Source organism: Ruegeria sp. BE10 (assembly GCF_056538905.1).
Map to the genome: position 1 here is coordinate 1 of NZ_JBQFTX010000004.1, position 55,021 is coordinate 55,021.

The window sequence follows — 55,021 nt, forward strand, 5'->3', positions numbered from 1 at the left end:
CGTCGACAAATACTGGTCCCCCGTCAACCGCGTCGACAACGCATATGGCGACCGAAACCTCGTCTGCACATGCCCACCAATGGACGCATACGAAGAAGCCGCAGAATAAACACAAAACACAAAGCCCCGCCGGAATACCGGCGGGGTTTTTCGCCAATAGGAAACCTGTGTTCCAAATTGCGCACCCACCCTATGTCGTTTTCTGCGGGTGAACGGTCTTTTTTGCTTGCTGGATCTGCGAAGGCCTCATACCCCTGTCCGTGGGACACCCCTCCCCAACGAGGGGCGTGTATCTGGAAGGGTAATACACATGACCATCGAACAACCGGCAACGCGGCCGGCGAATCCGCGTTTTTCCTCGGGCCCCTGCGCCAAACCCCCCACATTTGATCTGTCCAAACTGGCCGATGCCGCGCTGGGTCGGTCGCACCGTGCAGCCGTTGGCAAGGACAAGCTGAAGGCGGCCATTGAAGGCACGCGCGAGGTTCTGGGCATTCCGGCGGATTACAAGATCGGCATCGTTCCCGCCTCGGACACCGGCGCGGTCGAGATGGCGCTGTGGTCGCTGCTTGGCGAACGCAAGGTAGAGATGCTGGCGTGGGAGAGCTTTGGCTCGGGTTGGGTGACCGATGTTGTCAAACAGCTGAAGATCGACGCCGAGGTGAAAACGGCCGAGTACGGGCAGATCGTTGATCTCGCATCCGTCGATTTCGCCAATGACGTTGTGTTTACATGGAACGGCACCACCTCGGGTGTGCGGGTTCCCAATGGCAACTGGATTGCGGATGACCGTCAGGGTCTGACGATCTGTGACGCAACCAGCGCAGCCTTTGCGATGGACCTGCCCTGGGACAAGTTGGATGTCACCACCTTCAGCTGGCAGAAGGTGCTGGGTGGTGAGGCCGCGCATGGCATGCTGATCCTGTCACCCCGCGCGGTGGAGCGGCTGGAGAGCTACACACCTGCATGGCCCCTGCCTAAGATTTTTCGTCTGACCAAGGGTGGCAAACTGATCGATGGTATCTTTACCGGTGCCACGATCAACACGCCTTCGATGCTGGCGGTCGAAGATTACCTGTTCGCGCTGGATTGGGCGCGCTCGGTTGGTGGTCTGCAAGGGCTGATCGCCCGAGCTGATGCCAATGCCGGTGCGGTGCATGCATTCTGTGACCGGAACGACTGGATCGCCAATCTGGCCGAGGATGCTGCGACGCAGTCGAACACTTCGGTCTGCCTGAAGTTCACCGATGACCGCATTCAAGATGGCGCAGTCTTTGCCAAAGCCGTGGCGAAACGGCTGGAGGCCGAGAATATCGCGCTGGATATCGGCGCCTATCGCGACGCGCCTGCGGGCCTGCGCATCTGGTGCGGTGGTACGGTCGAAACCTCGGATATCGAGGCGATGCTGCCCTGGCTGGCCTGGGCTTTTGAGGCCGAGATCGCGGCGCAAACCGAAGCCGCCTGACCTTTTCACCGGGCCCCATCAGGCCCGGACCTTCCCTACAATTCAAGGACCGAGATATGGCCCCCAAAGTACTCGTATCTGACAAGCTCAGCGAAACCGCCGTTCAAATCTTCCGGGATCGCGGCATCGATGTGGATTTCATGCCCGATCTTGGCAAGGACAAAGACAAGCTGGCCGAGGTGATCGGTCAGTATGACGGCCTTGCCATCCGTTCGGCCACCAAGGTCACGCCGACCCTGCTTGAAAAGGCTGACAACCTGAAAGTCATTGGCCGCGCTGGCATCGGCACGGACAATGTGGACAAAGAGGCTGCCTCGAAAAAAGGCGTGATCGTGATGAACACGCCTTTTGGCAACATGATCACAACGGCCGAACATGCGATTGCCATGATGTTCGCCGTTGCGCGGCAAATCCCAGAGGCCAGCACCTCGACCCATGCGGGCAAATGGGAAAAGTCCAAGTTCATGGGGATCGAGCTGACCAACAAGACCCTCGGCGTGATCGGTGCGGGCAATATCGGTGGTATCGTTTGTGAACGCGCGCTGGGTCTGAAGATGAAGGTCATCGCCTATGATCCCTATCTGGGCGAAGAGAAAGCCGCCAAGATGGGCGTGGAAAAGGTCGAACTGGACGAACTGCTGTCGCGGGCAGACTTCATCACCCTGCACGTGCCGCTGACGGACCAGACCCGTAACATCCTGAGCCGCGAAAACCTGGCCAAGACCAAGCCGGGCGTGCGCATCGTCAACTGTGCCCGTGGTGGTCTGGTCGACGAAGAGGCGCTGGCCGAACTGCTGCAATCCGGTCACATTGCTGGCGCCGCCTTTGATGTGTTCAGCGAGGAACCGGCCAAGGAAAACGCCCTGTTCAACCTGCCCAACGTCGTCTGCACGCCGCATCTGGGTGCGGCCACGACCGAGGCGCAGGAAAACGTGGCGCTGCAGGTGGCCGAGCAGATCTCGAACTATCTGCTGACAGGAGCGGTGGAAAACGCGCTGAACATGCCCAGCGTCACCGCCGAAGAAGCCAAGATCATGGGGCCGTGGATCAAGCTGGCCGGTCACTTGGGCAGCTTCATAGGTCAAATGACGGATGAGCCGATCAAGGCGATTAACATCCTCTATGACGGTGTCGCCTCCGAGATGAACCTGGCGGCCCTGAACTGCTCGGTCGTGGCGGGGATCATGAAGAAGTTCAACCCCGAGGTGAACATGGTCTCGGCTCCGGTCGTCGCCAAAGAGCGTGGCATTCAGATCTCGACCACCAATCAGGACAAGTCCGGTGCGTTCGAAGGCTATATCAAAGTGACCGTGGTGACCGAAAAGCGCGAACGCTCGATCGGGGGCACGGTCTTCAGCGACGGCAAGCCACGTTTCATCCAGATCAAGGGTATCAATATCGAGGCCGAGGTGGGTGCGCACATGCTCTACACCACCAACGAGGACGTGCCGGGCATCATCGGTGCACTGGGTCAGACCATGGGTGACAATGACGTCAACATCGCCAACTTTACCCTTGGCCGGGCGGAAGCAGGCGGCGAAGCCATTGCGTTGCTTTACGTGGACGAGCCGGTCCCGGCCGAGGCGCGCGCCAAGCTGGCGGAAACCGGTCTGTTCACCCAGATCAAACCGCTGGAGTTCGACGTCGCCTAAGCAGTGTTGAATTTCTGGAACAATTCTTGCCCGCGCCCCTCAAGGCGCGGGTATTTTCTTTTCCTGACACGCATTTCGCGCCAAAAGCCGGGTACGCGTTTATCCGAGGGATTTTCATGACATCCGCCATCTACGCCATCGGCGATATCCACGGGCAGTTAGAGATGCTTGAAAATGCGCTGCACCTTATCGAACAGGACGGTGGGCGGGATGCGCGGATCGTGTTTTTGGGTGACTATGTAGATCGTGGGCCGGATTGTCGTGGCGTTCTGGACCTTTTGGTCGCTGGGCAAAAGGTCGGACGGAACTGGGTTTTTCTGTTGGGCAATCATGACCGGATGTTCGCCAGATTCATGCACGATGGTTCGACCGCCGAGGCCAAATTGCGGATCGGCGAACACTGGCTGCATGCGCGTTTGGGCGGGACCGAGACGTTGGCGTCGTACGGTGTGACGTACACCGAAGAAGAACGCGTTTACAAAATTCTCGACCGCGCAAGGGCAGCGGTGCCGTCGGACCATGTCGACTTTCTGAACCGGCTGGTGACGTACCATCACCAGGATGAGGTCCTGTTCGTCCATGCCGGGATTCGCCCCGGTGTATCGCTGGCCGATCAGACCGAGGAAGACCTGATCTGGATACGGGGCGAGTTTCTGGATGATCCGCGACCGCACCCGTGGCTGGTGGTCCATGGGCACACACCTTCGGAACAGGCTGAGCATCGCGGTAACCGGATCAATCTGGACGGAGGTGCCGGGATGGGGCGACCATTGGTTCCGGCGGTGTTTGAGGGCCGGGATTGCTGGCTGCTCACCAACGATGGCCGTGTGCCGCTGATCCCTTAACCCTTGGTGAACAGGTCCTTGTAGTCCTCACGCAGGAAATTCTTTTGCACCTTGCCCATCGTGTTGCGCGGCAACTCTTCCAGCACGATCAGTTTGCGCGGGTGTTTGAACCGGGCCAGCGAGTTCTGCACGTTGGCCAGAATGGCCTCGGGGTCCAGTGTTTGTCCCGGCTCGGGCACCAGAATGCCGACCGGTGTTTCGCCGAAATCCGGGTGCGGCACGCCGATCACGGCGCTTTCCAACACGCCCGGCTGGTCATCCAGAACCAGCTCAACCTCTTTGGGGTAAATGTTGTACCCGCCCGAGATGATCAGGTCCTTGCCGCGCCCGACGATGTGAACATACCCGTCCGCATCCAAACGCCCCAGATCGCCGGTGATGAAAAACCCGTCTTCGCGCAGCTCGGCGGCGGTTTTCTCGGGCATTTGCCAATAGCCCTGAAACACGTTGGGGCCGCGCACCTCAAGCATGCCGATTTCACCCTGCGGCAAGTCTGTGCCGGTTTCAGGGTCGGTCACCTTCAGTTCGACGCCGGGCAGGGGAAAGCCCACCGTGCCCGGGCGACGTTCGCCGTCATGGGGGTTCGAAGTGCTCATGTTGGTCTCGGTCATGCCGTACCTCTCAAGGATACGGTGGCCAGTGCGCGCCTCGAACCGCTCATGGGTCTCCGCCAGTAACGGCGCCGAGCCCGAGATGAACAAACGCATGTGCCGGGTCAGATCGCCAGTGAACCGCTCATCGCCCAGTAAGCGGGTGTAAAAGGTTGGAACTCCCATCATCGTCGTGGCCTGCGGCATCAGCCGCAACATGCCTTCAAGATCGAATTTCGGCAAAAAGATCATCGACCCGCCCGCGGACAGCGCCACATTTGTCGCCACGAACAGCCCGTGCGTGTGAAAGATTGGCAGCGCATGCAGCAGCACGTCATCCGCCGTGAACCGCCACTCCTGCACTAGCGTTTCAGCGTTTGACAGCAGATTGGCATGCGTCAGCATCGCGCCCTTCGATCGTCCCGTTGTGCCCGAAGTATAAAGGAATGCGGCCAGATCATCCTCGGACCGCTGGACCGGCTCAAACGCGGGTAACATCCCCAGCGCCCGCCGCATAAGGCTTCCCGAACCATCGGCGTTGAGCGTCTCTAACCGGGCGTCTTGGGCGGCGGCGATGGGGGCCAGCCCCTGTTCTTTTGCGGCGTCACAGACAACCAGTTTCGCACCGCTGTTTTCGATGAAATTTTGCAACTCGGCCGTGGTGTATCCGGTATTCAGTGGCAGAAAGATCAATCCGGTCTGCACGCAGGCAGCATAGAGCGCCAGCGCCTGGGGCGATTTTTCCACCTGTACGGCCACGCGTTCACCGGGCTCAAGTTCGTATCCGCTTAGGGTATTGGCGATCTGCGCGGCCATGTCCAGAAAATCGGCATGGGTCAGGATCTGACCATCAGGAAGATGAAGAAACGGTGTGTGTTTGCCCGCGTGAATGCCAAACAGCCGTTCGTACAGCGGGTTACCCATTTCGTCTTTCCTTTGCGTCTGCTCAATCTTGAGTGAATCTGTATCGGATTGAGCAGAGGGTAAAGAGAAATCCGGGCGCGGTTTAGAATTGCGTGGTCATGCGATACCCGGCGGCAAAGAACATCTTGGCAAAGGTCACGGGCTGACCCTGCAACCAGGTGGTGCGCTCTCCGGTAAAGACGGGTTCTCCTTCGGGGACGTCCAGAAACCCGGCGAGTGTTGTATCGGCACGGCTGGCCAGAAAACTCAGTTCGACATTGGTGAAGGGCAGGGTCTGGATCAGCCACTCATTCGGTCCGATCTGCGAGAAATCTGCCTGCTCCACCTGCGGGACCGAGGCCGTGACGATCCAGCGATCCTCAAACTGAAACGGCGTGTTGCCGTTGAAATGCATGCAGCGAACATGCATCACGCTTTGCTCCTCAGACAGAGCCAATCGGGCGCTTAGCCATTCCGGAGCAGTCTCTAACTTAGAAGAAACCAGCGCATAGCGATACGTGCCGCCCATCGCCTCAACCTCGTCCCGGACCATGGGGATGGTGAAACGGGCCTGTCGCTGCGGTGCGCTCAACACCCGCGTACCAGCCTTGCGCCGGCGTTCCAGATAGCCCTCGTCAGCTAACTCCCGCAGGGCGCGGTTCACTGTTGTGCGGGTGCAGGAAAACTCGACCGCAAGATCTTGTTCGTTGGGCAACAGAGAGTCGGGCTGCCACTCGCCCGATCGGATGCGGGACAGAACGGTTTTCTTGATGTCTTTGTAGCTGGTGGTGTCACTGGATTGGGGCATGATGACCGTTCCCTTAGACCGAGGCCAGCAGGCCCGCAATCGCGGATCTATAGGCGGATATGATCTGATCACGTGCGACGTGGCGGCCCTGTTTCACCATGTGGCGTCCGGCAGACCACAAGTCAATTACCAGCCCATCAGGGGCGGCAAAACACAGTCCATCCAGCAATTGATCGTCCGTCAATGCGCAGAGCGTCGGGTGGGTCCGGTCAATGGCCAGCAGATCAGCTAACTTGCCCTCGGCAACCTCACCAGCGTTACGTCCAAGTGCTTGCGCACCACCTTGCGCGGCACCGGTATAAAGAGCGTGCCCGACCGAGCCTTCGCCCGGTACCAGGACCGCCCGCTGTTGATCACGCAGACGTTGGGAGTATTCCAGGGTGCGCAGTTCTTCGGGCAAGGAAATCCTAATATTAGAGTCTGATCCGACCCCGAATCGTCCGTTTTCTGCGACGTAGGTCGCGCCGTTGAAAATACCATCGCCCAGATTGGCCTCGGTGATCGGGCACAGCCCCGCCACAGCACCGGACTGGGCCAGTGTGCGGGTTTCGGCATCGGTCATATGGGTGGCATGGATCAGACACCACCGCGCGTTCACGTCTGCATTGTCCAGCAGCCAGGCCACCGGACGCTGGCCCAACGCGGATTGTACGTCGGCGACTTCCTGAACCTGTTCGGCGATATGGATATGGACCGGACCCTTGGGTGTGTTTTGCAGCAGTTCGCGCAGGTCTGTCGGTGAAGTTGCGCGCAGGGAATGTGGCGCAACCCCCAATATAGAGTCAGTGTGTGGCAGTTTATTACGGCAATCATCCACCAAATTCAAAAACCGGGACACATCATTGCTGAACCGCAACTGCCCACCTGACAGCGGGTCCTGCGCAACGCCGCCATAGGTGTAGAGGACCGGTAAATGAGTCAGACCGATCCCTGACTGGTGCGCGGCGGAAAAGATACGCTGGCTTAGTTCCGAGAGTTGATCGTAGGCCGCTCCGCCGGGTTGGTGATGGACATAGTGGAATTCACCGACCGAGGCATACCCGGCCTCCTGCATCTCCATGAAAACCAGTGCGGCGATGGCTTCGATCTGGTCGGGCGTCAACCGATCCAGAAAGCGATACATCAGGTTGCGCCATGTCCAGAAACTCTCACGTCCGGCCATGCGGGTTTCCGTCATGCCCGCCATGGCCCGTTGAAAGGCGTGGCTGTGCAGGTTTGCCAAAGCGGGCAAAAGAACGTCAACGCGCGTATCATCGGGCAATGCCGACACCTGATACTGCACCTGGCTGATACGCCCATGGTCGATTTCTACTCGCACATCGTGAACCCAATCAGAGCCTAATAAAGCTGTCTTGGCATGAATCTGCATTTTGATTTCCATAATGTGTAGACTTCATATCTTTACACCTATACATAAAAATCAAACAAGAGGGGAGCCGAAAAGAATCGCCATGACCAGAAAAGCGGTCTTACTCAGCGCCAGGATGGCCACGATGTCAGAAGGGGGCACGCCCTATGGGCTGTGTCGGGATGCAGCGATCGCCGTTAACGGGGCAAAGATTGTCTGGGTCGGCGAACGCCAGGACCTGCCGCCGGAATATGCCGATTGGCCGGTCGAGGATTTCGGTGAACGGTTGATCACTCCGGCGCTGATTGACGCGCATACCCATGTGGTGTTTGGCGGAAACCGCGCAACTGAGTTTGAAATGCGGCTGAATGGCGCCTCATACGAGGACATCGCCCGTGCCGGGGGTGGTATCCTCTCCACGGTCAACGCCACGCGGTCCGCCAGCGCTGAGATGCTTTTGTCAGATGCTCTAACCCGCGTGGACGCCCTGATTGCTGAGGGTGTCAGCACCCTTGAGGTCAAGTCGGGCTATGGGTTGGATACCGAGACCGAATTGAAGATGCTGCGCGTTGCCCGCCGGATCGGTGAAACCCGCCCTATCCGCGTCAAATCCAGCTTTCTGGGCGCACATGCAGTGCCGCCGGAATATGCCGAATGCCCCGACGACTATATTCGCGAGGTCTGCATCCCAACCCTGCGCGCGGCCCATGCCGAGGGGCTGGTGGACGCGGTGGATGGGTTCTGCGAAGGAATCGCCTTTAACCCCGCACAAATCGCCCTGGTTTTTGATGTGGCGCAAGAGCTGGGCCTGCCGGTGAAACTGCATGCCGAGCAGTTGTCCAATCTGGGGGGGGCGCAACTGGCGGCCTCTTACGGGGCTTTGTCGGCGGATCACATCGAATACCTGGATGCCAATGGTGTATCAGCCATGGCAAAGGCCGGAACCACGGCCGTGCTGTTGCCGGGCGCGTTTTACACACTGCGGGAAACGCAGGTGCCACCCGTTGATCTGCTGCGCCAGCATCAAGTGCCAATGGCCCTGGCAACCGACTGCAATCCCGGTTCTTCGCCGCTGACCTCGCTGCTGCTGACCATGAACATGGGCTGCACGCTGTTTCGTCTGACGCCTGAAGAGGCGCTGGCGGGTGTCACCCGCAACGCCGCGCGCGCGTTGGGGATCAACGATGCGGGCACTCTCGCGCCGGGGCATAGGGCGGATCTGGCGATCTGGAATGTCACTCATCCGGCGGAACTGGCCTATCGCGTCGGCTTCAACCCACTGCATAAACGTCTTTTCGGAGGGATCGAATGACGTCTCTGATTTTGCAGCCCGGTCAGGTTTCTTTGGCGCAACTGGCCGAGATCTATTGGGATCAAACGGCTGTTTCACTGGATTCTGACTGCAAGCCCGCAGTCGATGCGGCGGCGCAACGTATTCAGGCGGCGGCTCGGGGCGATGACCCCGTCTATGGCGTCAATACCGGTTTTGGGAAACTGGCCAGCCTCAAAATCGCGCCACAGGACACCTCGACCCTGCAGCGCAACCTGATCCTCAGCCATTGTTGCGGTGTTGGTCCCGCCATACCGCAAAGGCTGACCCGGCTGATGATGACACTCAAGCTGTTGTCCTTCGGTCGCGGTGCATCGGGCGTGCGGTGGGAACTGATCGAGCTGTTGCAGCAGATGCTGGCCCGCGGGGTCACTCCGGTGATCCCGGCACAGGGTTCGGTTGGGGCATCGGGCGACCTGGCGCCACTAGCCCATATGACGGCGGTGATCATTGGCGCGGGAGAGGCGGAGGTGAGCGGCACTGTCCTGCCGGGGGTTGAAGCACTGAAAACAGTTGATTTAGAGCCTATTCAACTGGGTCCCAAGGAAGGACTGGCCTTTATCAACGGCACCCAGTTTTCAACCGCCTTTGCTTTGGCTGGGTTGTTCGAGGCTTGGCGCGCGGCGCAAAGTGCGTTGGTTGTTTCGGCCTTGTCGACCGATGCGATCATGGGGTCCACCGCACCCCTGCGGCCTGAAATTCACACTTTGCGCGGTCATCGTGGCCAGACCGAAGCCGCCGGCGCCATGCGCGCCGTGCTGGACGGGTCGGAAATTCGGGAAAGTCACCGTGAGGGCGACACCCGCGTTCAGGATCCTTATTGCATCCGCTGTCAACCGCAGGTCACGGGTGCGGCGATGGATGTATTGCGGCAGGCCGCCGCCACGCTTGAGGTTGAGGCCAACGCAGCCACCGACAATCCGCTGGTTCTGGCCGACGGGATTGTCTCGGGAGGGAATTTCCATGCTGAACCTGTAGGGTTCGCCGCTGATATGATCGCGCTGGCCGTGTCCGAAATCGGTGCTATCGCGCAGCGACGCATCGCACTGATGGTGGATCCGACGCTCAGCTTTGATTTGCCGCCTTTCCTGACCCCTGATCCGGGGTTGAATTCTGGCCTGATGATTGCGGAGGTCACCACCGCGGCATTGATGAGCGAGAACAAGCACCTCGCCAATCCCTGTGTCACCGACAGCACCCCCACCTCGGCCAACCAGGAGGATCATGTTTCGATGGCGGCCCATGGTGCGCGGCGCCTGATCCGAATGGTCGAGAATTTGAACTACATTCTGGGTGTGGAACTACTGTGTGCGGCTCAAGGGGTTGAATTTCGCGCGCCTCTGGTCACCAGCGGGCCTTTGCAGCAGGTCATTGCTCGGTTGCGGGCTGACATTCCGGCCCTGACCGAAGATCGTTATCTGGCCCCTGAGTTGGAGACCGCGAAACAATTGGTAGCCGGGGCGTCGATCCTACGGGCCGTTGGCACCCCAATGCCCGAGGTGGTGTGATGCAGGTGGTTAGCGTGCATCACGGGGATGGCCCTATCGTCTTGGGACAGCCGCATGGCGGGACCTATGTGCCGGATGACATCGCAGCTCGTCTCAATGGCACTGGGCGTGCATTGGCGGACACGGATTGGCACATAAACAGGCTCTATGAAAAGCTTTTGAGTGGTGCGACGGTGGTTCAGTCGCATGTTCATCGCTATGTCATCGACGCCAATCGCGATCCCGACGGTGTTTCGCTTTACCCAGGGCAAAACACGACAACGCTGGTGTCATTGACCGATTTCGATGGGCAACCGATCTGGCGCGACGGGCAGGAACCATCGGAGGATGAGATCGGTCAGAGGCGCGAAACCTTCCATGCACCCTATCATGCCGCGCTTGCCGAAGAGTTGGAGCGCGTGCGGGCAAAGCACGGCGTGGCTGTTCTGTTCGATTGCCACTCGATCCGCAGTCGCATTCCATTTCTGTTTGAAGGCATGTTGCCCGACTTGAATATCGGGACGGATGGGGGAGTGACCTGTGCGCCAGACATAGAGTCTATTACAATTGAATTTGCCGCATCATCGCCCTACAGCACCGTTCTGAACGGGCGGTTCCGGGGTGGCTGGACAACCCGCCACTATGGCCGTCCGGCCGACGGTCTGCACGCCATACAGATGGAACTGGCGCAATCCACTTACCTGACAGCCGAGGCCGCCCCGTGGAGTTATGACACTGCCAAGGCCGACCGCCTGCGTCGTTGGCTGCGCGATATTCTTGAAGCCATCCAAGACACTGCATTGGAGACGATCCCATGACCGACCCTCGCAAGAACACGCGCGATATCTATCCGCCGACAGGCCCCGAACTGAACGCCAAAAGCTGGCTGACTGAGGCCCCGCTGAGGATGTTAATGAACAACCTGCACCCGGACGTGGCCGAAAACCCGCATGAACTGGTGGTCTATGGCGGTATCGGCCGCGCGGCGCGGACTTGGCAGGATTTCGACACTATTGTTGCCGGTTTGAAGGATCTGGAGGAAGACGAGACCCTGATCGTCCAGTCCGGCAAACCCGTGGCGATCATACGCACGCATAAGGACGCGCCGCGGGTGCTGATCGCCAATTCGAATCTCGTGCCCCATTGGGCGACCTGGGATCACTTCAACGAACTCGATAAGAAGGGCTTGATGATGTACGGCCAGATGACCGCTGGCTCGTGGATTTACATCGGCACGCAGGGCATCGTTCAGGGCACCTATGAGACCTTTGCCGAGGCCGGGCGCCGGCATTATGGCGGCGACCTGACCGGCAAGTGGATTCTGACCGGGGGCTTGGGCGGCATGGGGGGGGCGCAACCGCTGGCCGCCGTTTTTGCCGGTGCCTGCTGTCTGGCGGTCGAATGTAATCCAGACAGTATCGATTTCCGCCTGCGCACCAAATACGTCGACGAAAAGGCCGAGACTCTGGACGAAGCGTTGGAGATGATCGACCGCTGGACCAAAGCGGGCGAGGCAAAATCCGTGGGCCTGTTGGGTAACGCGGCCGAGGTGTTCCCAGAAATCTTCAAAAGAGGGAACGAAGGCGTCCGCCCGTATCCCGATATCGTCACCGACCAGACCAGCGCCCATGATCCGATCAACGGCTACTTGCCAATTGGTTGGTCCATGGCGCAGTGGCGTGAAATGCGTGAAACAGACCCTAAAGCAGTTGAAAAGGCTGCGCGGGCGTCGATGAAACAACACGTCGCCGCGATGGTTGATTTTTGGAACGCGGGCGTGCCGACGCTGGATTACGGTAACAACATCCGGCAGGTGGCACAGGATGAGGGGTTGGAGAACGCTTTTGCCTTCCCCGGTTTCGTTCCCGCCTATATCCGTCCGCTGTTTTGCAAAGGCATCGGTCCGTTCCGCTGGTGTGCGTTGTCAGGTGACCCCGAGGATATCTATAAGACCGACGCCAAGATGAAAGAGCTGTTCCCTGAGAACGAACATCTGCACCGCTGGCTCGACATGGCGCAGGAACGGATTGCGTTTCAGGGCCTGCCCGCGCGGATTTGCTGGATCGGGCTCGGCGACCGGCACCGCGCCGGGTTGGCGTTCAATGAGATGGTCGCCAATGGTGAGCTAAAAGCGCCGGTCGTGATCGGCCGGGATCACTTGGACAGCGGTTCCGTCGCTAGCCCGAACCGCGAGACCGAGGCGATGTTGGACGGGTCTGACGCCGTAAGCGATTGGCCGCTGCTGAATGCTCTGATCAACACCGCCAGCGGCGCGACCTGGGTCTCGCTGCATCACGGTGGTGGGGTCGGCATGGGGTTCTCTCAACATGCGGGTGTGGTGATCTGTGCCGATGGTACCGAGGACGCGGCCCGACGGTTGGAACGTGTGCTGTGGAACGATCCGGCCTCGGGCGTGTGGCGGCATGCGGATGCGGGGTATGACATTGCAAAGGATTGCGCCCGCGCCCATGGGCTGCGATTGCCTGGCATTCTGGGGTAACATATCAACTGTCTCTGGTGAATTGGCGGCCCCTGCGTTATGCGCGGGGGAGCCTGCAGGAGACCGATGATGTACGTAGCCACTCTGTTGACCAATCCGAACATGCCGAAGCTCGAGCAGGCTTTGGTCGAGTCGATGTGCAACGCGTGGGGCGGGGGCGATCTGGTTTGGCTCAGCGAAGATGAGGCGGCGCAGTTCACGTTTCCCGAGCTGCCTGATAATCAGTGGGACGTCTGGGCAGAGCTGCAGTTGTTGGAGGTCGACCTGATCGTGCAGCCGTTCGGGAAACGCCGCAAGCTGATGCTGCTGGCCGATATGGACAGCACCATGATCCAGCAGGAATGTATTGACGAACTGGCCGATGAGGCGGGCGTGGGCGATCGCGTCAAAGACATTACCGCGCGGGCCATGAATGGTGAGCTTGATTTCGAAGGTGCGCTGATTGAACGTGTCGGCCTACTGAAGGGCTTGGATGAGGCGGTGATCGACAAGGTTCTGAACGAACGCATTACATTGATGCCGGGCGGTAAGGAACTGGTTGCGACGATGCGCCTGAACGGGGGCTATGCGGCCCTGGTGTCGGGTGGGTTCACGGCCTTCACCGCGAGGGTGGCTGATCTGCTTGGCTTTGATGAAAACCGCGCCAATACATTGCTGGCCGAAAAGGGCAAGCTGACCGGCGATGTACAGCGCCCGATTCTGGGCAAACAGGCAAAGGTGGATGCGCTGGCGCAGATTACCAAGCGGCTGGGCCTGTCCGAGGCCGACGTGATTGCCGTGGGCGATGGCGCCAATGATCTGGGCATGCTGAGCCGGGCCGGAACCGGTGTGGCGCTGCATGCCAAACCTTCGGTCGCCGCCAAATGCGATATTCGGATCAACTACGGAGATCTGACGGCTTTGCTGTACCTGCAGGGCTATTCCCGCGCGGCCTTTACCGAGGTCTGATCCCAAGGGGCTTCCCTTTATTTAACAAAAATGTTAAACAATGGTCATGAACACGCTTCTGACCGCATTTTCGGCATTGTCCGATGCCACCCGATTCTCGATCGTCGAGCAGTTAATGCAAAACGGTGAACTGCCCGCTGGTGACCTGATCGAAGGTCGCGGCATGTCCGGGGCCGCGATCTCGCGCCATCTGAAGGTGTTGCGCGCCGCCGGGCTGGTGCAGCAGCGAGTGCAGGGCAGTCAACGCATGTATTCCATCCAGCCCGAGGGGCTGCGGACCATCGCGGAATGGACCATCTCGAAACGGCAATTCTGGGAAAGCAGCCTCGACCGTTTGAACGATTTGATTGAAAGGGAGAATTCATGGCCGACCTGAAATTGGAACGCGCGTTTCCCACATCCCAGGAAAACCTGTTTGCCTGGATCAGCGATGGAGCAAAGCTGTTGCAGTGGTGGGGCCCCGAAGGGATGCATGTGCCCGAACATGATTTGGATTTTTCACGCCTTGGGCCGTGGCACTCGGTCATGGTGAATGCCGAAGGGCAGCGATACAAAGTATCCGGGCAGGTGACCCATGTTGATCCGCCGAATTCAGTGGGGTTCACCTGGGCCTGGCATGACGATCAGGATCAGCGCGGAGCGGAAAGCCACGTGACGCTGACGGTCACAGCGACGGAAGCTGGTGCAAAGCTGGTTCTTGATCACCGCGAATTGGCCGATGCCGAGGTCGCGGCCAACCACAATCAGGGTTGGACTTCGTCACTGCGCAAGCTGGAAGCTCAGTTTTAAGATTTTCATTAGGGAGGAAGAGAAATGCCTCAGTTCTTGTTTGTCTATCACGGCGGTCACACCCCAACCGACCCCGCCGAAATCGAAGCGACCATGGCCGCCTGGGGCGCATGGTTCCAGAATATGGGCGATGCGCTGGACATCCCCGGCAACCCGGTGGGCCAGTCCTATACCGTTAGCAACAGCGGTGTCGTCGACAATGGCGGTGCCAACCCGGCCTCGGGGTTCACGGTCATCAGGGCCGACAGCATCGACGCCGCCAACGAGATGGCCAAGGGCTGCCCCATGGTCGTCAACGGATCAGGCTCGGTCGAAGTGGCCGAAATTCATCCGATCGAGATGTGATCGCCTTAGCCGGGGAAACCCGGCGCAGGCTTGATGATGCCGCATTCCAGCCCGCGGCGGCTGTACTGAATGGCGTTCATGAATTTGCGGGTGGCCGGGTGTTCGGCCTCCAGCACACCCAGATGGACCAGAATGGATGCGATGGCACATTCAGCGGCACGCGTGGTGCCGTCTGTGATCTTCAGTGCCACGCCCATGCGTTTTTCCGGAATGATGGCGATGAAAACAGCTTCGGCCCCGGTCTTGATCGCGGCGCGGCCCTCCATCGCGCGCATCAGTTCGGTACAGGCGCGGCTTTCACCGGCAACCAGTTCGGGATGTTTGATCATCGCGGCGGTCAGTTGCTGCGCCGCATCGCTGGCCCGGTCCGACCGGTCGGCGGCCGAGGCAAACCACGCCATGGACCGCGCCAACCCCATCAGCGAGGTGGCAAAATTCGGCGCTGAACATCCGTCTATCCCATAGGCGGGGCTGGCCTCACCGGTTGTTTCTTCGATGGCTGACAGACAGGCCTGCTGAACTGGGTGGTCGATTTCCAGATACTCCGGCCCGGCCCCCATATGCTGGGCCACGGTCAGGAACCCGCTATGCTTTCCCGAACAGTTATTGTGAATCTGGCAAGGCGTGTCGTCGGCCAGAATCAATCCGTCGCGCGCGGCCATATCCTGCGGCTCTTGCGGGCCGCAGCGCAGATCATGTTCGGACAGGTTCAGATGGTCCAACCAGGCCGTCACGCGGTCAGTGTGGATATGCGCGCCGCTGTGTGAGGCGCAAGCCAACGCCAGATGCTCGCTGTTCAGCCCGTATTTCGCCGCGGCACCTGAGGTGATCAGCGGCAGTCCTTGGATCATCTTGGCAGAAGAGCGGGGGTAGATAATCGCATTTGGATCACCCCAGCTTTGTACGATCTGGCCACTGTCATCGCAGATCACTGCATGGCCCAGATGCAGGCTTTCCAACAAGGGGCCGCGCCATAGTTCTGTCATTGGTACCGGCTGCGTCATCAGGCCTCTCCGTAATATGCGCAAAATTCTGCCAATCGCCCTTTCGCCTGTGGCGAAACCTGCGTTAGTGTGTGTATGTCGACAATCATCGGAATACGCAACTTACAGACGAACCGGCAGGGTGCGCAGGCTTTTCCGATGGGTATGAGGTAATAGGTCGAGCTAGGAGGCTGGACAGATGGGATTGAAACTCGTCCGTGTAATCGCGGGCCTGTGCATGGCAGGGATGGCCACTACGGCAACCGCTCAGCAGGCGTCAAGCACCAACCGTGTGGCAGCCAAAACCGATTGGAGCGTGTTCGTCGAAGACGATCCCACCGAATGTTGGAGCGTGTCTGCACCCAAGGAAACCGTCAACACACGCGGTGGCCGGGTGGTCTCGGTCCGCCGCAGCGATATCCTGCTGTTCGTGTTCTACCGTCCCAACGCCGAGGTGAAGGGGCAAGTGACCTTTACCGGCGGTTATCCGTTCGCGGCAGGCTCAACCGTCAATCTTGAAATCGACGGGACCGAGTTTGAACTGATCACCGAAGGCGAATGGGCCTGGCCCGCAACCGAAGGCGAAGACCTCAAGGTGGTTGCAGCGATGAAGCGGGGCACTGAGGCTGTTCTGACCGCCCGGTCCGAGCGTGGGACGCAGACCAAGGACACATTCTCGTTGCTGGGTTTCACGGCAGCGATAGAAGACGCCGAGAAACGCTGCACAAACTGATACGTATCTGAAGACACGCGAGACCCCGTCTTTTGGCGGGGTTTTCTTTTTTTGAATCGCCAAGTGTCGGCTTTACGCCACGTCTGTCTGCAAGTTTGATCCGTATCAAAGCGAGCCCCCGACATTTCTGAACTAATTAGTTCAGCTGAATAGAAGGAGCTTACGAATGCTGAATAAGCCTATTGTCGCGCTGATGATGGCAGTCGCCGTGTTGTTGAGCGCGTGTGAAAAAGATTCTGAAACCTACCCCGTATCCGGTGAGCAATGTGGGCCAGAGGATCCGGTAAAAACTTTGGATGCAGCAGATTGCGATATCCTGCCAGCGGGCATCTGAAGCGGCTTACCTGATAGCATTGATTTCGGCCGCATCGGCGTTGACGGTGCGGCCAATCTGTATTTGGGGCGCAGTAGTTCGCGTGCTACCGTCGGCAGTGGGAACCTCTGGCAGGAGCGAGTTATGCGGTACGTATTGATCATATTGTTGTTTTCCTCTGCGGCACTGGCAGACCCAACGTTGGAATGTTCAGACGCAAGTTCTCAGGTGGAAATTGGGGCGTGTGTTGGCGAGATGGAAGATCGGGTCAGTCTGGCGCTGGAGGAGAGCTACGGATTTGCCATGCAATCGGCCAAAGAGTTGGACGAGATCACCGAGCGGGTGGTGGCGCAGCCCGCCTTGGAAGCTTCGCAATCAGCCTGGGCAAGCTACCGCGATGCGCAGTGCGAAGCGGTGGGCGCTTCCTATGGCGGAGGGTCCGGTACTGGCATCGCCATCACCGCGTGCCGGGTCGATCTGGGACGCGCGCGTGTGGACGAGTTGCTGCGCTTTGCGAATTGATTGATACGATTCCTTTTGATCTTTGCCAGCGATCCTATATAGAGGCGCATCCCAAGCCAGAGTCCTTTGAGATAGCCACATGTCGCCCAAAGCGCCGATCACTCAAGATGTCATGACCATCCCCCGCAAATTGCCCGAGGGGAAGATTAACCTTGTCGGCCTGACCCGCGCCCAGCTGCGTGAGGTTTTGATCGAACATGGCACGCCGGAAAAGCAGGCCAAGATGCGCACCGGTCAGATCTGGCAATGGATTTATCAATGGGGTGTGCGCGACTTTGCCGAGATGACCAATCTGGCCAAGGCCTATCGCGCGCAACTGGCCGAAAACTTCGTGATCGAAATCCCTGAGGTTGTTACGCGTCAGGTGTCCGAGGACGGCACCCGCAAATACCTGTGCCGTATCGCGGGCGGGCACGAGGTTGAGGTCGTGTACATCCCCGAAGAAGATCGCGGCACGCTGTGCATCTCGTCTCAGGTGGGTTGCACGCTGACCTGTTCCTTCTGTCACACCGGTACGCAAAAACTGGTGCGCAACCTGACCGCGGCCGAGATTGTCGGTCAGGTGATGATGGCGCGCGACGATCTTGAGGAATGGCCGGTTCCAGGCGCGCCCAAGGACGAAACCCGTCTGCTGTCGAACATCGTTCTGATGGGCATGGGTGAGCCGCTGTATAATTTCGAAAACGTCCGCGACGCGATGAAGATCGCCATGGATCCTGAGGGGATTTCCCTGTCGCGCCGCCGCATCACCCTGTCGACCTCGGGTGTTGTGCCTGAAATCGCGCGCACGGCTGAGGAAATCGGTTGTCTGCTGGCGATCTCGTTCCATGCCACCACGGATGAAACCCGTGACGTGTTGGTGCCGATCAACAAGCGCTGGAATATCGAGGAACTGCTGGGTGCGCTGGCCAGTTACCCGAACGCATCGAATTCCGAACGGATTACCTTTGAATATGTGATGCTGGATGGCGTGAACGACAGAGACGAGGATGCGCATCGCCTGATCGACCATATCAAGCGTCATAACATCCCGGCCAAGATCAACCTGATCCCGTTCAATGAATGGCCGGGCGCGCCGTACAAGCGCAGCTCGAACAATCGCATCCGGGCCTTTGCGAATATCATTTACCAGGCGGGTTACGCCTCACCCATCCGTAAGACGCGGGGCGAGGATATCATGGCGGCTTGTGGTCAATTGAAATCGGCCACGGAACGCGCCCGAAAATCGCGCAAACAGATCGAGGCCGAAGCCGGGGTGAAAAGCTGAGGCGTGTTATTGTCGCCAAGTGGTCGACAATAAATAAATTCTCGCCTTGCTGTTCTTTGCATTCGAAATTTGGTATGTTTTAAGCGTCGGGGCTGGATCGGCGCATGTCACTCTTGCGCACAAAGCGGTGAAAGCCGTGGTCTGGCCGTGGCGCGTTTGTTCAGGGCCGCTATCTTATTTCAAACATGATAGGCGGCTTTCAGGCGAACCTTAAGAAACAGGTAGGCCATCCATATGTTTTTACGATTTAAACGTGTGTTTTCGATCTCACTGACAGTGCTGTCAATTTCGGGGTTGTCCGCAACCGACGGGTTTGCGCAATCAACTGGTGAGGACGCGCATATTGCCATCGAGAATCCAGCGGATTTGTCCAAGGAGGAAGCATTGCGCATCTATGAATCCCTGCAGCGGCGCATGGCGCGGGGTTATGGCGCTGCACAGCTGGATTTGCTCCTGAATTATCAGAACTGGCCATTGTTCAACGATGCGCCCTATATCTCGGCCACCCATGGTCAGCGGTATGTGAACAGCTATGCTAATCGCATGGCTCATAACTACGGAACGCTGGCTGAGGGGGAAAAGCTGCCCAAAGGCTCGGTTTTGGCCAAGGACAGCGTGACCGTCACGGATGAAGGCAATATCCATCCCGGCGCTTTGTTCGTAATGGAAAAACTGGCCCAAGGCGAAAGCCCCGACACGGGTGACTGGCGTTATATCATGGTGATGCCAGACGGATCGCTGTTCGGGGACACGATGGGTGCGCGCGCAAATTCGGTCGCCTATTGCCATGATTGCCACGAGGCGGTGGCCGACCGGGACTACACCTTTTTCGTGCCCGAAGAATACATCGTCGGCAATTGATCAACTGCGCTTGAGGCGGGCGGCTCCGATCACCTCGATCAGGGTCTGACGCACGGGTTCGGGCTGCGCTTCAACCGCGTTCAGCACTTCGCGCAGTTCTGCGCGCAGGCCGTGCATCTGGTCGATCAGCGAAATCATCATCGACAGCGCGTCGGGTTCCATCTCGTATTGCTCATGCAATTCGCAGGCCAATTCCAGACGGGCGACGTCGAGGCTGTGATAGACCAAGCCCTGATCGGTTTGTTCGGGGATCACGATCTCGGCGGCCAAGTATTCGGTCAACCGGGTCGAGGTCAGGCGGGTGACGGTTGCGATCAGCTGCTCTTCGGTCAGAGTGCGGGTCATGATGGCATTCCTTTACGCGGATCATAACTGTGGCTCTCGCGCCATGTCTCCATGAATTGCTTTAGGTCTTCGTCGATCTGTCCGGGCATCGCGATGGTCAGTTCGATCAGCTGATCGCCGCGCTCGGTTGAGCCGCGTTTCTTAACCCCTTTGCCGCGCAGGCGCAGTGTCTTGCCGCTGCTGGTCCCCGCAGGAACGCTGACGTTAACGCCACCGTCGATGGTGGGTGCAGGGACCTTGCCGCCCAGAATGGCCTCATCAATCGTGATCGGCAGAGTGAGATGTATGTCGTCGCCCTGACGATCGAAGACGGGGTGTTTGGCAACCGAGACGGTCACTAGAGCATCACCCGGCGGTCCGTCGCCAAAGCCCGGATCGCCTTTGCCGCGCAGGCGGATGGTTTGGCCGTCGGTGATGCCAGCGGGAATCTTGACTTCGATCCGGTCGCCATCGGGCAGGGTCAGTTTCTGGCTGGCCCCAAAAACCGCATCCAGAAAACTGATCTGCAGGCTGTAGCCTCGATTGTGCCCCGGCGCGTGGAATTCATGGGTGCGCTGGCCGTATCCGCCACGGCCCCGCATGAACTCGGCAAAGATGTCCGACATGTCATCGGGGTCTGCAGCCTGTCCCCGATAAGGGTTCCCGGCGGCCTCGGCGTAGTCGCGATAATAATGCTGCTGCGGGCGTTCCTGACCCGAGGCGTCAATCTCACCATTGTCGAATTGCGCCCGCTTTTCGGGGTCTTTGAGCAAGTCGTAAGCGGCGGCTGCCGCCTTAAACTTGGCTTCGGCCTCGGCATCGCCGGGCTTTAGATCCGGGTGGCATTCCTTGGCGATACGCCGATAAGCCTTTTTGATTTCGGCGGCGCTGGCGTCTTTGGCGACACCAAGGGCGGAATAGGGATCGTCACTCATCTCACCTCTCGCGGGTCGGGCTGAACAGGTTGGTTTTATCATGCGATTTCAAGGACCCAAAAGGAAGAGGCTTTTGAAACCGCTCGCAAAACCCCGAAAGTCTGCTAACATATGCACGTTTCGAATTATTTTCTGACGGAGACCCCCATGACGCGCAGAATCAAATCCGCCTTGGCCCTGCTGGCCGGCAATGCCATCGGGTTGCTACTGGCCACGCTGCTGCTGTCAGGGTTTGCGATCAAGCCGATCTCTTTCATCGTCGTGGTGATCGTCTTTACGCTGGTGCAGGTGGTGGCCGAGCCGCTGATCCTGAAGCTGGGCGAGAAAAAAGCACCCGCGCTGAAAGGCGGCATCGCGCTGATCGTTACCTTTGTAGGCTTGCTGATAACCGATCTTGTCACTGCCGGGTTGACGGTTGGAGGTATCTCGAACCTGTTGGCGGCCACGCTTCTGGTTTGGCTGGGGGCGCTGATCGCCAGCATAGTGCTGCCGATCTATGTGTTTACAGAATTGCGTGAGCCCAAGAAGAAATCATAGCGCGTTCAGGCTGATTTCAATCGCCTGCCACAGTTCCTCGACCGGTTCACAGCCGACAGACAGGCGGATGAAGGCGGGGTCGACATCGTCGCCCCAGCGCGCGCGGCGCTCTGCTGAACTGTGGACGCCACCAAAGGAGGTTGCGGGACGCAGCATCGGGCAGGCGTTGATGAAGGCCTCGGCCTTGGCCTCGGTCTCAAGCGTGATCGACAGCAGGAACCCAAACCGCGACGTCTGTGCCGTGGCCAGCGCATGCGATGGATCGCTAGGCAGACCGGGATAGCGGATTTGCCTGACCGTCGAGTGGACGGCGAACCGTTCGGCCAGCACCTGCGCCGAGGAACACATGCGGTCGAACCGCACATCCAGCGTTTCCAGTCCGCGATGCAACAGCCAAGCCTCATGCGGGCCGGGGATCGCCCCAGAAACGCGACGCCATTCTACTACCCGTTCCATAATCTGTGCATTGCGGCTGGCCACGTGGCCCATCAACAGGTCGGAATGCCCACCCATGGCTTTCGTATCCGAGGCCACAACCACGTCGATGCCCATATCCAGCGGGCGCTGGCCCAGCGGGGTCAGGGTCGTGTTATCAGCAATCGTGATCCCGCCCGCTACACGAACAGCAGTGGCGATAGCAGGCAGGTCCAGCATGTCCAGCCCGGGGTTTGAGGGGCTTTCGACAAAAACCACATCAAAGCCGTCAAACCCGCCCTCGGTAAAGGTGGCCGTCGGGCGTTCGGTGACCGTTACACCCAGCCCGGACAGGAACTGATCGGCCAGCACGCGCGTGACATAGTACCCATCCGACGGAATCAGCAGGTGCGACCCGGCCTTCAGGGTTGCAAACAATGCGGCTGAAATTGCCCCCATGCCAGACGGAAAAGTCAGGCAGGGCGCACCTTCAAGATGGGCCAGCACATGTTCCAGATGCTCCCAAGTGGGGTTGTCGACTCGGCCGTATGTGGGCAGGCCGTCCGTCACGCCCGGCAGATGATACATACTGCTTTGAGTCAGCGGCAGCGTCACCGGCTCACCCGCGTTCAAGGCATTGCCGCGCAGGTGCAGCATCTCTCCGGTCTTCGGGGCCATGGTTCAGCGCCCCGGTATTTCGTCGCGGGGCGGGGCGGGTTCCCAGTTCTCGATGATCTCGACCGCCTCTTGCGCCGTGTCGACAAACCGGAACAGATCAAGGTCTTCGTCCGAGATGGTGCCCGCGTCCGCAAGCGCCTCCCAGTTGATAACCTTTTCCCAGAACTCGCGGCCAAACAGCAGGAAGGGCACGCGCTCCATCCGACCGGTTTGGATCAGGGTCAGGGATTCGAACAGCTCATCCATGGTTCCGAACCCGCCGGGAAAGATGGTGATGGCGCGGGCGCGCATCAGGAAATGCATCTTGCGGATGGCGAAATAGTGGAAGTTGAAGCTGAGCTCGGGGGTCACGTATTCGTTCGGCGCTTGTTCGTGCGGTAACACGATGTTCAGGCCGATGGAACAGCCGCCCGCATCCTGCGCGCCGCGATTCCCTGCCTCCATCACGCCGGGGCCACCGCCGGTGACGATGACGTTCTCGCGGCAGCCGGTTTCATTGGATTTCTCGGTCATCAGCCGGGCGAATTCGCGGGCCTCGTCATAGTACTCCGACAGGTTGGCCAGCGTCTGGGTCCGGGCGGTGTGTTTCTGCGACGGCTCGGGGATACGCGCACCGCCGAACATGACGATGGTCGAGGTGATCTCACGCTCGGTCATGAGCATCTCGGGTTTCAGCAGTTCCAGCTGCAGGCGAACCGGGCGCAGCTCATCCCGGCACAGGAAATCGTCATCGGCAAAGGCAAGGCGATACGCGGGTGAGCGCGTTTGCGGCGTGTCCGGTACCTCACTCGCGGTCGAGCGGTCGGTCTGCGCGTCGCGGAAAGGGCTGAGGCGGTCTTCTCTCATGAGTGATGGTTCCCTGCTTGCGTGTTCTTGAAACAGCTATAGGGTTCGCGGGCAGAGTGCCAGTCACGGAAGAACAAGAATGAATTGGAAGAGTGAAATATTGGCGGCCGCCGACAGGATCAACGGTTATGCGCAGGTGACGCCGGTGATGGAAAGCCGGGCCTTGGGGTTGGGTTACCCGGTTGAGATGAAGCTGGAACACCTGCAGCATACCGGCAGTTTCAAGGCGCGCGGGGCGTTCAATACATTGCTGAGCCAGGATGTGCCCAAGGCGGGTATCGTTGCAGCGTCTGGCGGTAATCATGGTGCGGCGGCGGCCTTTGCAGCGCGCGCATTGGGGTATCCGGCAAAGATTTTCGTGCCGGAAATGGCGGGGCCGTCGAAAATCGCGCTGATCGAACGGACCGGTGCGGATCTGAGCGTGGTGCCGGGCGAATACGCTAACGCGCTGACCAAGGCGCAAGCGCATGAGGATGCAACAGGTGCGATGCAAATCCACGCCTATGACGCGCCCGCAACCGTAGCCGGGCAGGGCACCTGTTTCGCCGAGTGGGAGGCGCAGGGTCTGCAGGCCGACACGGTTTTGATTGCCGTCGGCGGCGGCGGATTGATTGCAGGCGCACTGGGCTGGTTGCAGGGCGCGCGCAAGGTTGTGGCGGTCGAGCCCGAAACCTCATGCGCGCTGAACGCGGCACTTCAGGCCGGAGAGCCTGTGGATGTTACCGTTTCGGGTATTGCCGCCAATGCGCTGGGCGCGCGGCGGATCGGGTCGATCTGTTTCGGACTGGCGCAGGGGCTGGCATCGGTTCTGGTCAATGACGAGGCCATCGCCGAAGCCCAGCAGGTTCTGTGGCGCACGCATCGGATTCTGGTAGAGCCAGCGGGCGCGACCGCATTGGCTGCGCTGCTGTCTGGTGCCTATCAGCCGGAACCCAATGAGCGTGTGGCGGTGCTGGTTTGTGGCGGGAACCTCTCGCCGGACCCATTGAACGGCTGAAACTGCAGCAATCAGCCGCAAAGCGCGCATTCTGCGTCGCATTGCGGCCTGTCCCCTGCTTGCGTATAGGCAACACCAACGTGAACAGATTCTGCAGGGAGCCGCCAAATGTCCAACGCGCAACTGGAAGCCGCTATCGAAGCCGCCTGGGAGGCACGCGATACCATCACCCCCGCCACCTCTGGCGAACAACGCGAGGCGATCGAAGATACGCTGAACGCGCTGGACAGCGGTTCGCTGCGTGTGGCCGAAAAGATGGACAGCGGCGACTGGCATGTGAACCAGTGGGCCAAAAAGGCGGTTCTGCTGGGCTTCCGCATCAAGGACATGGAGATTCAGTCGGGCGGTCCGCAGGCCGGCGGCTGGTGGGATAAGGTGGACAGCAAATTCGCGGGTTGGGGCGAGGATCAGTGGCGCACCGCCGGGTTCCGCGCCGTACCGAACTGCGTGGTTCGCAAATCCGCCTATGTCGCGCCCGGCGTGGTGCTGATGCCGTCTTTCGTGAACCTGGGGGCTTATGTCGACGAGGGCACCATGGTCGACACCTGGGCCACCGTGGGGTCCTGCGCACAGATCGGCAAAAACGTACACCTGTCGGGCGGCGTCGGCATCGGTGGTGTGTTGGAACCGATGCAGGCAGGCCCCACCATCATCGAAGACAATTGCTTTATCGGCGCGCGCTCTGAGGTGGTCGAAGGCTGCATCGTGCGCGAAGGCTCGGTTCTGGGCATGGGTGTGTTCATCGGCAGGTCGACCAAGATCGTTGACCGCGAAACCGGCGAGGTCACATATGGCGAAGTGCCGCCCTATTCGGTGGTTGTTGCCGGATCGATGCCATCAAAGAACAATATCAGCCTGTACTGCGCGGTGATCGTGAAACGTGTGGATGAAAAGACCCGCTCGAAAACCGGGATCAATGAATTGTTGCGGGACTAACAGGTCGGAACAAACAGAAATGCCCGAACGACGTTCGGGCATTTCATCTGGTTTAAGTTTGGCTATCGAAACAATCTGGATATCACGCTAGGTGAGGTCTGATCTCGTTTCCTGACCAACACTAGAATATAACCGGTTAGCGATCTTCGCCTTGCCGTTCGACCACGCTGCCTTCACCGCCAGAGTATCCACTGTCGTCGCTGTCGTCGGACTCGCCGTCGTCTGAGCTTTCGCCTTCGCTTTCGCCTTCGCTTTCGCCTTCGCTTTCGCCTTCGCCTTCGCTTTCGCCTTCGCTTTCGCCTTCGCCTTCGCTTTCGCCTTCGCCTTCGCTTTCGCCTTCGCTTTCGCTTTCGCTTTCGCCTTCGCTTTCGCCTTCGCTTTCGCCTTCGCTTTCGCCTTCGCTTTCGCCTTCGCCTTCGCCTTCGCTTTCGCCTTCGCTTTCGCTTTCGCCTTCGCTTTCGCCTTCGCTTTCGCCTTCGCCTTCGCTTTCGCCGCCGCCTTCGCTTTCGCCGCCGCCTTCGCTTTCGCCGCCGCCTTCGCTTTCGCCACCGCCTCCTTCGCCTTGCTCTTCAGCTTGCACAGGGTTCGTAGACGCGATTGTTGCAACAAACGCTACGGGAGCCAGAGCCAGAACGGATACGCTTGCAACAGTAGTTAGAAGTTTAGACAACGTACTCATCGAACTTTCCTTTTCAAAAAACACCGATCAATAGTGGGAGTATTCTAAATTTCGCATTCCATACCTCGTATCGACCCAAATATGCGGCGCTGCCGTAAGCTAATTTCCGCGCAAATAAACTCAGGCTGTCGGCGGAATTGCACCGATTTCAACCATGCGGATTCTCAAAAATTTCCGTGTCAATCCAGCGGAGAAATTTTTACTTTCAATATGTGTCAATTTTGCATGAAGGCGGAAGCCTGTTGGCTTTGATGTAAGGTACTTCGCTTATCTGCAAGTCGAATCAGGCCCTGCTACCGGGTCGCTCTATGAGTTGACCATGTCTTGTTCCACCCGTAATGCAGGCGCCATGGAAAAGCAAAAGAAACCCTCGCGTCAGCAAGTCTATACCCTGCTTGTGCAGATCGGCCGCAAGGATGGCGATGGCCTGCCCGACGGCGCGACCGGCGCGGCGCTGATGTGTTTCGCCAGTGGCGTGGATGAGGCCGAAGCCGTGCGCGAGACCGTGGCGATCCTGAAACAGGCAGACACCGCGCCGCTGGACGTCACCGGCTATGGTACATTGGCCGAGCGAGAAGCACAGGGCCATGACATTGACGCCGACGAGCGCGCGCTGATGCAGCGGGCATTGGATGAAAACGCGGTCATAGTCGCGCAGATGACGCCGTTTTTCGGCGATGAGGAGCAGGGTTAGTTCCGAACCCCGAACCACTTGCGGTATATCTCGTCATAGGTGCCGTCTTCACGCAGCGACAGCAGCGCCTGATTGACGTCCTCGACCAAGGGTGATCCCGTCGGGAAGGCGATCCCGTAATTCTCTCGCAAGAACACGCCGCCGGTCACCGATGCGATCCGTCGTCCTTCGTGCGAGGCATAGTAAGACAGGATCGGCGCGTCAAAAACAACCGCGTCCAGCTCTTTGTCCTTGAAGGCGGTCAGCATCTCATCCAGACCGGAATATCCGGTAAACTCGATCTCGCGCCGGTTCAGGAAATTGGCGGCGGTCGAGTTCGAAATCGTGCCCACCTGTTTGCCATACAGATCGTTGACCGAATTCACGTTGCCGCTGATCGCATCCACCGTCATGACCGAGGTGATGCGCGCGGTAAAAACCGACACGATGAACAGGGATGACACCACCAGAACCACGCCCAGCACACGGCCAAACGGGGTGCGCGGCATGCGTTCTTCGAACCCGCCATTGACCACCAGGTTCAGCGCCCACCAGAAGGACGGGAACCATGCCTCATTCAATTTGCGGTCGAAATAGGGCTGCGAGCGGCGCTCGAACCCCCACATCAGCATGCCGCCGCCCAACAGGATGGCAAAGGCCAGGCCAATGGCGATGAACAATTCGGTCGACAGCAACGCATGCAGCAGCGAGGGCCGGCGCGCGGCCTCGGACGGGACCATGATCTGCAAACCGGCCTCAAAGATCGGCTGGCTGAAATCCATCTGCGTTTCGCGCGCCGCGGTGATAGAGATGTTGGCGATGGCCAGATCGGCGGTGCCGTCCTGCACCGCACCCAGCATGTCGCTGAACGCCTCGACCCGGTTGACCGAATAGTCCCAATCCAGCGACTGGGCCAGCGCCGCCAGCAGATCCATGGAAAAACCGGTCTGTGCCCCGTCTTCGACATAGGAAAACGGAGGGCGGGTCACGGTGGTGACGTCCAGTGTCTGCGCCTTGGCTTGTTGTGCAAGCGTGGCGAAGGTCAGGCAGATCAGTGCGAATAGGGCGCGTATCATCGTCAGTTTACCTGTTTGGCGCGGCTCTAACGCAATTTTGACGGGTGCGGCAAGGTGGTCGCGGGGTCAAGGTCCGTGTTTTATTGGGGTATCGGCGCGATACAAACAGAAAAAAGCCCGTGGAATCGGGCGTGCGGGGGTTGGCAATCGGCCCAATTCGTTGAATCTGTGCGCGAACCAGCGCCCGAATGAAGCAAAGAGGTCTCACCATGACAGATCCGGTAGAATTGACAGCGGACCTAATCCGTTGCCCATCGGTCACACCCGAGGAAGGCGGCGCGCTGGTGTTGTTGGAAAAGTTATTGTCGGATGCGGGGTTCGATTGCACGCGGGTCGATCGCGGGGGTGTCGCCAACCTGTTCGCGCGCTGGGGCAAAAAGGGCCATGCGCGCAGCTTTGGGTTCAATGGCCATACCGATGTTGTTCCGGTCGGGGATGAAGCCGCCTGGACCATGCTGCCCTTTGGGGCGGAAATCCGCGACGGCGTGATGTATGGGCGGGGGACGACTGACATGAAATCCGGCGTGGCGGCCTTTGCGGCAGCGGCGGTGGATTTCGTGCAAGACACGCCACCAGACGGTGCAGTCATTCTTGCCATCACCGGGGATGAAGAGGGTGATGCCGTGGACGGCACGACCGCGTTGCTGGATTACATGGAGCGCGCCGATGAACGGATGTCGGTCTGTCTGGTCGGCGAACCGACCTGCCCGAAAACGATGGGTGAGATGATGAAGATCGGGCGTCGTGGCTCGATGACGGCGTGGTTCACGGTGACCGGCGTGCAGGGACATTCCGCCTATCCGCATCGCGCCAAAAACCCGCTGCCCGCCATGGCGCGGCTGATGCACGACCTGGCCAGTCATGAGTTGGATCAGGGCACGGATCATTTCGATGCCTCGACGCTGGCCGTTGTGAATATCGATACCGGAAATACAGCAACCAATGTGATCCCGGCGCAATGTCGTGGGGCAGTGAATATACGGTTCAACGATTTGCACTCGGGTGCAAGCCTAAGCGACTGGTTGCGGGCCGAAGCGCAGCGTGTGGCTAAGGCATATGACGTCGAGGTCGATATCAAGATCAAAATCTCGGGTGAAAGCTTTCTGACCCCGCCCGGCCCGCTCTCGGATCTGGTGGCGCAAGCGGTCGAGGCGGAAACGGGCCTGCGACCCGAGATGTCCACGACCGGCGGTACTTCGGACGCGCGGTTTGTGAAAAACCACTGCCCGGTGGTCGAATTCGGCCTGGTTGGCCGCACGATGCATCAGGTGGATGAATGCGTCGAGGTGGCGCAGATCGAACAGCTCAAGGCGATCTACACGCGCATCCTGCGGGATTATTTCGCCTGATCCATGCAGCGGACTCTGGTCATCATGGTCAAGGAACCACGCCCGGGGCGGGTAAAGACTCGTCTGGGTCGCGATATCGGCATGGTCGGCGCAGCCTGGTGGTTTCGGCATCAGACCCAGTCGTTGATCCGGCGGTTACGCGACCCGCGCTGGCAGATTGTCCTGGCGGTCTCCCCGGACCGCGAGGGGCTGAACAGCCGTATCTGGCCGGTGGATCTGCTGCGAGTGCCACAGGGGAACGGTGATCTGGGTGATCGCATGGGCCGGATGTTGCGGGACATGCCAAAAGGTCCGATCTGTTTAATTGGTGCGGATATTCCCGGCATCACGCGGGGGCATATTGCGCGGGCGTTCAAGGCGCTGGGCTCGACGCAAATGGTGTTCGGGCCTGCGCCGGACGGGGGCTACTGGCTGGTTGGCGCGCAACGCTATGGGGCTTTGCCCACGAACCTGTTCCGCGATGTACGCTGGTCCACGGAACACGCACTGGCCGATACTCTGGTCTCAATCCCCGGAACGCGGGTGGCTTTTCTGGATCATCTGCGTGACGTGGACACGGTTGCCGATCTGAAACCCTGATCTTTTTTAGTCATGACGCCGTCGCATCCCCGTGATACGCCGGACTTATGACTCGCATCCCTACCAAGCAAGAGGTCCTCGATTGGATCTCGGCGAACCCCACCCTGACCTCGAAACGCGATATCGCCAAAGCCTTTGGCATCAAGGGTGCAGATCGAATTGATCTGAAGCGCATCCTCAAAGAACTTGAGGCCGAAGGGCATCTGGAAAAGCGCAAGCGCAGCTATCGTGACCCGGACCGGTTGCCGCCGGTCAGCGTGTTGCAAGTAAAGGCTCCGAATGCCGATGGTGACCTGTTCGCGCGCCCGCTGGAATGGCATGGTGAAGGCGTTGAACCCATCGTTCTGATCGTTGCGCGCGCCAGCGATCCGGCGCTGGGCGAGGGCGACCGCATTCTGGCTCGCCTGACGGTGGTACATGAAGAAGACCACAACTACGAAGCGCGCTTGATCCGACGTATCGGAACCAATCCGCGCAGGATCGTCGGTATCTTCCGCAAAAGCGCCGAAGGTGGACGGATCGTCCCCATCGACAAGACCGGCTCGACCGAATGGCTGGTGCATGACGGTGCGGTACTGGGCGCCAAGGATGGCGAACTGGTCGAGGCCGAACAGGCAGGCCCCAAGAACCGCATGGGTCTGCCGCGCGCCCGTATCGTCGAGCGGCTGGGTGACCCATCGGCACCCAAGGCGGTGTCGCTGATCGCGATCCACCAGCACGGTATCCCCGACGATTTCCCTGATAAGGTGATTGCCGAGGCCGATAAGGCCAAACCCGTCGGCCTGAAAGGGCGCGAAGACCTGCGGGACATGCCGCTGCTGACCATCGACCCCTCGGACGCGCGCGACCATGACGACGCCTGTTATGCGCACGCGGATGAGGACCCGAAAAACCCCGGCGGCCATGTGATCTGGGTCGCCATCGCGGATGTTGCTGCTTATGTGCAGCCGGGAACTGCACTGGATCGGGAGGCGCGAAAGCGTGGTAATTCCAGCTATTTCCCGGATCGTGTGGTGCCGATGTTGCCGGATCGCCTGTCTGGCGATCTGTGTTCGCTGCACGAAGGCGTTCCGCGCGCCTGTATCGCCGTACGGATGCAGATCGACGCAGACGGCAACAAGATCGAACACCGGTTTGTGCGGGGCCTTATGCGTTCGGCCGCTTCGCTGCACTATGCCGAGGTGCAGGACGCCATTGACGGTAACCCGAATGACCGCACCGGACCTTTGTTGGAAACTGTTCTGAAACCGCTCTACGCCGCTTATGCGGCCCTGAAGAAGGCGCGCGCCGAACGGCAGCCGCTGGAGCTGGACCTGCCGGAACGCAAGATCGTCCTCAGCGACGCGGGCGAAGTGACCAGCGTGGCGTTCCGCGACCGGTTGGACGCCCATAAGCTGATCGAGGAGTTCATGATCCTCGCCAATGTCGCCGCCGCCGAGACCCTGATTGCCAAGCGCCGCCCGCTGCTGTTCCGCGTGCATGAAGAGCCCGCGCCTGAGAAACTGGAAAGTCTGCGGGAAACGGCGCAGGCCGCCGGTCTTAATTTGGCCAAGGGCCAGGTTCTGCAAACCCGGCATCTGAATGCGCTGTTGAACGCCGCCGCCGGGACCGAGGATGCCGAGTTGATCAACCTCAGCACATTGCGGTCGATGGCGCAGGCGTATTACAACCCGGAAAACTTCGGGCATTTCGGGCTGGCGCTGCGGAACTATGCGCATTTCACCTCGCCCATTCGTCGCTATTCTGACCTGATCGTGCATCGGGCGCTGATCACGGCGCATGGTTGGGGTGACGACGGTCTGACCGAGGATGAAATCGCCCGGCTGGAAGAAACCGCCACCCATATTTCGGACACCGAGCGGCGTTCGATGATGGCCGAACGGGATACGACAGATCGCTACCTGGCTGCCTATCTCAGCGAGCGCGTAGGCAATGAGTTCAGTGGCCGTATCAGTGGTATCGCCCGGTTCGGGGCCTTTGTGAAAATGGACGAAACCGGTGCGGATGGTCTGGTGCCCGTCCGATCACTCGGGCGCGAATTCTTCCATTTCGACCGTGAGGCAGGGACGCTGATGGGATCGGACACCGGGCTGATCATCGCCATCGGACAGCGTGTCACCGTGCGTCTTACCGCGGCGACGCCTGTGACCGGCGGTTTGGAACTGGAATTGTTGTCCATTGACGATCAGGCCCTGCCACGGGGACGCGGTGCGAAAGGGCGGCCAACCCGACGCAAAGCGGTTAGCAACAAGCGCAAGAAAGACAAGATCAAACGCAAGGTCGAACGCAAACGCCGTCAGAGGTGATAGGTCAGCGCCCGCGCAATCAGCCAGCCATGGCGCGTCGGGTCGATCTGCGCGGGGTCGTCAAACAACACGGCCCTGTTGCCATCCAGCCGATCCTCGCTGGGAAAGGCCGAGGTGAAATCACCCATCAACCGGCTTTGGCAATGCACATACAGTGCAAATCGCGCGGACTTATGCGTGCCGATCCGGATTGTTGAACCCTTTGGGGCCAGATAGGCGGGCTGACCCCAGCGCAGCGATTCCTGCAAAGGCTGCGCGTCGGGCAAGGACGCGGCAGTGTCAAAGATCAAGTCACGCAGGGCAAGCGCCCCGACACGAGCATCAAATGGCAGCGCGTCAAATGCCGCGGCAACTTTTGGATCGTCAAAGGGTGTCATCTCAACAGCTTATTCGGTTTGGCCGGGCGCGTCAGGCATTTTGACTTGAGCGCTTTGTGAATCTCTCACTTTGCGCTATCCTGAGGGCGAGCAGTAATCAGGAATTTCGGAATGCGTAAATGCGTAAGTGGCATCATAGCCGCTGCATTATGGGCATCCATTGTGCAGGCGGAATCCCACAAATCAGCGGATGGGTCACAGACCTTTCAGCTGGCCTCGGCTGATATAACCGTGTCCCTCCGACCGGTCGTGCGGCCTTCAGCTAAGGAGTATCGAGTGTCAACCGAAGGAAACGCGCGGTTTCAGGCGTGGCTGGGGGCGTTCCGCGAACGTGCAGAACAACAGGGCATTTCAGTCGCGACGCTTGACCGGGCGCTGGCGGGCCTAACCTATGACAAGAAAATCATCGAACGGGATCGCAATCAGGCCGAGTTTTCAAAACCGATCTGGGAGTATCTGGATGCCGCTGTGTCAGACACGCGAATCCGCAACGGTCGCGCCGGGTTGGAACGCCATCACGCGACCCTGACCCGGATCGAGGCGCAATATGGCGTCGAGAAAGAGGTTGTGACAGCAATCTGGGGGCTCGAGACAGCGTTCGGGACGTTTAGGGGAAGTGATCAGACCATCCGTTCGCTGGCGACACTGGCCTTTGACGCGCGGCGGGCGCAGTTCTTTGAAACTCAATTGATCGCGGCTTTGCGGATCGTTCAGGCCGGGGATGTCAGTGCCGGGAAAATGGTCGGCAGCTGGGCGGGCGCGATGGGTCATACACAGTTCATGCCGACCTCATACCTGGATCACGCGGTGGATTTCGATGGCGACGGGCGGCGCGATATCTGGTCCGAGGACCCGACCGATGCGCTGGCCTCTGCCGCCGCCTACCTAGCGCGGCACGGCTGGACCAAGGGTCAGCCTTGGGGTGTCGAAGTACGTTTGCCGCAAGGGTTCGACTATGCCGTGGCCAAGCGGGATTATACATTGATGCCCTCTGACTGGGCCGCGCGCGGCGTGTTGGGACGCAATGGTACGCCGGTGCCGGATTACGGACAGGCGGCCATTCTATTGCCCGCCGGAGGGCAGGGTGTGGCGCTGATGATCTTCGACAATTTCGGCGTGATCGAGAAATATAACGGTGCTGACGCCTATGTGATCGGTATCGGCCATCTGTCCGACCGTCTGGCCGGCCAAGCGCCGTTTCAAGCCAACTGGCCGCGCGGTGACCGGGTGCTGAGTTTCACCGAGAAAAAGGAACTGCAATCCCGCCTGACCGAGGCTGGCTTTGATACGCAGGGCATCGACGGGCGCACCGGACCAAACACGACCGACGCCGTCCGCGCGTATCAGTTGGCGCAGGGGCTGCTCCCGGATGGATATGCCAGTTTGAAGCTATTAGAGCGGTTGCGGTGATAACGAACGGGTCCTGTACGGTGTTTAGGTGCGTGGTGCGGACATTCTCTCAGTTTTCGGCTTTATGGGATGAGTAACCTCCCGACTACCGGCACTCACTACCATAGACGGGAGGTGGACCCAGCAGTTTAGCGGGTCGCGACGCCAGTAGAGGTAATAAAAAACTGGATCGCATTCATATATTTGAACTTATGATGCATCAAATCAAGTTTTTTGTCGCGCGACAATTTTTATATTCCCGCGCGATGCGGTTGCAATGCTCGTGTGCTGAGCTTTGCTTAGCGCTGAAAACTGCTAGCACGCCTGACAGAGGCTGGAACTGATACGCAGGGTATAGACACGGGTGAACCGAGCCAAACACGACCGGCGTCGTACGAACGTACCAACTGTGCCGAATTTACTGCCGGATGATTTCGTCAGCTTGAATATGCAAGGGCGGCTTCAAACACTAACGTCACTGAGGTGTCTTAGTCTGAATCTTATGGTCTCGGCCGCCATTTTGTTGTGACTACCCGCCACGTATATTGCCGGTAGCTTCATCAATCCCAAGTGTGCCTCAAATGATGAGGCCGCACTATGACCGAAGACACACCACAACCAGCGCAGTACTATGACAAACACGACATCTGGACGTTGGATCCAACGTCCACGGACAAAGAGGTCTATGATGTCTTTGCCACAGAAGTCGCCAAACTTGTTCAGTTGCTGGATGAAAACGAGCCACTCATGTCGCGGGATTTTTACGCACGACTTTTTGTGTCACTATTGGGGTTGTCCCGAGTTTTGGGAGAGTACGATGATAGCTGGAGCCGGAGTGTCTATTCTCCGGACGAAAATTAGCTCTGTCACATATAACCTAATGAGGCAGAGCAAGACTCGGATCTTCAAAGCTAAGGGCGGTTGTTAATCCAACCGCCACTTGCGTTTCGTAGTTACTCTGAACGCCGACCTATGCCGCCACCTTCATCAAGCCCTGCGCGATGATTTCGGCATGTGCCTCATCCAGCGACTTGTAAATCCGCACGAACATCTCGTCGATATCCGCAGGGGTCAGGATCAGCGGGGGTGAGATGATCATCCGGTCACCCACATGGCGCATGATCAGGTTGTTGGCAAAGCAGCGGTCGCGGCAGATATAGCCGACCGTGCCGGGGTCCGAGGCAAACTTGGCGCGGCTGGCCTTGTCCGGCGTCAGCGCGATCGAGGCCATCATGCCGACGATTTTGGCCTCACCGACCAGCGGGTGATCGGCCAGCGCCTCCCATTTCTCTTTCAAATAGGGCGCGGCCACGTCGCGGACGTGTTCGACGATCTTCTCCTCTTCGAGGATGCGCAGATTTTCCAGCGCTACGGCCGCCGCGACCGGGTGGCCGGAATAGGTGTAGCCATGGTTGAACTCGGTGCCGCCGATAACCTTGGCGATCTCATCACTGACGATGGACCCCCCGATGGGCGCATAGCCCGAGCTGAGCCCCTTGGCGATGGTCATGATATCCGGTCGGATACCTACGGTTTCTGAGCCGAACCAGTTGCCCGTGCGGCCAAATCCGCAAATCACCTCATCCGCGATCAGTAGGATATCGTATTTATCGCAGATTCGCTGAACCTCGGGCCAGTAGCTGTCGGGTGCCACGATCACGCCGCCCGCACCTTGCACGGGTTCGGCGATAAAGGCGGCGACGCGGTCTTCGCCCAGCTCCAGAATGGCGTCTTCCAACTCGCGCGCGCGGGCAAGGCCGAATTCCTCGGGGGTCATGGTGCCGCCTTCGGCCCACCAGTTCGGTTGGTTAATGTGGTGGATGTTGGGAATCGGAATGCCGCCCTGCGCGTGCATCCCTGCCATACCACCCAGCGATGCGGACCCCACGGACGAGCCGTGATAGGCATTGTGGCGGCTGATGATGATGTTTTTATCGGGCTGGCCTTTTTCGGCCCAATAGGTGCGCACCAGACGGATGTTGGTGTCATTCGCCTCGGATCCGCCACCGGCGAAGAAGACGTGGTTCAGATCGCCCGGCGCCAGTTCTGCCAGCTTCGCGGCGAGCGCGATAACAGGCACATGGGTCGTTTTGAAGAAGGTGTTGTAATACGGCAGCTCGCGCATCTGGCGGGCGGCGACCTCGGCCAGCTCATCGCGACCATAGCCGATATTGACGCACCACAGACCGGCCATGGCGTCCAGAATCTCTTCGCCCTCGCTGTCGGTCAGATAGACGCCATTGGCGCGGGTGATGACGCGGGCGCCTTCCTGGCCAAGCGAACCATTGGCCGAGAACGGGTGCATGTGATGGGCAGCATCCAGCGCCTGCAATTCAGCGGTGGGCATGTGATTAGTTATGGTGGACATCCGGACGTCTCCTGCAAAAGCGGTTGGCATTTACAATATGATCAAATTTTTCCCTGTCAATCGAATCGCCAATTTCTAGCCGTCGGTCAGGGCGTCGGCCATCAGTTCCATCCCCTGTTCGATATCCTGAGCCGTGGCTTTTGCTGCCATTTTCGCATCTTTTGCGCGCAGCGCGGTGATAATGTCTTTATGCCGGTCCGGCAGGCTTTGCGTGCCGAAACGGCCACAGACCACACGCAGAGACGGCCCGAATCTCAGCCAGAGCCGCTCGGTCAGATCAAGCAGAATTGGGGCGTCAGCGTAGGAATAGAGGGTTTCGTGAAACGTGTGGTTCAGATGCAGATAACCGCTGACGTCGCCATCCGCGATTGTGCGGTCAAGCCGCTGATCGATCCGTTCAAGATTATCGATATCCGCGCTGTTCATATTCGCAGCCGCGCGGCTTGAAAGCTCTGATTCTATTGAAATTCTGGCAAATATCATCTGTTCAACATCTCCCGCCGACAACAGCGGTACGCTGACCCTTCGGTTGCCCTGAAACACCAGCGCGCCATCCGAGATCAAGCGGCGAATCGCCTCTCGCACGGGGGTCATTCCCACCCCCAGCGAATCAGTCAGCCCCTGTATCGTGACGGGCTGTCCCGGCACCAAGTCGCCGAACATGATCTGCGCTTTGAGGGTTTGATAGACCTGTTCGTGCGCGGGTCGTTTTTCGGTCTCTACCTTCGCGCTGAATGCCTTATTTTTGATCAAATCCAATTGGTTTGCCCCGTTTCCAGTGATGATGTCTTGCCAGGTTTCAGGCCTCGTGAAACCATACGCGGGATCGGGGGAAAACGCAAAACTTGATCAAATCCAAAAAAACGGGATTATACCCGTACACTTGCAGGGAGAAGAAAATGACAATCAAAACGCTGACCATGACAGCGGTCATCGCGCTGGGGACTTCGGCGGCCTTTGCCGAAGAGGTGCGTGTTTACAACTGGTCCGACTATATCGATGAGGAACTGCTGTCCAAGTTCGAGGAAGAAACCGGCCTGACGCTGATCTATGATGTGTTCGACAGCAATGAGGTTCTTGAAACCAAGATGTTGGCCGGTGGTTCGGGGTATGACGTTGTGGTGCCGTCCGGAACATTCCTTCAGCGCCAGATACAGGCTGGTGCATTTCAGGAGTTGGATTCGTCCAAACTGTCCAACGCGGGCAACCTGTGGGACGTAATCCAGGAACGCACCGCGGGTTATGATCCCAGCAACGCGTATTCGATAAACTACATGTGGGGCACCACTGGACTCGGCGTGAATGTCGACAAAGTCAAAGAAGCGCTGGGTGATGACGTCGCCCTCAATAGCATGGATCTGGTGCTGAAGCCTGAGAACATGGAAAAGCTGGCCTCATGTGGGGTTCACTTCCTGGACGCGCCAGCCGAGATGATACCAATGACTTTGCAGTACATAGGCGAAGATCCAGATAGCCACGATCCTGACGTCATCAAGAAAGTCGAAGAGGTTCTGACTAGCGTCCGCCCTCACATCCAAAAGTTCCATAGTTCGGAATATATCAACGCGTTGGCCAATGGAGATATATGCGTAGCCGTCGGCTGGTCGGGCGATATTCTTCAGGCACGCGATCGCGCAGCAGAGGCTGACAACGGTGTCAACATTGAATACCACCCATTTGCCGAAGGCTCGTTGATGTGGTTCGACCAGATGGCAATTCCGGCGGATGCTCCGAACCCAGAAGGTGCACACAAGTTCCTGGATTTTATTCTGGATGCCAATAACATGGCCGCTGCATCGAACTACGTTTACTATGCCAATGGCAACAAGGCATCACAGGAGTTTCTTGTAGAAGACGTGATCGGTGATCCGGCGATCTATCCTGATGATGCTACCATGCAGAATCTCTACATCACGACGCCATACCCGTCGAAAACACAACGGGTGGTGACCCGTCTGTGGACCAAGATCAAATCGGGCACCTGACCGGTTATCTGCACAGGGCGGATTGGCCCGCCCTGTGCCATTTCCCAGATTGATGCACGGGGGCCGTTTTGAACTCTGACGTCTTTGAGCCGTGGAATGATCCACAGGCGAAACCTTTGATCCAGTTCCGGAATGTCACCAAACGGTTCGGTGAATTCACGGCCATCGACAACCTGTCTCTGGATATCTTCGAAAAAGAATTCTTTGCTTTGCTGGGGCCTTCGGGCTGCGGCAAGACCACTATGATGCGGATGTTGGCAGGGTTCGAAACGCCGACCGAAGGGCACATTATGCTGGGCGGTCAGGACATCGATCCGATCCCGCCGAACAAGCGGGCGGTGAACATGATGTTCCAGTCCTATGCCCTGTTCCCGCACCTCAGTATCTGGGACAATATTGCCTTCGGCCTGCGCCGGGACAACATGCCCAAGCATGACTTGGAAGAGCGTGTCGAAGAGATGCTGCGCCTGACCCGGCTGGAACAATTTGCCCGCCGCAAGCCGCATCAGATCTCGGGTGGGCAACGTCAGCGTGTGGCGCTGGCGCGGTCGCTGGCCAAGGCACCAAAGCTGCTGTTGCTGGATGAACCGCTGGGCGCGTTGGACAAGAAACTGCGGCAGGACACGCAGTTTGAACTGATGGACATTCAGGAAAAGACCGGCACCACCTTTGTGATCGTGACTCACGATCAGGAAGAGGCGATGACCGTCGCCAGCCGCGTCGCGGTGATGGATCAGGGCAGGTTGATGCAGGTGGAAACGCCGGATCGCATCTATGAAAACCCGAACTCGGTCTATGTTGCGGATTTCATCGGGGATGTGAACATCATCGAGGGCCGGGCGTCCGCCAACGGCGAAGACTCCTATCAGATCGACTGGGCCGAGGGGCAGGCACCGCTGACGGCAACCTCAGCAAATGGGATTTCTAGCGGTCAGACCTGCCATCTGGCGATCCGGCCCGAAAAAGTGACGATCTCGGCGGATCGTCCGGCAGATGCGATCAACGCGGTGCAGGGCAAGGTGCATGACATCGCCTATCTGGGCAACCTGTCTACCTATCATGTCGAGCTTGCAAACGGCACGATCATCAAGGCGCAGACGGCCAATACCCGTCGAATCTCGCGCCGGTCGTTCACCTGGGAAGACCCGGTCTGGCTGTCTTGGACAGCGACAGCCGCGGTTCTGCTGGCCAGCTGATGCGCCGCGCATTTCTGATTGCCGTTCCCTATGTCTGGCTGTTGGCGCTGTTTCTGGTGCCGTTCTTCATTGTTTTGAAGATCTCGTTGTCGGATACCGAACTGGCCATTCCGCCCTACACGCCAACGCTGGACCTGTCGCAGGGCTGGGCCGGGATCAAAGAGTTCTTCAGCCAGTTGGATTTCGAAAACTTCGTCTGGCTGACCGAGGATGACCTGTATTGGAAAGCCTACCTGTCCAGCGTCAAGATCGCGGTGATCTCGACTTTTCTGACGCTGTTGGTGGGCTATCCGATTGCCTACGGCATGGCCCGCGCGCCGGTCGAGTGGCGGCCCACGCTGATGATGCTGGTGATCTTGCCGTTCTGGACCTCGTTCCTGATCCGCGTTTACGCGTGGATGGGGATTTTGTCGAACGAAGGCTATCTGAACCAGTTTCTGCTGTGGCTGGGCATCATCTCGACCCCGCTGACCATTCTGAACACGCAATGGGCGGTCTATATCGGCATCGTCTACACGTATCTGCCGTTCATGATCCTGCCGGTTTATTCGTCACTGGAGCGTATGGACGGGTCCCTGATCGAAGCGGCTGAGGATCTGGGCTGCTCACGTCTGCAGGCCTTTTGGCTGGTGACTGTTCCGCTGTCGCGCCCTGGCATCATCGCGGGATGTTTTCTGGTGATGATCCCGGTGATTGGTGAGTTCGTGATCCCATCATTGCTAGGCGGCTCGGGCACATTGATGATCGGCAAGGTGCTGTGGGAAGAGTTCTTCTCGAACCGCGACTGGCCGGTGGCCAGCGCCGTGGCGGTGGTACTGCTGCTGATCCTTGTCGTCCCGATTGTGCTGTTCCAGCGCAACCAGCAAAAGCAGACGGAGGCCGAGCAATGAACAGGCTAAGCTGGTTCAACGCGGTGTCCCTGACGCTGGGATTTGCGTTCCTCTATATCCCGATGATAATCCTGATCATCTTCAGCTTCAATGAGAGCAAGCTGGTGACAGTCTGGGCCGGTTTCTCGACCAAATGGTATGGCGAAGTGATCCAGAACGAGGCCTTTCTGGATGCAGCCTGGGTGACCGTGCGCGTCGCGGTATTCTCATCCACATTGGCGACAATCTTGGGTACCGCCGCGGCCTATGTGTTGGTGCGCGGTGGGCGGTTCTTTGGTCGCACGCTGTTTTCCGGCATGATCTACGCGCCGCTGGTGATGCCCGAGGTTATCACCGGGCTTTCGCTGCTGTTGCTGTTCATCGGCATCGGGTTGGATCGGGGTATCCTGACCATCGTTCTGGCGCATACGACCTTTTCGATGTGTTTCGTCTCGGTCGTCGTGTCTTCACGCCTAGTGACCTTCGATAAATCTCTGGAAGAGGCTGCGCTGGATTTGGGCTGTTCACCCGCTCAGGCGTTCCGGCTGGTGACTTTGCCGATCATCGCGCCTGCGGTGATCTCGGGTTGGTTGCTGGCCTTCACTCTGTCGCTGGATGATCTGGTGATTGCGTCGTTCACCTCTGGGCCGTCGGCGACAACCCTGCCGATCAAGATCTTTTCGGCCGTGCGCCTGGGTGTCAGCCCCGAGATCAACGCATTGTCCACGATCATGATCGCGATTGTGACGGTGGGCGTTATCACCGCATCATTGGTCACAAAACGCGCGATGGTGCGGCAAAAGCAGGATGAAATGGCTGCTGCGCGTACCGAATGAAGCGGCTGTTCCCGGATTACACCTATGGGCCCGGCCCCCGGACCAACTGCTGGTGGGACGAAACGATTGCCAGCCCCGACTGGCCGGTTCTCAACGGTGAACAAAAGGTAGACGTCGCCATTGTTGGTGGCGGTTTCACCGGGCTGTCAGCGGCGCTGCATCTGGCAAACGCGTGTGTTTCGGTTGCGGTGCTTGAGGCCCGGACACCTGGTTGGGGCGCCTCGGGGCGCAATGGTGGCTTTTGCTGTCTGGGCGGATCAAAACTGAGCTACAGCGCAACGGTCCGCCAATTCGGTGAGGCGGCCGCACACAGTTATGATCAAGCTGAAATGGACGCGGTTCACCTTGTCGCTGATCTGCTGAAAACCAATGCCATAGATGCGGATGTGCATTCACAGGGTGAAACCCAACTGGCTCACACCCCCCGTGCGATGGAAAGGCTGCGCAAACGGGCCGAGGCCACGGGCACTTTGCACGCCCCAGATGATCTTCCCGGACTTGGGTTTGGTGGTCGGTTTTATGGCGGGTACACCAACCCGGTCGGGTTTGCACTGAACCCCAGAAAATACCTGTTCGGTTTGGCGCAAATGGCGCAGACACTTGGGGCCAAGCTGTTTCAGAACAGTGCGGTGCAGACAATTCGGAAGACGCAATCTGGCTTTGACTTGGAGGCAGCCTCGGGTCGGATCAGCGCCGCAAACGTTCTCATCTGCACCAATGGTTACTCCAGCGAGGACGTGCCGCCCTGGCTGGCTGGCCGGTATATGCCTGTCCAATCCACGGTTCTGGTGACGCGCCCCTTGTCCGACGCTGACTTGCAAGCTCAGGGTTGGACATCTGACCAGATGTCTTACGATACCCGCCATTTGCTGCATTATTTCCGCCTGATGCCCGACCGACGGTTTCTGTTCGGAATGCGCGGCGGGTTGCGCGCGTCTCCGCAGGCTGAGGCGGCCATTCGCCGGAAGGCTCTGAACGATTTCAGGCAGATGTTCCCGGAATGGGCGTCGGTCGATGTCACCCATATGTGGTCCGGTATGGTCTGCCTGTCGCGAGGGTTAATGCCGTTTGTGGGTCCCGTGACGGATCAACCGGGGATGTTCGCCGGGTTTGCCTATCACGGTAACGGGGTGGCGATGGGGACCTATTGCGGACGGGCGCTGGCCCGGATGGTTTTGCAGCAAGAGACCGGGCTACCTGAACCCATAACACGTGTCCCAGCGCGGTTTCCGCTGGGACGCTGGCGGCGCGCATTGATGCCGCCGGCCTATGCCATGATGGGGCTATTGGACTTATGACCGCTCTAGCACCGCGCGTTCTAGTTCCAACCCCGTGGCGTAATCCGGTGACCCGTTTTCGATCCGCCACAAACAATAGGCCGCCATCCGCCAGGCATACCAACGACGCAGCGATTTGAACCGGGTCACGATGTCTGCGCGTCTGTACGAGGACAGAAACTGATCTTCTTCCTCAGGTGTCAAAGCTGACCCCCGGTACAGGTGCTGCATGGCGGGCGACACAAACAGTGCAATGTCTTCGCACGGATCGCCCTGCGCCGGACATTGCCAGTCGATCAGGGTCAGCCCGGATGGCGCAACCAGAATGTTCCCCGCAACCGGGTCGCCGTGTATCAGGCAAGTCTGTTGGGTCGGTTGTACCTGTTCGTCAGGTTTTAGCTGTTCCAATTGGTGCCGCATGGCCGAGGTGCATCCGTCAAGGATGCTCTGGCCGTGCCGGGCCAGATCCGCACCGCCATTGCATCCGCGCGGCGCCGGAACCGACACATCCAGTCCATGTAGTTTGCCGAGCAATTGGGCAACGTCGGTTGTGTCCTTACGCCAGGGCGTACCCGGCGCGTGATCGTAAAACACCCATCGACCGTTTTGATGTTGACCCGCCGCGCGTAGACGCGGGGCAAATCCGGTCGGCTCCAACGCGGTTAGGCACTGCGCTTCCAACTCGGCATCGTTGCGAAACAACGGATTGCGCAACCCTGTTCGGTACAGTTTCAAAACCTTGCCGCCGTTCTCTTCCAGCACTTTCCAGACCTGATTTGTCCGTCCGCCATACAGGGTCTGAAACTGTGCATCCACTGCGATCAGCCCCCGGTGACGCAGGTCATCAACAAGATCCAAAGGGGGGGGTGTCGGGGCAGGCAGTGGGTTCACCAAAAAAACGAGTCGCAGTTTGCACTGGTTTGGCCTGTCCCGCCCTGCAGATCAAGTTCCGGTTCGGACCCCGGTCACCATCCCTGCCGGAACCACCTGCCCGCTTTCCAACGTCAGCACGACAGCATCCTCGCCAACCTGTGCCTCGACCACCTGACTGTAAGTTGAGACAGGCTGGACCGAAAGCAACTCTTCCCCGTCATAGCTTTCCAATGTGGCTGAATAGCTGCCGGTCGGCAAAGGGCTGCCATCGCTAGTTGTCCCGGCCCAGTCAAATTCGGTCTGGGTCACCGGTACGGAAATCCTTTCGATCTCGGTGGCGTCACTGTCCCGGATCACCATCACCGCACTGTCTGCCGCCAGTTCAGCCTGCGCGGACAGGGTCACAGGCTCGCCATCAAAGTGGAACGCTGCGGTGGTCTGGACATCCATACCGACCCAATTGGCAAGATCCTCCAGCTTTATACCGCCCAGAGACAGCGCCAGTTCGGACAAAAGCTCGTTGCTCTGAACCTGTTGTTCAACCATCGAAAATTGCGCCAATTGCGAGGCGTACTCGGTCGAATCCATCGGCTCCAACGGGTCCTGATTTTGCGCCTGGGTTGTCATCAGCAACAGGAAAGTGTCGAAATCCGACGCGATCGAGGTTGCCTGTGACTGGGATGCTGATTGGGCCTGGGTATTGGCTTGCGTCGTCGATTGGGTTGGGGTGATCATGCTCAAAGCCTCATGTCGATCCGGCCGTCGGGGCCTAGTTTCGGAATGGCGGGACCTGCCTCGGTGACAGGCTCGTCCTGCGTTTCCGCAAGCCGGGTGCCGTCGCCCGAGTCAGACCAATCCTGCTGTGCGTCTGCAGAGGTGCCCAGATCAAAGGACAGGTCGCCCAGCCCAAAGTTCTGGAATTCGGCCTCCAGCACCGAGATGTGACGGCGCATCATATCCAGTGTTTCCGGCCGTTCCGCCGAGATTGTTACGTGCAGACCATCCTCGCGACCATTCAAGACTATCGAAACGCGTCCCAGTTCTTCGGGGTTTAACGCGACCTCGATTGTGCCTTGCTGTCCACGGGTCGAAACAACGGTTGCCATTTGATTGGCAACCGAGCGTGCCGTATCAGCGCGCGCCGTCGATGTCATGGTCTGTGTTAATGGTGCCGAATCTCGGGCAGAGGACAATGTCGGGGTCTCTCTGGTGGTCGATATCTCTTCGACTTCGAGAAAGGTCTGAAGCTCGGCCTGCGTGTTGGTTTGATCCGTGGCCAAAAGCTGCATTTGTACAAGTGTTGGCGCCCGTTCAGGCACCACCGCTTGCGATTGCGCCACCTGTGGCGTCGCGGGGACACTTGGTCCGCCCATGTCGGGTCGGATGATGGGCGAATGATCCAACATCTCTTTCGGGAGCACGTTCGGTGTTACAAGCCCGGCGGGAAAACTTGGCGGATTGGTGGCCGCCTGGAGCGTTCTTCTTGGGGAAACTGTACCGAAAAGCATGGCTTGAACGGCTAGAGATACCGCACGCCGAGCAGGGTCCGCCGCGGGTTCCAACCTGTCTTTTTGAGGGGGCGGGTGCGTCTCATCTACCGTTGCAGCCTCCGCCTCAACAGTCGATGACGTCATGGTTGGTTTTTCGGCCAAGGTCATGGCAACCGGAGCCTGAACAGCTTCCGGCACAGCCGCGCGGAGTTCGGCAGGCGGCTGATCCTCGGGGGTATCGGAAACATCCGGAATTTCAACGTTTGCTGCGATGTCGTCCACCTCTGACACCGTGTCTGGGTCCTGAACCAAAAGGTCGGTGAGATCGGGCTCGGCTGACTGCGGATCGGCCTCTTGATCCATGACCATTTGAAAGGACGCGGCCCCTTTAGACGCACGAGGTTCTTGCGGTGTTGCATCGGGTTTCGCGGCGGTGCCCGACGAAGACAACAGTGCTGAAAGTGGGTTGGGCATTTTGCTCCGACTCCGTTTGTGTGAACGGAAATCTGCCCGCAGGAGGTTACGTTTATTTTAACTGCTTTCGCCTTTGATCAAGAAAGTTCGATGCAAATTTCGGAGAAAGTGATGAAGATTTCCACAACCCTTCCTACTGCTCAGCCCCTCACCACGGTCGAGAAATTGCAGGCTGCGGCGGTCGAGTTGGAGGCCGCGTTTCTGGCGGAAATGCTCAAATCTTCTGGGTTGGGCAAGGCCAGCGAATCTTTTGGCGGCGGAGCGGGTGAAGATCAGTTTTCGTCCTTTCTTGTGCAGCATCAGGCGCGTGCGTTGGCCGCATCCGGCGGCATTGGCCTTTCCGAAATTTTGTTCCAGTCCATGATGGAGAAAACCGATGCCGACCAATTCTGAAACCGACCTGATCCGATCCCTTGAGGAAGTGCTGGATCTTGAGCGAACCGCGCTTGTCGACGGGGATCTGGACCGGCTGAGTCATATGACACCGGAAAAGGAAAAGCTGATCGGCGCGATCAATGAATTGCAGGTTTTGGACAGCGCCGAATTGATTCGCCTGCAGCAGAAAGTCGAACGGAACCAGGCGCTGTTGAACAGTGCCGCCGAAGGGATTCGGGCCGTTGCCAGCCGTATGGCCGAATTGCGGCGCGTTCGGCAGGAGTTCAGCACCTACGGAGCGGACGGACAGCGCAACGGATACGCCGTGCGTCGCAATGCGAAACTGGAAAAACGGGCATAGGAGCGGGTTTGATTCAAATCCGAATTTTCTGAGTGAGGGGCTTTAGCATTCCGTTAGGGGATCAGGGGCAAAGGTGGCCGGGCATCTGAAACAACAGGTGGCGCGAACAGCCCGACGGCGAATCGCATTGATCAGAAAGACGTCAAAGCCCGCATGTGGTGCGGGGTAAGCATGGGCGCAGAGGGCCCGAACGGAAAAGGAAGAAAGCTATGTCCAGCATTCTAACAAACAATGGCGCAATGGTGGCGTTGCAAACCCTGAAATCGGTCAACAAGAATCTGGAGATGACCCAGAACGCGATCTCGACCGGTAAGGACGTTGCAACTGCCAAGGACAACTCGGCCGTCTGGGCAATCTCCAAAGTCATGGAGTCGGACGTCAAGGGCTTCAACGCGATCAAAGACAGCCTGGCGCTGGGTGAATCGACCGTTGCGGTGGCGCGGAACGCGTCGGAAACCGTGACCGATCTGTTGACGCAGATGAAAGAGAAAATCGTCGCCGCGCAGGAGGACAACGTTGACCGCGGCAAGATCAACGATGATGTGACCGCTCTGCGGGATCAGATTGCGTCGGTTGTTGGTGCGGCACAGTTCAACGGGCTAAACCTTGTGGACGGCTCGGCCGGTACTGCTTCGATCTTGTCCTCACTTGATCGGGATAGCACTGGTGCAGTGAATTCGTCGTCGATTTCGGTCGCAAGTCAGGACCTGTCCATTGGCGGTTATACTGCCAAAGGCGTACTTGCAGGTTCGGGAGGCGCGACCACCGACAATGATGTTGCAGGCTTTACCATGGATAAAGCCGGCGGGTCAGGTGACATTGTGATCGACAGCTCGACTGACAACTTTGAAGTCGGTGATAGTGTCTCGATCCGAGTCGGTGATCAGGATGTTTCGTACACCATTCAAGCCAGCGATCTGGATCCCTCTGGAACCTATGACGATGCCTATACAGATGCTCTTGTTGCTGTTGGCCTCAAGAACCAGGTTGATGCGCTGGGCATCACAGGTGTTGCAGTCGACTATGACTCGGGATCGCCGAATACCCTGTCCTTTACTACAGGTACGGCAACGGCTGGTGCGGATGCGGATCAGGACATTACCGTGTCGGCTCAATTCACTAATGCTGGTTCCGGTGGGCTTGGCGCACTCAGCTCGATTGACGTTTCGACAGATGCAGGCGCGGCAGCCGCGCTGGGCACCATCGAAACACTGATCGACACGTCGATTGATGCAGCGGCAGCCTTTGGTTCGGCGCAGGGCCGTATCGAAACACAGCAGGATTTCGTTTCCAAACTGACCGACTCGTTCAAGTCCGGCATCGGTTCGATGGTTGACACCGATATGGAAGAGACCTCGGCCCGTCTGCAAGCTCTTCAGGTTCAGCAGCAGCTGGCCACTCAATCGCTGTCGATTGCCAATCAAGCGCCGCAGTCGATCCTGTCGCTGTTCCGTTAATTTTCGGAACCTGGTCGGGGCGCCCAGACGCGCCCCGACCCTGACCGCCAAAAGACGGCCTATTGGAAGGACTTCAAGTGACACCGCAAACTCTTGCACAACGTGCCTACGCGCAGACCGCCGCCCCGACCCGTACCCCGCGCGATACCGAGTACGAGGCGATTTCGAAGATCACGCATCGGCTCAAAGTTGCGGCGGCCCGACGCAAAACCGATTTCGGAGGGTTCGTTCACGCGCTGCACGAAAATCGTCGCTTGTGGACCGTTCTGGCAACTGGCGTGTCCGACTCGGACAACGCGCTGCCCAATGAATTGCGTGCGCGAATCTTCTATCTGGCAGAATTCACCGAGCAACACAGCAGTCAGGTTCTGGGCAATAAGGCGACCGTTGAGCCGCTGCTTGAGATTAATATGGCCATCCTGCGCGGCCTGCGTCAGATGGGTGCTACCTGATGGGAGGGCTGGTTCTGAAACTGGCACCGAAAGAGAGGGTGCTGATAAACGGCGTGGTTGTCGAAAACGGAGATCGCCGCAGCCGCTTTTCAATCATGACGCCGGACGCAAATGTCCTGCGCCTGCGCGATGCCATTCATCCGGATGAGGTGACTACCCCGGTGCGGCGGGTGTGTTATGCCGCCCAGCTTGTCTTGTCCGGCGATATGGAGCCTGAGCGGGCGCGGCAACAGCTTTTGCGGCGGGTTGAAGAGTTGAGCCAGGTCTTTACCGATGCCGACAGTCGTCGTGTACTGTCCAAAGCTACTGAGGCTTTATTGGCCGAACAGTATTACAAATGCCTGAAATCCCTGCGGGCACTGTTGCCGCGTGAAGAACGGTTGATGGCGTATCAGCAATGACATTCCGGCCTGTCATCCCCTCTGATGGTATTGTCGGCTGGCGTCTTTTGCAGCGTACCTATGATACGCAGCTCGAAAGCTTTTCGGCCTCGCCAGTCAATGAACGAGAGACAAAGTACTTTCTGGACAATATCGGCAAGGTTCAGACGGCTGAGGAATTGGTTTCGGATAGGCGGTTGCTGCAAGTGGCGCTGGGCGCTTTCGGGCTAGAGGATGACATCAACAATCGCTATTTCATCCAGAAAATTCTGTCCGATGGGACAAGCGCCGAGGATGCATTGTCCAACCGTCTGGCCGATAAGCGGTATCGGGAGTTTTCCGAAGCCTTCGGCCTGGGTCCGGGCGAAGTGCGCAGAACGGGTTTGACCACCTTTATGGAAGCAATTGCGCAGGACAATGTCGTGTCTCGGTTCGAAATCGCTGTGGGTGAGAGCGATGAGACGATGCGCATATCGCTTTATACGCAACATACCTTGGCGGATCTGGCCGCGCAGGACAGCAGTTCGGACACAAAGTGGTTCGACCTGATGGGGCAACCGCCGCTGCGAAGCATGATGGAGACGGCGCTGGGGCTGCCATCAAGTTTCGCGCAGTTGGACATCGACAGGCAGCTTGAGGTATTCAAGGATAGATTGTCGGGCCTGACTGGATCAGACGATCTGGCCCAATTTACCGACGAGGCGTCGGTGGCCCGGCTGACAGACCAATATCTTGCACGCAGCCAGATTGCACAGCTGCAAAACACGATTTCCCCTGCTCAAACGGCGCTGATTTTGCTGGGGGCGTAACCTAGGTGCGACACAGGTAACTATTAGAAAACTCAGGCGTTCAACACGGCATCCGCCGATGTTCTGAGTGCAAATGAGGTCACTGGCTGGGACACATTGTGCAGCTTGACCTCGCCCAATGACAAAGCATCCGCGCATGCAGGCTGAATATCGGCCGAGACGACAATGCGCTGACCGATCGTTTTGCTGTATTCCCCCAGCCGGGCCGCGACATTTGCGGCCTGTCCGATGACGGTGAAATCCAGCCGTTCGCGCGATCCGACATTGCCATATGTGACCCGACCGTAGGCAACCCCGATCGAGCAATCACAATGAACGTCAGAGCCAGACTGGCGCAACTCACCAAGTTTTTCGACAATTTCAACGGCTGAGCGTTGCGCGTTTCGGCGCGCGACCATGGAATCTTCACCCTCGGGAAAGACTGCCAGAACAGCGTCGCCGATGAACTTCAATACTTCGCCGCCATTGTCATGCACGATATCGGACACGGTTTCGAAAAAGTCGTTCAGCACGTTGATATAGGCGGTACGGCCAAGCTGCTCTTCCAGGCTGGTCGAATTGCGCAAGTCGCAGAACATAATGGCCGCATCAATCTCATCCCCGTCGCCGCGCCGGATTTCACCGCCCAGCACCCGCGCGCCCGAGCGTTTGCCGACATAAGTCTCAAGCAACACCTGTGCGTTCTCGCGCTGCATGAAAACTTCGTAAAAGCGGGCAATGACAGATGAGCACTCGAACACCAGCCCGAGGTTTTCTGTTGTAAACCCGTCAGGATGATCGCAGGTCAGGGTCAGGACATTTGTCCGCCCGTCCGAGAACGGCAATGGCATGGCGACGTAGTCGGTGGCACCCTTGGCCCGCAGGTCCTCCATAATCGGGAAGCTGTTTTGGGGGTTTTCGTCGTTCAACCGCTGGCGCACACCGCCCAGCCCGTTCGAGACGTGACGCAGGGGGCTGTTGATATAGGCCGGGTGATCGTGGATTTCATACGTGGGCACGTTGGTCGAAATCTCGGCCTCACCTTTTTCCCAGATATAATGCTTGCCCGCGATCAGCGGATGCAGAGACCAGGCCAGAATGCTGAGCCGTTGAATGGCGATGCCGTGTTCCAACATTTTTTCGGCCAATGCCTTGGTGAAGGCTTCCGGCGTGCTGAGGTTGGATGCACCACGCATCAGCCAATCAATCAGAGGGCCGCTTATATTGCCATCCTCGGTATCTCGCAGTTGGTTTTCGCCCAAGTCGACCCGTGTATAGGCCGAGGGCATAAACCCGACATAGCCCTGAATGGCGGCGCTTTCAGGCAGTGCTTCTTCATAGGCCCAGACCGAGTTGGTCAGCCGTTGCCCATTCAGAATGACATCGTGATAGGTCGCCGTTCCCTTGAATGGGCAAAACGTCTGCAACTCGGTTTCTGCACCAAGATCGACACAGACATCTGCGCGCGGGACGTAAATTGTGGCCGGCAGCCGCGTTTCATACATGACTTTCGCGTCGGTGCTTTCGGCCAACAGGGTGTCATCCCGATAGATCGCGATCCGACCTTTCAGCGATTCGACCGATATCCCATAGCCTTTGGTCGGCGGTGTGGTATGGACGTTCATCATCAGTTTCCCTGACCCGCTTGGTAATAGGATGGGCCTTTGGGGCAAGCATTCCAAGGGGGATAACTGGCATTTTATCACACATACCTTGTGCGATGCGGCAAAGTCAGACCATCTGAATCACATCTTTTTCGATCGACAGCATATAGCCTTTTTTGGCGATATTCTTGACCAGCAACTCACTGACCATCTGATTGCCCAAGGCATCGCGCAGCCGTTTGATCCGTGTGGCACCTGCGGCCTCGTCACAATCGGCGGTGTCTTTGCCCGAAATCATCGACTCGATCTGGACGCCGGACAGGACCTCGTCGTCCAGCCGGGATTCGGCCAGCACCGACAAGGTCTCCATTGCCGCGGGGGTCAGTTTGAAATCCATGTTGTTCAGATAGACGGTATTTTCCTCGCGGCTGATCAACAGCGAGGTGACCTGAATGCCGGTGCGTTCGATCTGTGCCATTCGCCGGTTCAACAACACCAGCATTACCAGAAACACCAGCGCCGTTACCAACATAGCAGTGGCAAAAACCAGCAACACGAAAATCACCATTCGGTAGCTGGACAGTGTATCGGCAAAAGCGGTGCCCGATTGCGCCAATATCTCAAGCAAGCGGATTTCAGTTTGCGAGGTTAGATCGCTTTCGATGAACAATCGTTCGACCCGGGCGTTGAATGCGTTCGCATCGGGCAGGGTCCAGAATAAAAAGATGGCCGCTGTTACCAGAATCACCACGATCGCCGCGATGCCCGCGCCGACCAGTCTGACACCGGATCGGCGGGCCTCAGTAACGGAGATAGAATTTTCCGGCATTGGCCTTCCTTTTATCCAACCCTTCCGGCCCGAACACGGACATGACGTTCAGCAGGGTCCAGCCCGACCCCTTGAGGCGCTGGGCGACTTCTTTTTTAGCCTGCCCTTTGCCGCAAGCCGATACCTGCATGACGCCGTAGTGCAGGCGCAATGGATTGTCCTGCTTGGCCTTGTAGTCGGCATAGCAATCGGCCGCCGAAGCGGTGGTGCCAAGCGATATCAGGGCCAACAGGGCCAGAGAAGAGAGGATCTGTTTCATAGGCCGCATCCTGCGCATGTGTTGGCACGATATTCAATAACCTAAGGGGTTTCGCGGGCCTGATATCGGATAACACCGGGCCGTTATTGCCTGTCTGAACGAGGCGCGGCCAGTGTCGGGTCATCAGCACACGGCCCGCCACCGGGTCACCTCAAGACTACTGAAGGACAAGCACCATGCATAAGAAATTCATTGCCCTGATCGTGGCCTCGGCAGTTGCCATCACCGGTATTTCCGCGTCTCAGGCGCGGGCCGCGGATGTCGAGGATATTCTTGGCGGGCTTGCTGCCATTGCGCTGATTGGCGCCGCTGTGAAGCATTTCGACGACAAGAGCAAAAAGAACAACGTGACGCACAACTACAATCACATATATAAGGCGCCCCAGAAACACGTACACACCCGGCCAAAGCACCGGCCACATCACGTACGCCCGCTGCCTCCGCGTGTTGCGCGTTACAGCCTGCCGCAACGATGCTTGCGCACGTTCAAAGGGTATTCGCCCAATCAACGACTGTTGGGGCAGACCTGTCTGGGCAAGCATTACAAATACAGCAATAGCCTGCCTAACCAGTGCAAGGTCAGGTTCTGGAATGGCAAAAAGGTCAAGCGGGCATACCACCCCGGTTGTCTGCGCCAGAAAGGATACCGCGTTAGTTACAAGTAACGGTTTTCGAGCAGGAGCGGCGCCACAGAAGCGCTGTGCGGGAGAGGGCGGCGCAAGCTGCTCTCTCCTTTTTTCTTGCGGTGGGTGGCAAAACGCGGTTTTCCGGGGGTATGACGACTCCGGATTATGAAATTGAGAATGCCGCAGCGGCGCGTGGATTTCTGCGGATCGCAGGTGTCGACGAGGTTGGGCGCGGACCGCTGGCCGGACCGGTGGTTGCCGCAGCCGTGGTTCTGAACCCCAGTGATATTCCTGACGGGCTGAACGATTCCAAAAAGCTGAAGGCGAAACGGCGCGCCGCGTTAGAGGCAGCCCTGCGTGAGAAGGCCGAGATCGCAATTGCCGAGGCGTCAGTGGCCGAGATTGACGAACACAATATCTTGCGGGCCTCACATCTGGCGATGGAGCGCGCGGTGGCAGCGCTGGACCCGCCGCCTGATTACCTGCTGATCGATGGGAATATGATTCCACGAGGCCTGACGATCCCCGCGAGGGCGGTGGTCAAAGGCGATGCGCATTCTGTGTCGATTGCGGCGGCTTCGATCGTCGCCAAAAACTGGCGCGATCAACTGATGGTGGATTTGGCGCAACAGCATCCGGGCTACGGATGGGAGACAAACGCCGGTTATCCGTCGAAACAACACAAGGACGCGCTGCAAAATCTTGGTGTGACCCCACACCATAGACGTTCCTTCAAGCCGGTACACAATATCTTGTATCAAGAGTAAATCGTAAGCCGCTGATTCAAAAAAGAAATTGACGGCGAATCGACTTTGACTCATCCTTGTCTCAACCAAATGAGCGCAAAAGCGCCGTGGATACTTGAGGCAGTACAAATGACAACAACCACTAAAAAGGGCGCAAAAGCGCTCCCTTTAAACACGATTCTATCCGGGGACTGCATCGATGTGATGAACAGTCTGCCCGAGGCATCGGTGGACCTGATTTTCGCGGATCCGCCCTATAATCTGCAGTTGAAGGGTCAATTGCACCGCCCCGATAACAGCCAGGTAGATGCGGTTGACGATCATTGGGATCAATTCTCCAGCTTTGCCGTTTATGACCAATTCACCCGCGAATGGCTGAAGGCAGCGCGTCGTCTGCTTAAGCCAAATGGCGCGATCTGGGTGATTGGATCTTACCACAATATCTTCCGTGTGGGTTCGGCCCTGCAGGACGCGGGCTATTGGATTTTAAACGACGTCGTGTGGCGCAAATCCAATCCGATGCCGAACTTCCGCGGCAAACGCTTTACCAACGCGCATGAGACGATGATCTGGGCGTCGAAACGCGAAGGGGCGAAATACACGTTCAACTATGAAGCCCTAAAGGCGCTGAACGAGGGCGTTCAGATGCGCAGTGACTGGGTACTGCCGATCTGCACCGGGCACGAGCGCCTGAAGGATGAAAACGGCGACAAGGCGCATCCGACGCAGAAACCGGAATCGCTGTTGCACCGTGTGCTGATCGGCTCGACCAATCCGGGCGATGTGATCCTTGATCCGTTCTTCGGTACCGGAACCACAGGTGCAGTTGCCAAGATGCTGGGCCGCGAATTCATCGGCATCGAGCGCGAGGAAAGCTATCGCAAGGTCGCTGAAAAGCGCATCTCGAAGGTCCGTAAGTTCGACCGTGAGGCGCTGGAGGTCAGCGCCAGCAAACGTGCCGAGCCGCGCGTGCCCTTCGGCCAACTGGTTGAACGTGGGATGCTGCGCCCGGGTGAAGAACTGTATTCCATGAACCAGCGCCACAAGGCCAAGGTTCGTGCCGACGGCACGCTGGTGGGCAACAACGTCAAGGGCTCGATCCACCAAGTGGGGGCGCAGTTGGAAAACGCGCCGTCCTGTAACGGCTGGACCTACTGGTGCTTCAAACGCGACGGCAAAACGGTGCCGATTGACGTGTTGCGTCAGCAGATCCGGGCCGAGATGAACTGATTTTACCAACACCGCCGGTGCCTGTGGCCTGACACAAGGCACTAAGCCTTGCCCCGCCGATCTCGGCGGGGTCTTTTGTTTTTCAACATCTGGTTTCGAAACGGGCCTTCTGTATTCTGCGGTGCAGTGAAGGAGCTTGTGCAATGTCGGATACCACAGCCAGCGAGTCCCGCTTTGACCGGTTCTTTGTGACCCGCCCGGACAATTTCGATCTGGAAAACAAATATACCGAAGCCGCGATGGAACGACACAAGCGCGAGGGGCTTGAACTTGCGGTCCGCGCTCGCTGGATCGCGATGGCGCTGACTGGTGTGCTGCTGATCTACCTGAATCCGCAATGGGAAGTGCTGTGGTATCACTTCATCTTGCTGCTGATCTGCGCCAACGGCTGGTTTATCCGGCGGGCGGGCCGTGTGGGGCAATCGCGGACCGAGCTGCTTTTGATCTTTGTGGACCTGCTGATCATGACACTGGGGATGATTGTGCCCAACCCGTTCAGCGACGATGTCCGACCGTTGGCGATGCAGTACCGGTTCGACAATTTCCAGTATTTCTTCATCATTCTGGCGGCCGGTACGTTGGCCTATTCCTGGCGCACGGTGATTGCGATCGGATCATGGACGGCAGGGGTCTGGACGGCTGGATGGATCATCGCCTGGTGGGTCGCAACCCCGATGCCCGGTCTCAGCGAGCGTGTGGCTGAGGCATTGGCTGGCTATCCCGATGTGGCAGAATTGCTGGACCCCAACAGCTTTATGCAAG

The 55,021-nt window shown here is 58.5% G+C and carries 59 protein-coding genes (1 of these 59 cut by a window edge); 40 read left to right on the plus strand and 19 right to left on the minus strand.

Annotation, left to right across the window (positions count from 1 at the left end; genetic code table 11):
• The first annotated feature begins 310 nt into the window (after positions 1 to 310).
• The 3 genes from ACR0M2_RS10330 (at position 311) to ACR0M2_RS10340 (ending at position 3,962) form a co-directional block, all read left to right on the plus strand.
• A complete protein-coding gene (locus ACR0M2_RS10330) occupies positions 311 to 1,465 on the plus strand; it encodes a phosphoserine transaminase (protein WP_480704967.1) in 1,155 nt (384 codons plus the stop codon).
• Positions 1,466 to 1,521: 56 nt separating this feature from the next.
• Positions 1,522 to 3,117, plus strand: a complete 1,596-nt coding sequence (serA, locus tag ACR0M2_RS10335) for a phosphoglycerate dehydrogenase (RefSeq protein WP_170378171.1) — start codon at positions 1,522 to 1,524, stop codon at positions 3,115 to 3,117.
• Between the two features lie 116 nt (positions 3,118 to 3,233).
• Entirely contained in the window at positions 3,234 to 3,962 is a 729-nt protein-coding gene (locus ACR0M2_RS10340) for a metallophosphoesterase family protein (protein WP_480704968.1), read from the plus strand.
• Here the strand turns inward: ACR0M2_RS10340 and ACR0M2_RS10345 are convergent.
• From ACR0M2_RS10345 to ACR0M2_RS10355, 3 genes are all read right to left on the minus strand, one after another.
• Positions 3,959 to 5,476 (minus strand): malonate--CoA ligase, encoded by a 1,518-nt coding sequence (locus ACR0M2_RS10345; RefSeq protein WP_480704970.1) that lies wholly within the window; start codon positions 5,474 to 5,476, stop codon positions 3,959 to 3,961. The two genes, ACR0M2_RS10340 and ACR0M2_RS10345, sit on opposite strands and share 4 nt — an antisense overlap.
• Positions 5,477 to 5,558: 82 nt before the next feature.
• Positions 5,559 to 6,263 carry a GntR family transcriptional regulator gene (locus ACR0M2_RS10350; RefSeq protein ID WP_170362821.1) on the minus strand — a complete coding sequence of 235 codons (705 nt, stop codon included), beginning with the start codon at positions 6,261 to 6,263 and terminating at the stop codon, positions 5,559 to 5,561.
• A gap of 13 nt (positions 6,264 to 6,276) precedes the next feature.
• The gene (locus ACR0M2_RS10355) at positions 6,277 to 7,632 is read right to left on the minus strand and encodes a formimidoylglutamate deiminase (protein ID WP_480691219.1); all 1,356 of its coding nucleotides are present in this window, start codon (positions 7,630 to 7,632) and stop codon (positions 6,277 to 6,279) included.
• A gap of 82 nt (positions 7,633 to 7,714) precedes the next feature.
• On the opposite strand from ACR0M2_RS10355, the gene hutI reads away from it, so the two are divergent.
• From hutI to ACR0M2_RS10395, 8 genes are all read left to right on the plus strand, one after another.
• Positions 7,715 to 8,923: an imidazolonepropionase gene (gene hutI / locus ACR0M2_RS10360; protein ID WP_480704972.1), complete on the plus strand. Its 1,209-nt coding sequence runs from the start codon at positions 7,715 to 7,717 to the stop codon at positions 8,921 to 8,923.
• Positions 8,920 to 10,449 (plus strand): histidine ammonia-lyase, encoded by a 1,530-nt coding sequence (gene hutH / locus ACR0M2_RS10365; protein ID WP_480704973.1) that lies wholly within the window; start codon positions 8,920 to 8,922, stop codon positions 10,447 to 10,449. Before hutI ends, hutH begins: the two co-directional genes overlap by 4 nt.
• A complete protein-coding gene (hutG, locus tag ACR0M2_RS10370; RefSeq protein ID WP_480704975.1) occupies positions 10,449 to 11,246 on the plus strand; it encodes an N-formylglutamate deformylase in 798 nt (265 codons plus the stop codon). The genes hutH and hutG overlap by 1 nt, the downstream gene beginning before the upstream one ends.
• A complete protein-coding gene (gene hutU / locus ACR0M2_RS10375; protein WP_480704976.1) occupies positions 11,243 to 12,928 on the plus strand; it encodes a urocanate hydratase in 1,686 nt (561 codons plus the stop codon). Before hutG ends, hutU begins: the two co-directional genes overlap by 4 nt.
• A gap of 69 nt (positions 12,929 to 12,997) precedes the next feature.
• Positions 12,998 to 13,876 carry a phosphoserine phosphatase SerB gene (gene serB, locus ACR0M2_RS10380; protein ID WP_480704978.1) on the plus strand — a complete coding sequence of 293 codons (879 nt, stop codon included), beginning with the start codon at positions 12,998 to 13,000 and terminating at the stop codon, positions 13,874 to 13,876.
• Positions 13,877 to 13,922: 46 nt separating this feature from the next.
• Entirely contained in the window at positions 13,923 to 14,252 is a 330-nt protein-coding gene (locus ACR0M2_RS10385; protein ID WP_480704980.1) for an ArsR/SmtB family transcription factor, read from the plus strand.
• Positions 14,240 to 14,665, plus strand: coding sequence for an SRPBCC family protein (locus tag ACR0M2_RS10390; RefSeq protein WP_170351118.1), 426 nt, complete (start codon positions 14,240 to 14,242; stop codon positions 14,663 to 14,665). Before ACR0M2_RS10385 ends, ACR0M2_RS10390 begins: the two co-directional genes overlap by 13 nt.
• Positions 14,666 to 14,689: 24 nt before the next feature.
• Positions 14,690 to 15,010: a YciI family protein gene (locus tag ACR0M2_RS10395; RefSeq protein ID WP_170351117.1), complete on the plus strand. Its 321-nt coding sequence runs from the start codon at positions 14,690 to 14,692 to the stop codon at positions 15,008 to 15,010.
• Between the two features lie 5 nt (positions 15,011 to 15,015).
• Here ACR0M2_RS10395 and ACR0M2_RS10400 read toward each other — a convergent pair whose 3' ends face one another.
• Positions 15,016 to 16,014 (minus strand): asparaginase, encoded by a 999-nt coding sequence (locus tag ACR0M2_RS10400; protein ID WP_480704982.1) that lies wholly within the window; start codon positions 16,012 to 16,014, stop codon positions 15,016 to 15,018.
• A 178-nt stretch (positions 16,015 to 16,192) separates the two neighbouring features.
• Here ACR0M2_RS10400 and ACR0M2_RS10405 point away from each other — a divergent pair, with 178 nt between their 5' ends.
• The 5 genes from ACR0M2_RS10405 to ACR0M2_RS10425 all read left to right on the plus strand — a co-directional run bounded on the left by ACR0M2_RS10405 (position 16,193) and on the right by ACR0M2_RS10425 (position 19,689).
• Complete coding sequence (locus ACR0M2_RS10405; protein ID WP_170351115.1) at positions 16,193 to 16,726, plus strand: invasion associated locus B family protein; 534 nt, start codon at positions 16,193 to 16,195, stop codon at positions 16,724 to 16,726.
• A gap of 166 nt (positions 16,727 to 16,892) precedes the next feature.
• Complete coding sequence (locus tag ACR0M2_RS10410; RefSeq protein ID WP_170351114.1) at positions 16,893 to 17,060, plus strand: hypothetical protein; 168 nt, start codon at positions 16,893 to 16,895, stop codon at positions 17,058 to 17,060.
• A 123-nt stretch (positions 17,061 to 17,183) separates the two neighbouring features.
• Positions 17,184 to 17,561, plus strand: coding sequence for a lysozyme inhibitor LprI family protein (locus ACR0M2_RS10415; RefSeq protein WP_170362802.1), 378 nt, complete (start codon positions 17,184 to 17,186; stop codon positions 17,559 to 17,561).
• Between the two features lie 79 nt (positions 17,562 to 17,640).
• Positions 17,641 to 18,828, plus strand: coding sequence for a dual-specificity RNA methyltransferase RlmN (gene rlmN, locus ACR0M2_RS10420; protein WP_170378193.1), 1,188 nt, complete (start codon positions 17,641 to 17,643; stop codon positions 18,826 to 18,828).
• A 234-nt stretch (positions 18,829 to 19,062) separates the two neighbouring features.
• Positions 19,063 to 19,689 (plus strand): cytochrome P460 family protein, encoded by a 627-nt coding sequence (locus tag ACR0M2_RS10425; protein WP_170413991.1) that lies wholly within the window; start codon positions 19,063 to 19,065, stop codon positions 19,687 to 19,689.
• Here ACR0M2_RS10425 and ACR0M2_RS10430 read toward each other — a convergent pair whose 3' ends face one another.
• Both ACR0M2_RS10430 and ACR0M2_RS10435 read right to left on the minus strand, forming a co-directional pair.
• On the minus strand, positions 19,690 to 20,034 hold the full coding sequence (locus tag ACR0M2_RS10430) for a hypothetical protein (RefSeq protein WP_170351110.1): 345 nt from the start codon (positions 20,032 to 20,034) through the stop codon (positions 19,690 to 19,692).
• Positions 20,031 to 20,948, minus strand: coding sequence for a DnaJ C-terminal domain-containing protein (locus ACR0M2_RS10435; protein WP_480691204.1), 918 nt, complete (start codon positions 20,946 to 20,948; stop codon positions 20,031 to 20,033). Before ACR0M2_RS10435 ends, ACR0M2_RS10430 begins: the two co-directional genes overlap by 4 nt.
• Before the next feature lie 147 nt (positions 20,949 to 21,095).
• Between ACR0M2_RS10435 and ACR0M2_RS10440 the strand changes: the two genes are divergently transcribed.
• A complete protein-coding gene (locus ACR0M2_RS10440) occupies positions 21,096 to 21,485 on the plus strand; it encodes a hypothetical protein (RefSeq protein ID WP_170378199.1) in 390 nt (129 codons plus the stop codon).
• On the opposite strand, the gene ACR0M2_RS10445 is transcribed toward ACR0M2_RS10440, so the two are convergent.
• On the minus strand, positions 21,480 to 22,577 hold the full coding sequence (locus ACR0M2_RS10445) for a cystathionine gamma-lyase (protein ID WP_480691200.1): 1,098 nt from the start codon (positions 22,575 to 22,577) through the stop codon (positions 21,480 to 21,482). The genes ACR0M2_RS10440 and ACR0M2_RS10445 overlap by 6 nt on opposite strands.
• A 3-nt stretch (positions 22,578 to 22,580) precedes the next feature.
• Positions 22,581 to 23,423 carry an LOG family protein gene (locus ACR0M2_RS10450; RefSeq protein WP_170351106.1) on the minus strand — a complete coding sequence of 281 codons (843 nt, stop codon included), beginning with the start codon at positions 23,421 to 23,423 and terminating at the stop codon, positions 22,581 to 22,583.
• 79 nt (positions 23,424 to 23,502) lie between these two features.
• Between ACR0M2_RS10450 and ACR0M2_RS10455 the strand changes: the two genes are divergently transcribed.
• The gene (locus ACR0M2_RS10455) at positions 23,503 to 24,420 is read left to right on the plus strand and encodes a threonine/serine dehydratase (protein ID WP_170362789.1); all 918 of its coding nucleotides are present in this window, start codon (positions 23,503 to 23,505) and stop codon (positions 24,418 to 24,420) included.
• A gap of 108 nt (positions 24,421 to 24,528) precedes the next feature.
• Positions 24,529 to 25,356 carry a 2,3,4,5-tetrahydropyridine-2,6-dicarboxylate N-succinyltransferase gene (gene dapD, locus ACR0M2_RS10460; RefSeq protein WP_170351104.1) on the plus strand — a complete coding sequence of 276 codons (828 nt, stop codon included), beginning with the start codon at positions 24,529 to 24,531 and terminating at the stop codon, positions 25,354 to 25,356.
• A 136-nt stretch (positions 25,357 to 25,492) separates the two neighbouring features.
• Here the strand turns inward: dapD and ACR0M2_RS10465 are convergent, their stop codons facing one another.
• A complete protein-coding gene (locus tag ACR0M2_RS10465; RefSeq protein WP_480704985.1) occupies positions 25,493 to 26,035 on the minus strand; it encodes a hypothetical protein in 543 nt (180 codons plus the stop codon).
• A gap of 349 nt (positions 26,036 to 26,384) precedes the next feature.
• Between ACR0M2_RS10465 and ACR0M2_RS10470 the strand changes: the two genes are divergently transcribed.
• A complete protein-coding gene (locus ACR0M2_RS10470; protein WP_170351102.1) occupies positions 26,385 to 26,729 on the plus strand; it encodes a hypothetical protein in 345 nt (114 codons plus the stop codon).
• Here ACR0M2_RS10470 and ACR0M2_RS10475 read toward each other — a convergent pair.
• The gene (locus ACR0M2_RS10475; RefSeq protein ID WP_480704986.1) at positions 26,726 to 27,784 is read right to left on the minus strand and encodes a transporter substrate-binding domain-containing protein; all 1,059 of its coding nucleotides are present in this window, start codon (positions 27,782 to 27,784) and stop codon (positions 26,726 to 26,728) included. The two genes, ACR0M2_RS10470 and ACR0M2_RS10475, sit on opposite strands and share 4 nt — an antisense overlap.
• Positions 27,785 to 27,993: 209 nt before the next feature.
• Between ACR0M2_RS10475 and dapE the strand changes: the two genes are divergently transcribed.
• Genes dapE through rnr form a run of 3 tightly spaced genes read left to right on the plus strand, consistent with a single transcriptional unit; the run spans position 27,994 to position 32,018 of the window.
• On the plus strand, positions 27,994 to 29,133 hold the full coding sequence (dapE, locus tag ACR0M2_RS10480; RefSeq protein WP_480704988.1) for a succinyl-diaminopimelate desuccinylase: 1,140 nt from the start codon (positions 27,994 to 27,996) through the stop codon (positions 29,131 to 29,133).
• 3 nt (positions 29,134 to 29,136) lie between these two features.
• Positions 29,137 to 29,712, plus strand: coding sequence for a TIGR04282 family arsenosugar biosynthesis glycosyltransferase (locus ACR0M2_RS10485; RefSeq protein ID WP_170351099.1), 576 nt, complete (start codon positions 29,137 to 29,139; stop codon positions 29,710 to 29,712).
• Positions 29,713 to 29,759: 47 nt separating this feature from the next.
• Complete coding sequence (gene rnr, locus ACR0M2_RS10490; RefSeq protein ID WP_480704989.1) at positions 29,760 to 32,018, plus strand: ribonuclease R; 2,259 nt, start codon at positions 29,760 to 29,762, stop codon at positions 32,016 to 32,018.
• Here the strand turns inward: rnr and ACR0M2_RS10495 are convergent.
• Positions 32,009 to 32,395, minus strand: coding sequence for a DUF1801 domain-containing protein (locus tag ACR0M2_RS10495; protein WP_480663924.1), 387 nt, complete (start codon positions 32,393 to 32,395; stop codon positions 32,009 to 32,011). The genes rnr and ACR0M2_RS10495 overlap by 10 nt on opposite strands.
• Before the next feature lie 111 nt (positions 32,396 to 32,506).
• Here ACR0M2_RS10495 and ACR0M2_RS10500 point away from each other — a divergent pair, with 111 nt between their 5' ends.
• Both ACR0M2_RS10500 and ACR0M2_RS10505 read left to right on the plus strand, forming a co-directional pair.
• Entirely contained in the window at positions 32,507 to 33,805 is a 1,299-nt protein-coding gene (locus ACR0M2_RS10500; protein ID WP_480704992.1) for a lytic murein transglycosylase, read from the plus strand.
• A 576-nt stretch (positions 33,806 to 34,381) separates the two neighbouring features.
• Positions 34,382 to 34,645 (plus strand): hypothetical protein, encoded by a 264-nt coding sequence (locus ACR0M2_RS10505; RefSeq protein WP_480663920.1) that lies wholly within the window; start codon positions 34,382 to 34,384, stop codon positions 34,643 to 34,645.
• Between the two features lie 109 nt (positions 34,646 to 34,754).
• Here ACR0M2_RS10505 and ACR0M2_RS10510 read toward each other — a convergent pair whose 3' ends face one another.
• Together ACR0M2_RS10510 and ACR0M2_RS10515 are read right to left on the minus strand one after the other, a co-directional pair.
• Positions 34,755 to 36,152: an aspartate aminotransferase family protein gene (locus ACR0M2_RS10510; RefSeq protein WP_170351094.1), complete on the minus strand. Its 1,398-nt coding sequence runs from the start codon at positions 36,150 to 36,152 to the stop codon at positions 34,755 to 34,757.
• 75 nt (positions 36,153 to 36,227) lie between these two features.
• Positions 36,228 to 36,911, minus strand: a complete 684-nt coding sequence (locus ACR0M2_RS10515) for a GntR family transcriptional regulator (RefSeq protein WP_480704994.1) — start codon at positions 36,909 to 36,911, stop codon at positions 36,228 to 36,230.
• A gap of 140 nt (positions 36,912 to 37,051) precedes the next feature.
• Here ACR0M2_RS10515 and ACR0M2_RS10520 point away from each other — a divergent pair, with 140 nt between their 5' ends.
• The 5 genes from ACR0M2_RS10520 to ACR0M2_RS10540 all read left to right on the plus strand — a co-directional run bounded on the left by ACR0M2_RS10520 (position 37,052) and on the right by ACR0M2_RS10540 (position 42,336).
• The gene (locus ACR0M2_RS10520; RefSeq protein ID WP_480663916.1) at positions 37,052 to 38,137 is read left to right on the plus strand and encodes a polyamine ABC transporter substrate-binding protein; all 1,086 of its coding nucleotides are present in this window, start codon (positions 37,052 to 37,054) and stop codon (positions 38,135 to 38,137) included.
• Positions 38,138 to 38,205: 68 nt separating this feature from the next.
• A complete protein-coding gene (locus tag ACR0M2_RS10525) occupies positions 38,206 to 39,333 on the plus strand; it encodes an ABC transporter ATP-binding protein (RefSeq protein ID WP_480704996.1) in 1,128 nt (375 codons plus the stop codon).
• Positions 39,333 to 40,223, plus strand: a complete 891-nt coding sequence (locus tag ACR0M2_RS10530) for an ABC transporter permease subunit (RefSeq protein ID WP_170362382.1) — start codon at positions 39,333 to 39,335, stop codon at positions 40,221 to 40,223. Before ACR0M2_RS10525 ends, ACR0M2_RS10530 begins: the two co-directional genes overlap by 1 nt.
• A complete protein-coding gene (locus ACR0M2_RS10535) occupies positions 40,220 to 41,038 on the plus strand; it encodes an ABC transporter permease (protein WP_170351089.1) in 819 nt (272 codons plus the stop codon). Before ACR0M2_RS10530 ends, ACR0M2_RS10535 begins: the two co-directional genes overlap by 4 nt.
• Positions 41,035 to 42,336: an NAD(P)/FAD-dependent oxidoreductase gene (locus ACR0M2_RS10540; RefSeq protein ID WP_480690731.1), complete on the plus strand. Its 1,302-nt coding sequence runs from the start codon at positions 41,035 to 41,037 to the stop codon at positions 42,334 to 42,336. The genes ACR0M2_RS10535 and ACR0M2_RS10540 overlap by 4 nt, the downstream gene beginning before the upstream one ends.
• Here ACR0M2_RS10540 and ACR0M2_RS10545 read toward each other — a convergent pair.
• The 3 genes from ACR0M2_RS10545 to ACR0M2_RS10555 all read right to left on the minus strand — a co-directional run bounded on the left by ACR0M2_RS10545 (position 42,331) and on the right by ACR0M2_RS10555 (position 45,152).
• Positions 42,331 to 43,173, minus strand: coding sequence for a phosphotransferase family protein (locus tag ACR0M2_RS10545; RefSeq protein ID WP_480690729.1), 843 nt, complete (start codon positions 43,171 to 43,173; stop codon positions 42,331 to 42,333). The two genes, ACR0M2_RS10540 and ACR0M2_RS10545, sit on opposite strands and share 6 nt — an antisense overlap.
• An 84-nt stretch (positions 43,174 to 43,257) precedes the next feature.
• Complete coding sequence (locus ACR0M2_RS10550; RefSeq protein ID WP_480704998.1) at positions 43,258 to 43,923, minus strand: flagellar hook capping FlgD N-terminal domain-containing protein; 666 nt, start codon at positions 43,921 to 43,923, stop codon at positions 43,258 to 43,260.
• A 2-nt stretch (positions 43,924 to 43,925) separates the two neighbouring features.
• Positions 43,926 to 45,152: a flagellar hook-length control protein FliK gene (locus ACR0M2_RS10555; protein ID WP_480705000.1), complete on the minus strand. Its 1,227-nt coding sequence runs from the start codon at positions 45,150 to 45,152 to the stop codon at positions 43,926 to 43,928.
• Between the two features lie 111 nt (positions 45,153 to 45,263).
• On the opposite strand from ACR0M2_RS10555, the gene ACR0M2_RS10560 reads away from it, so the two are divergent.
• From ACR0M2_RS10560 to ACR0M2_RS10585, 6 genes are all read left to right on the plus strand, one after another.
• Entirely contained in the window at positions 45,264 to 45,545 is a 282-nt protein-coding gene (locus ACR0M2_RS10560; protein ID WP_480705002.1) for a rod-binding protein, read from the plus strand.
• A complete protein-coding gene (locus ACR0M2_RS10565; protein WP_480705004.1) occupies positions 45,529 to 45,888 on the plus strand; it encodes a flagellar biosynthesis protein FlgN in 360 nt (119 codons plus the stop codon). The genes ACR0M2_RS10560 and ACR0M2_RS10565 overlap by 17 nt, the downstream gene beginning before the upstream one ends.
• Positions 45,889 to 46,097: 209 nt before the next feature.
• On the plus strand, positions 46,098 to 47,345 hold the full coding sequence (locus tag ACR0M2_RS10570) for a flagellin N-terminal helical domain-containing protein (protein ID WP_480705005.1): 1,248 nt from the start codon (positions 46,098 to 46,100) through the stop codon (positions 47,343 to 47,345).
• A gap of 77 nt (positions 47,346 to 47,422) precedes the next feature.
• Positions 47,423 to 47,797 (plus strand): flagellar biosynthesis regulator FlaF, encoded by a 375-nt coding sequence (gene flaF, locus ACR0M2_RS10575; protein ID WP_480705007.1) that lies wholly within the window; start codon positions 47,423 to 47,425, stop codon positions 47,795 to 47,797.
• Positions 47,797 to 48,198 carry a flagellar biosynthesis repressor FlbT gene (gene flbT / locus ACR0M2_RS10580; protein ID WP_480705009.1) on the plus strand — a complete coding sequence of 134 codons (402 nt, stop codon included), beginning with the start codon at positions 47,797 to 47,799 and terminating at the stop codon, positions 48,196 to 48,198. Before flaF ends, flbT begins: the two co-directional genes overlap by 1 nt.
• Complete coding sequence (locus ACR0M2_RS10585; protein ID WP_480705011.1) at positions 48,195 to 48,986, plus strand: DUF1217 domain-containing protein; 792 nt, start codon at positions 48,195 to 48,197, stop codon at positions 48,984 to 48,986. Before flbT ends, ACR0M2_RS10585 begins: the two co-directional genes overlap by 4 nt.
• A 32-nt stretch (positions 48,987 to 49,018) precedes the next feature.
• On the opposite strand, the gene ACR0M2_RS10590 is transcribed toward ACR0M2_RS10585, so the two are convergent.
• From ACR0M2_RS10590 to ACR0M2_RS10600, 3 genes are all read right to left on the minus strand, one after another.
• Positions 49,019 to 50,590 (minus strand): DUF427 domain-containing protein, encoded by a 1,572-nt coding sequence (locus tag ACR0M2_RS10590; protein ID WP_480705013.1) that lies wholly within the window; start codon positions 50,588 to 50,590, stop codon positions 49,019 to 49,021.
• 106 nt (positions 50,591 to 50,696) lie between these two features.
• Positions 50,697 to 51,398 carry a winged helix-turn-helix domain-containing protein gene (locus ACR0M2_RS10595; protein WP_170351079.1) on the minus strand — a complete coding sequence of 234 codons (702 nt, stop codon included), beginning with the start codon at positions 51,396 to 51,398 and terminating at the stop codon, positions 50,697 to 50,699.
• Positions 51,370 to 51,657, minus strand: a complete 288-nt coding sequence (locus ACR0M2_RS10600) for a hypothetical protein (protein ID WP_170362372.1) — start codon at positions 51,655 to 51,657, stop codon at positions 51,370 to 51,372. Before ACR0M2_RS10600 ends, ACR0M2_RS10595 begins: the two co-directional genes overlap by 29 nt.
• A 176-nt stretch (positions 51,658 to 51,833) precedes the next feature.
• Between ACR0M2_RS10600 and ACR0M2_RS10605 the strand changes: the two genes are divergently transcribed.
• From ACR0M2_RS10605 to ACR0M2_RS10620, 4 genes are all read left to right on the plus strand, one after another.
• On the plus strand, positions 51,834 to 52,322 hold the full coding sequence (locus ACR0M2_RS10605; protein ID WP_170362371.1) for a hypothetical protein: 489 nt from the start codon (positions 51,834 to 51,836) through the stop codon (positions 52,320 to 52,322).
• A 110-nt stretch (positions 52,323 to 52,432) separates the two neighbouring features.
• A complete protein-coding gene (locus ACR0M2_RS10610) occupies positions 52,433 to 53,050 on the plus strand; it encodes a ribonuclease HII (RefSeq protein WP_170362370.1) in 618 nt (205 codons plus the stop codon).
• A gap of 108 nt (positions 53,051 to 53,158) precedes the next feature.
• Positions 53,159 to 54,259: a site-specific DNA-methyltransferase gene (locus tag ACR0M2_RS10615; protein ID WP_170362369.1), complete on the plus strand. Its 1,101-nt coding sequence runs from the start codon at positions 53,159 to 53,161 to the stop codon at positions 54,257 to 54,259.
• Positions 54,260 to 54,402: 143 nt separating this feature from the next.
• On the plus strand, positions 54,403 to 55,021 hold the 5' end (the start) of the coding sequence (locus ACR0M2_RS10620; protein WP_480705015.1) for an adenylate/guanylate cyclase domain-containing protein. 770 nt of this gene lie beyond the right edge of the window; the window shows 619 of its 1,389 coding nt (coding positions 1-619); it begins with the start codon at positions 54,403 to 54,405; its stop codon lies off the right edge, out of view.

Bases quoted from the DNA above. Each gene is read 5' to 3' on its own strand.
- ACR0M2_RS10330 (WP_480704967.1), top strand. From the start codon at position 311: ATGACCATCGAACAACCGGCAACGCGGCCGGCGAATCCGCGTTTTTCC.
- serA (WP_170378171.1), top strand. From the start codon at position 1,522: ATGGCCCCCAAAGTACTCGTATCTGACAAGCTCAGCGAAACCGCCGTT.
- ACR0M2_RS10340 (WP_480704968.1), top strand. From the start codon at position 3,234: ATGACATCCGCCATCTACGCCATCGGCGATATCCACGGGCAGTTAGAG.
- ACR0M2_RS10345 (WP_480704970.1), bottom strand. From the start codon at position 5,476: ATGGGTAACCCGCTGTACGAACGGCTGTTTGGCATTCACGCGGGCAAA.
- ACR0M2_RS10350 (WP_170362821.1), bottom strand. From the start codon at position 6,263: ATGCCCCAATCCAGTGACACCACCAGCTACAAAGACATCAAGAAAACC.
- ACR0M2_RS10355 (WP_480691219.1), bottom strand. From the start codon at position 7,632: ATGCAGATTCATGCCAAGACAGCTTTATTAGGCTCTGATTGGGTTCAC.
- hutI (WP_480704972.1), top strand. From the start codon at position 7,715: ATGACCAGAAAAGCGGTCTTACTCAGCGCCAGGATGGCCACGATGTCA.
- hutH (WP_480704973.1), top strand. From the start codon at position 8,920: ATGACGTCTCTGATTTTGCAGCCCGGTCAGGTTTCTTTGGCGCAACTG.
- hutG (WP_480704975.1), top strand. From the start codon at position 10,449: ATGCAGGTGGTTAGCGTGCATCACGGGGATGGCCCTATCGTCTTGGGA.
- hutU (WP_480704976.1), top strand. From the start codon at position 11,243: ATGACCGACCCTCGCAAGAACACGCGCGATATCTATCCGCCGACAGGC.
- serB (WP_480704978.1), top strand. From the start codon at position 12,998: ATGTACGTAGCCACTCTGTTGACCAATCCGAACATGCCGAAGCTCGAG.
- ACR0M2_RS10385 (WP_480704980.1), top strand. From the start codon at position 13,923: ATGAACACGCTTCTGACCGCATTTTCGGCATTGTCCGATGCCACCCGA.
- ACR0M2_RS10390 (WP_170351118.1), top strand. From the start codon at position 14,240: ATGGCCGACCTGAAATTGGAACGCGCGTTTCCCACATCCCAGGAAAAC.
- ACR0M2_RS10395 (WP_170351117.1), top strand. From the start codon at position 14,690: ATGCCTCAGTTCTTGTTTGTCTATCACGGCGGTCACACCCCAACCGAC.
- ACR0M2_RS10400 (WP_480704982.1), bottom strand. From the start codon at position 16,014: ATGACGCAGCCGGTACCAATGACAGAACTATGGCGCGGCCCCTTGTTG.
- ACR0M2_RS10405 (WP_170351115.1), top strand. From the start codon at position 16,193: ATGGGATTGAAACTCGTCCGTGTAATCGCGGGCCTGTGCATGGCAGGG.
- ACR0M2_RS10410 (WP_170351114.1), top strand. From the start codon at position 16,893: ATGCTGAATAAGCCTATTGTCGCGCTGATGATGGCAGTCGCCGTGTTG.
- ACR0M2_RS10415 (WP_170362802.1), top strand. From the start codon at position 17,184: ATGCGGTACGTATTGATCATATTGTTGTTTTCCTCTGCGGCACTGGCA.
- rlmN (WP_170378193.1), top strand. From the start codon at position 17,641: ATGTCGCCCAAAGCGCCGATCACTCAAGATGTCATGACCATCCCCCGC.
- ACR0M2_RS10425 (WP_170413991.1), top strand. From the start codon at position 19,063: ATGTTTTTACGATTTAAACGTGTGTTTTCGATCTCACTGACAGTGCTG.
- ACR0M2_RS10430 (WP_170351110.1), bottom strand. From the start codon at position 20,034: ATGACCCGCACTCTGACCGAAGAGCAGCTGATCGCAACCGTCACCCGC.
- ACR0M2_RS10435 (WP_480691204.1), bottom strand. From the start codon at position 20,948: ATGAGTGACGATCCCTATTCCGCCCTTGGTGTCGCCAAAGACGCCAGC.
- ACR0M2_RS10440 (WP_170378199.1), top strand. From the start codon at position 21,096: ATGACGCGCAGAATCAAATCCGCCTTGGCCCTGCTGGCCGGCAATGCC.
- ACR0M2_RS10445 (WP_480691200.1), bottom strand. From the start codon at position 22,577: ATGGCCCCGAAGACCGGAGAGATGCTGCACCTGCGCGGCAATGCCTTG.
- ACR0M2_RS10450 (WP_170351106.1), bottom strand. From the start codon at position 23,423: ATGAGAGAAGACCGCCTCAGCCCTTTCCGCGACGCGCAGACCGACCGC.
- ACR0M2_RS10455 (WP_170362789.1), top strand. From the start codon at position 23,503: ATGAATTGGAAGAGTGAAATATTGGCGGCCGCCGACAGGATCAACGGT.
- dapD (WP_170351104.1), top strand. From the start codon at position 24,529: ATGTCCAACGCGCAACTGGAAGCCGCTATCGAAGCCGCCTGGGAGGCA.
- ACR0M2_RS10465 (WP_480704985.1), bottom strand. From the start codon at position 26,035: ATGAGTACGTTGTCTAAACTTCTAACTACTGTTGCAAGCGTATCCGTT.
- ACR0M2_RS10470 (WP_170351102.1), top strand. From the start codon at position 26,385: ATGGAAAAGCAAAAGAAACCCTCGCGTCAGCAAGTCTATACCCTGCTT.
- ACR0M2_RS10475 (WP_480704986.1), bottom strand. From the start codon at position 27,784: ATGATACGCGCCCTATTCGCACTGATCTGCCTGACCTTCGCCACGCTT.
- dapE (WP_480704988.1), top strand. From the start codon at position 27,994: ATGACAGATCCGGTAGAATTGACAGCGGACCTAATCCGTTGCCCATCG.
- ACR0M2_RS10485 (WP_170351099.1), top strand. From the start codon at position 29,137: ATGCAGCGGACTCTGGTCATCATGGTCAAGGAACCACGCCCGGGGCGG.
- rnr (WP_480704989.1), top strand. From the start codon at position 29,760: ATGACTCGCATCCCTACCAAGCAAGAGGTCCTCGATTGGATCTCGGCG.
- ACR0M2_RS10495 (WP_480663924.1), bottom strand. From the start codon at position 32,395: ATGACACCCTTTGACGATCCAAAAGTTGCCGCGGCATTTGACGCGCTG.
- ACR0M2_RS10500 (WP_480704992.1), top strand. From the start codon at position 32,507: ATGCGTAAATGCGTAAGTGGCATCATAGCCGCTGCATTATGGGCATCC.
- ACR0M2_RS10505 (WP_480663920.1), top strand. From the start codon at position 34,382: ATGACCGAAGACACACCACAACCAGCGCAGTACTATGACAAACACGAC.
- ACR0M2_RS10510 (WP_170351094.1), bottom strand. From the start codon at position 36,152: ATGTCCACCATAACTAATCACATGCCCACCGCTGAATTGCAGGCGCTG.
- ACR0M2_RS10520 (WP_480663916.1), top strand. From the start codon at position 37,052: ATGACAATCAAAACGCTGACCATGACAGCGGTCATCGCGCTGGGGACT.
- ACR0M2_RS10530 (WP_170362382.1), top strand. From the start codon at position 39,333: ATGCGCCGCGCATTTCTGATTGCCGTTCCCTATGTCTGGCTGTTGGCG.
- ACR0M2_RS10535 (WP_170351089.1), top strand. From the start codon at position 40,220: ATGAACAGGCTAAGCTGGTTCAACGCGGTGTCCCTGACGCTGGGATTT.
- ACR0M2_RS10540 (WP_480690731.1), top strand. From the start codon at position 41,035: ATGAAGCGGCTGTTCCCGGATTACACCTATGGGCCCGGCCCCCGGACC.
- ACR0M2_RS10550 (WP_480704998.1), bottom strand. From the start codon at position 43,923: ATGATCACCCCAACCCAATCGACGACGCAAGCCAATACCCAGGCCCAA.
- ACR0M2_RS10555 (WP_480705000.1), bottom strand. From the start codon at position 45,152: ATGCCCAACCCACTTTCAGCACTGTTGTCTTCGTCGGGCACCGCCGCG.
- ACR0M2_RS10560 (WP_480705002.1), top strand. From the start codon at position 45,264: ATGAAGATTTCCACAACCCTTCCTACTGCTCAGCCCCTCACCACGGTC.
- ACR0M2_RS10565 (WP_480705004.1), top strand. From the start codon at position 45,529: ATGCCGACCAATTCTGAAACCGACCTGATCCGATCCCTTGAGGAAGTG.
- ACR0M2_RS10570 (WP_480705005.1), top strand. From the start codon at position 46,098: ATGTCCAGCATTCTAACAAACAATGGCGCAATGGTGGCGTTGCAAACC.
- flbT (WP_480705009.1), top strand. From the start codon at position 47,797: ATGGGAGGGCTGGTTCTGAAACTGGCACCGAAAGAGAGGGTGCTGATA.
- ACR0M2_RS10585 (WP_480705011.1), top strand. From the start codon at position 48,195: ATGACATTCCGGCCTGTCATCCCCTCTGATGGTATTGTCGGCTGGCGT.
- ACR0M2_RS10590 (WP_480705013.1), bottom strand. From the start codon at position 50,590: ATGAACGTCCATACCACACCGCCGACCAAAGGCTATGGGATATCGGTC.
- ACR0M2_RS10595 (WP_170351079.1), bottom strand. From the start codon at position 51,398: ATGCCGGAAAATTCTATCTCCGTTACTGAGGCCCGCCGATCCGGTGTC.
- ACR0M2_RS10600 (WP_170362372.1), bottom strand. From the start codon at position 51,657: ATGAAACAGATCCTCTCTTCTCTGGCCCTGTTGGCCCTGATATCGCTT.
- ACR0M2_RS10605 (WP_170362371.1), top strand. From the start codon at position 51,834: ATGCATAAGAAATTCATTGCCCTGATCGTGGCCTCGGCAGTTGCCATC.
- ACR0M2_RS10610 (WP_170362370.1), top strand. From the start codon at position 52,433: ATGACGACTCCGGATTATGAAATTGAGAATGCCGCAGCGGCGCGTGGA.
- ACR0M2_RS10615 (WP_170362369.1), top strand. From the start codon at position 53,159: ATGACAACAACCACTAAAAAGGGCGCAAAAGCGCTCCCTTTAAACACG.